The organism is Pseudidiomarina sp., from assembly GCF_048267825.1.
Taxonomy (GTDB): domain Bacteria; phylum Pseudomonadota; class Gammaproteobacteria; order Enterobacterales; family Alteromonadaceae; genus Pseudidiomarina.
This window is the reverse complement of the sequence record NZ_JBLWWR010000002.1, coordinates 115,343-173,013: the sequence shown is the minus strand read 5'-3', so window position 1 is coordinate 173,013 and position 57,671 is coordinate 115,343. Positions and strand designations below refer to the sequence as shown.

Sequence of the window (57,671 nt, the reverse complement as noted above, 5' to 3'; positions counted from 1 at the left end):
ACTTTTACGCACTTAAAAACCTAAAACACCAAACAAAGTGCCAATATTAGCACTTTACACAATCCAGCTTACAGCGCTCCACTAACGAATAACCAATAACGAATAACGAACAACGACCAACGCCCCTCAAACACTAAACGGATACGCAATCGCCGGATGATGCTCATACCCATGCACTGCAAAATCATCCATCGTCACCCAGGTTTCCAGATCTTCCAGCGACTTGATGTCTGGATTGATTTCTAACTTTGGTGCGGCGAATGGCTTACGTTTAAGCTGCACATCGCGCATTAGTTCGAGTTGATCTTCGTAAATGTGCGCGTTCACAATTTTATGATAGGCCACGCCAGCTTTGTGACCAGTAATTTGAGCCATCAACGCTAAGAAGGTGAATACCTGCACTTGATTGAAGTTAAGACCCAGCGGTACGTCACATGAACGCTGATAACTGGTTAAATAGAGCGTGTCACCCAGCAGCGAAAAATTATGCGTGTGCATGCAGGGGCGCAAGCAGCCCATGTGGAATTCACCAGGGTTATAGAAACTGATAATTTCGCCGCGATCATCAATGCCCTTTGTCAGGTTATCCACCACCTTGCGTAATTGGTCGATTGTGCCGCCGTCTGGCTTAGCCCAGGCACGGCCTTGCACGCCATACACACGCCCCATGTCGTCTTCACCTTTGCGATGCGGGTTGGCTAACCAGGCTTCATTGAGATTGGCGTTGGCATTCCAGGTGGGCGTGCCGATTTTACGGAAATCTGCGGCGCTAGAATACCCACGAATGTAGCCGATTAACTCGGCGATGGCGGCTTTCCAGTAGCTTTTGCGGGTGGTGATAAGCGGGAATTCATTGCGGTCAACACGATAGTCTAAATTCGCGTTAATCACCGTGAGGCAACGTTTACCGGTGCGCTCGTTTTCAATCCAAACGCCCTCGTCGACAATACGTTGGCACAAATCTAAATACTGTTTCACGCTTGGCTCCCACGTTTATATGCAAATACCATCAATAACGCACCAATCACCACCATAGGTGCAGACAGCCACTGGCCCATTGACCAGCCAAAGGCCAACAACCCAAGATGCGCGTCGGGTTCGCGGGCGTATTCAACCACAAACCGTGCTAAGCCGTAGCCGATTAAGAACAAGCCACCAATAGCGCCGACTGGGCGCGGCTTACGACTGTAAAGTGCCAGAATAGCAAACAATAAAAAGCCTTCAAGTAAGGCCTGATAAAGCTGCGATGGATGGCGCGGAAACGGCCCTGCTGCTGGAAATATCATGGCCCAAGGCACATCTGTAACCCGGCCCCATAACTCACCGTTAATGAAGTTACCAATACGGCCAGCGCCTAACCCAACCGGCACCAGCGGAGCAATAAAGTCACCCACGGCAAGTAACGATTGCTTGGTTTTGGCCGCAAATATCCACAACACACTAATTACACCGAGCATGCCGCCATGAAAGGACATGCCGCCGCTGGTGATATCAAATAGGTACAACGGGTTTTGCACAAAGTAATCAAATTGGTAAAAAATCACATAGCCAACGCGGCCGCCAACAATCACGCCCATAAAGCCCCAGAAGAGGAGATCGCTGAAACGCTTTTCGGTCCAACCCTGCGCGGCGTTATGCGGTTGCTGGCACTGACGATTTCCCCACCACCATGCAAACAAAAAGCCGACGAGATACATCAAGCCATACCAACGCAAGTCAAATGGTCCGATGCTCACGATAATGGGATCAATGTTGGGGTGCACCAGGTAGTCTGTTTGCGTGTACGCTGATTGCATGAATTATCCTATAACCAATTTGAGTGAAATGATGACTAAAAATATCGCGAAGCCGCGTTGTAAATGTTTTACCGGTATACGTTGCGTCAGGCTCGCACCTAATGGTGCACAGAGCATTGAGGCAATTGAGATCGCCAACCACGCCTGCACGTGAACATACCCAAATAAGCCGTCTGCGCCTTCCAACTGCTGGCCCAGCACCACGAACGCGATAACGGCGCTTAAGCCTATGCTTAAACTGCCCACCGAGGATACCGCAATCGCTTGGCGGATAGGAACCCGTAACCGCTGCAATAAGGGGACTGTTAACGAGCCGCCGCCAATACCTACTAATGCTGAAAGTGTGCCCATACCGGCACTAATTAAGGCCATCAGGCGTTTCGACACGTCAGTGAGGGGCTCACCGCCGCGCTGTGGCACCAGCATACGCAGTGAGAGGAGCATCAGTACCACTGCAAAAATTCGCTGCAACCAGTCAGGATGAAGCAGCGTCGCCAGCCAGGCACCGCACACGGCGCCAACCATCAACCCTGGAATAAGCCGACGTACCCAAAAGAAACTGACCTGGCCATGTTTCAAATGCGAGCGCGCCGAACTTAAAGTGGTCATCACAATGGTGGCCAGTGACGTCGCAACCGCCATCTGCACGACTAAATCAGGGGCAACACCCAGTAACGGCAACAAATAAATCAACAAGGGAACAATCACCAGGCCGCCGCCAATGCCGAGCATGCCCGCTAACAGGCCTGCCACCATGCCTCCGGCTAAACACCACAACCAGCCTGCTAAGAGCACGTGTTCTCCTTAACCACCTGCACGCACGAAGCCACCTAAACCGGCGTTTTCGAGTGCCATGATAACTTGCTGCTTCACTTCGTAAGGCGAACGCGCCGCGAGTGAACGTTGCAACACCTCGGTTAAATCATCGGCCGCAATGTGGCGGATGATCCATCGAATACGATCTATATTGTAGCTGTTCATGCTGAGGTTTCGGTAGCCCATGGCGAGCAGTAACAACGCACCGCCCGGCTCCCCTGCTAACTCACCGCACACGGATACTGGCTTATTCAGCGCATCGCAGCGATCGATAATTTGCTTCAGCGCATGTAACACGGCCGGATGAAACGCATCGTATAAACTGGCGACCCGCGAATTGTTGCGATCAACCGCCAGCATGTATTGGGTTAAGTCGTTGGTGCCGACCGAAAAGAAATCGATTTTATCGGCGACGCAATGCAGCTGATAGATCATCGCCGGCACTTCAATCATGACCCCAATTTGCGGTTCAAATAACTGTTCATCGACGCTGCAGGCAAGCTCTTCAGCAACTTCATGATAGGCCTGATGAATCATTCGCACCGATTCATCAACTTCTTCGGCACTGGTTATCATCGGTAACAAAATACGCAGATTATTACGCCCCACTGAGGCGCGCAGCATAGCCCGGATTTGCATTAAAAAGATTTCTGGATGGTCCAACGTCATACGAATGCCGCGCCAGCCTAAAAACGGATTTTCTTCGTCCATAGGTAGATATGGCAGTGGCTTATCGCCGCCAACATCAAGCGTACGCATTACCACAGGTGCACCACGAAACTGCTCTAACACCTGGCTATAAAGCTCTTCTTGTTCGTCTTCAGTTGGCAGGCGTTCGCGCATCATAAACGGGATTTCAGTGCGGTACAGCCCTACCCCGTGCACGTTTAAATCATTGAGCCAATCGCGCTCGGTGTTTAAGCCAACGTTCAGATTCAACTGCACCCGCACACCATCGGTTGTTTCGGCGGGTAAGTCACGCGCTTGCATAACTTTTTGGCGCAGTGCCAGTTCTTCTTCGGCCAGTTGGCTGTATTCATTTTCAACTTGAATGGGCGGGTTAACGAACACGTCGCCGTTGTACCCGTCAACAATCAGCGTTTCGCCACTGACTTCGTTGAGCTGGATGTTGTCTACACCCAGCACCGCCGGAATGCCCATACTACGGGCCATAATGGCTGCATGTGAGTTGGCTGAGCCGCGCAGCGACACCATGCCAATAATCTCTGCTTGGGGCAGTTCTGCCAGCATGGTGGCCGTGACTTCGTCAGCCACTAAAATGCATTGTGCTGGCGGATTTAAGTTGCGCACCTCACGGTTTTGCAGGTGCGCAAGAATACGATTGCCTAGGTCGCGGACATCGCTTGCACGCTCGCGGATGTATTCGTCATCGAGGTTTTCAAATTGATTGACCAGTTGCTCAACCACCAGCTTCAACGCAGTTTGCGCGCGCCAACCGTCGTTGATGGTTTGCTCCACTTCTTGCCCTAAGCTAGCCGAGTCCATCATGGCGTGATACACGTCAAAAATTGCCAGTGTTTCATCGGCCACGTGACCCTTCATGCTGTCACTGATGTTCAACAGCTCTTGACGGGTTCGCGCAACAGCGGCGCGAAATGCGCGGATTTCATGTTCCGGCATGGTGCTGCGTTTCGGTGTAACTTCGCTTAAACGCGCGGGCGGCTTCACCACAAATGCTTCGCCAATAGCTACGCCTGGCGCAGCGGGTATACCTTTGATGGTTTGCAGCCAGGGTGACTGTTTGGCGGTGCGTAATAGGCCTTTCGCTTCTGCATGGGCAATAACTACCGCCAGCTGCGCTGCTAAGGTAACGACAAAGGCTTCTTCATCACGGGTAAACGCACGGGCTTGTTCTTGTTGTACAGCAAGTACGCCGAGCACCCTTCGCCGATGGATAACTGGGGCGGCCAACATGGCTTTGTAACGGTCTTCGACCACGTGTTCGAGTTTTAAAAATGCGGGGTGGTCGGAAGCATTGGCAATATTGAGCGGTTCTTCACGGCTAGCCGCCAGGCTGATAACCCCTTCACCAAAAGGCACATGAATGGGTTCATTGGATCGAATTTCGAGGCCGTCGGTAGCCGCCAAGGCGAACATTTGCTGCTCGTGGTCGGCTAAATAAACAGTGCAGGAATCTGTTTTTAAGGCCTCTTTTACTTGACGCACCATGGTTTGCAGCGCCAGCTCAAAATCTGGCGCTTGGTTCACCGCTTCTACAATGCGTTGCAGTATTCGGAGCATAGCCTGCCTTTAGTTTTTCTTACTCAACTTTTCTTACTCAACTACTCAAGAACGGCGGCGGCGAGCGGGCCTTTGTCGGCGTTGGAACGGGGCCATAATGACCGCAGAGAACTCTTTCAACACACGACGGTATACTTCCCGTTTAAACGACACAACTTGTCGCACCGGGTACCAGAAACTGACCCAACGCCAGTCATCAAACTCGGGATGCGACGACTGCATAACGTTCACATCTTTTTCATCACATTTTAACCGCAGTAAAAACCATTTCTGCTTTTGACCAATGCAGGTTGGTCTTTGTTCGCGTCGCACTAAGCGTTTTGGTAACCGATAACGGAACCAGTTTCGGCTCGTGTAGATAAGTTCAACTTGTTCGGGTTTTAACCCTACCTCTTCCCAGAGTTCACGGAACATAGCTTGTTCAGGTGTTTCACCGTCATCTATTCCACCTTGTGGAAATTGCCAGCTATGTTGTCCGAATCGACGCGCCCAAAAGACTTGTCCCTGCTCGTTGCAGATAATAATTCCCACATTGGCGCGAAATCCTTCTGCGTCTATCACGCGAGCGCCCTCATAAATTCGACATATTGCTTGGATTTTTCCATAATCGCGGCATGAATGAAAGGATTAATCCGTTTAGACGAGGTAATTGTGCAGCTTAAGCAGCTCTTTGAAAACGCTAGCGCCCTAGCAGGTATGAGCTTTGCCGAATTAGCGGCGCGCCAAGGTATGTCGGTACCCAATGATTTGCGCCGTAACAAAGGTTGGGTGGGTCAGTTGCTGGAAAGTGCTTTAGGTGCAAGTGCGGGTTCGCAAGCGCTACAAGACTTCCCTGAACTTGGGGTGGAACTGAAAACGATTCCGTTAGATGCGCATGGTAAACCACTGGAAACCACCTTTGTGTGCACCACGCCGCTGATCAATATTCACAATTTAACCTGGGAAACCAGTAACGTGCGCAACAAGTTGCAGTGTGTGTTGTGGATTCCAATTGATGGGCGCCGGGACGTTCCGCTGGCAGAACGCACCATTGGCACCGCCTTTTTGTGGCAGCCTAGCGCTGAACAAGAAGCGCAATTACGCGCTGATTGGCAAGAGCATATGGATAAAATTGCACTGGGTGAGATTGACTCAATTAGCGCGCATCAAGGGGAGGTTTTACAATTGCGCCCGAAGGCCGCTAACAGTCGGGTACTGACTGAAGCCATTGGCGCAGACGGGAAAATTATTAAAACCTTGCCACGTGGTTTTTATTTGAAGACGCAATTCACCTGGCAAATCATTTGTGCCACCTTTGGGCTCGAAACGGCGCCAGCGACCCATGACTGATACCCACGAGCGCGAAGTACTGATAAGCCCGCACACCCGCGCCAACGGCGTTGGTTTTAGTGCCCTTGGTGTTGTCATTTTTGCGGTGACCATGTTCATGTGGCTGGTCGAGGCACCAATACCTGCAGCGGCATTCGGATTGCTCTATATTGCCAGCGCAGTTCTTATATTTTTGGGCACCGCGAAGGTGTTTGAACCCGCGGTGAGTATGAAAATTACGCCAGCCACAATTTCTTACCTGCATAGACGCGGCAACTGGCACATTACGTGGGAAAATATCGTGCGTTTTGATATTCCGCGCACCCACCGTGGCCTGGCCATTGAAGAATTACCTTATATCGGCTTTCGATTACATGACATTGAGCCAATATTACATGCTATAACACCGCGTCTTGCGGTATATTTATTAGCTGAGCAACGCCATCTACTGGTGGTGGCTTTGCGTCACGAACGCCCAGAGCTGAAAGATTACTCCACATACTTCGAGGTTCCAGATCGCTATAAAGCTGCATCGGGAAAAGAATACCGAGGTGTACAAGCGATGTTCGCGGTACGATGTCAACACTTTCGCGACATATTAGGTTATGATCTATTCATTCCTGCGGGGGCGCTTGATCGCCCAGCAGATGAGTTCTTGCGCTTCTTGCAGCAATTGCAACAGACAAGATCCTTAACGAATAACGAATAACGAATAACGAGGATTTTAACATGCAGACATTAGGTTGGCGCGAATGGGGGTCATTACCTGATCTTGGTATTAACGCCCTAAAAATGAAAGTAGACACCGGCGCCCGCACCTCGTGTTTGCACGCATTTAAGCTGGAACCCTTTGAAAAAAACGGCGAGAATTGGTTGCGTATTTGGCTACACCCCGAACAACATAGTGATCGGGAGCTCGTCTGTGAATCCAAAATTCATGACCAACGTGAAGTAACCGACTCAGGTGGCCATACCGAGCTTCGGTACGTTATTCTGTCGACATTAACCATTGGCGATTTTTCGCAACCTGTAGAGCTCACGCTTACTAATCGCGACACCATGAAGTTTCGTATGTTACTCGGCCGCCAAGCAATGCGCGGACATTTTATTGTCGACCCTGATAAGTCTTATCTATTCGGCCAGCCAGGAGCTAATGCATGAGAATTGCTATTTTATCGCGTAACCCACGCCTCTATTCAACCCGTCGCTTGGTCGAAGCTGGTGAAGCTCGCGGCCATACCGTGGATGTTCTGGACCCGCTGCGCTGCTACATGAATATCAATGCGCGCGAGTCGTCCATTCATATGAAAGGTAAAGACTTGCCGCCATACGATGCCATCATTCCGCGCATCGGCGCATCGATTACCTTTTTCGGAACGGCCGTATTGCGTCAGTTTGAAATGATTGGCACCTACCCACTGAATGAATCGGTGGCGATTTCACGTAGCCGCGACAAATTGCGTTCCCTGCAGCTGTTAAGCCGCAAAGGCATTGGTCTGCCAACCACAGGTTTTGCCAGCCAGCCGCAAGACATTCCCGACCTGATTGATATGGTTGGCGGTGCCCCGTTAGTGATTAAGTTACTCGAAGGCACCCAAGGTATAGGTGTGGTACTTGCTGAAACGCGCCAAGCAGCAGAAAGTGTTATCGAAGCCTTTATGGGCTTAGAGTCACACATCATGGTGCAGGAATACATCAAAGAAGCTGGCGGTGCCGATATCCGCTGCTTTGTAATTGGCGATAAAGTCATTGCCGCAATGAAACGTCAGGCAAAAGCCGGTGAGTTTCGCTCTAACTTGCATCGCGGCGGTTCAGCCAGCTTGGTGAAGTTGACTCCGGCTGAGCGCGCAACCGCTGTAAAAGCCGCGAAAACGATGGGGTTAAACGTGGCCGGTGTTGATATCTTACGCTCAAATCACGGCCCACTGGTGATGGAAGTTAACTCTTCCCCAGGCCTTGAAGGCATTGAAGGCGCAACCAACAAAGACGTGGCTGATCAAATTATCAGTTTCATTGAAAAAACCGCAAAAGCGCATAAAACCCGCACCAAAGGTAAAGGCTAAGACGATAAAAGCCATGAAGCAAAAAGCATTTCACTTAGCCACCCAGCGCATCATGCCGGGTTCGCGCCATAGCGTTAAAATTCCGGCGGCGCGGCTGTATAACGATACGCCCATGGATTTGCACGCTGAGGTTTTCCATGGCGTGAAATCAGGGCCGACCCTGTTGGTGTGCGCAGCCATTCACGGCGATGAATTAAACGGTATCGAAGTATGCCGACGCCTGATGGGTGAATTGGACCCACTGCAATTAAGCGGCACGGTCATTATCGTGCCCGTTGTTAATGTGTTTGGATTTATCCAACAGTCGCGTTATTTACCTGACCGACGCGACCTGAACCGCTGCTTTCCTGGCTCTGAACGCGGTGCATTGGGTAGTCGTTTAGCGTACCTGTTTAGTGAAACCCTGGTGCAAAACGCCACCCATATTATTGATTTGCATACCGGTGCCATTCACCGTAGCAACCTGCCACAAATTCGCGTCGACACCGACAACGGCGAAGCGCTAAAGATGGCTGAGTCATTTGGTACTCCAGTGATTCTGCACAGCAAAGAACGCGATGGTTCGTTGCGTTCGCTGGCAACTGAATTAGGTATTCCGCTAATTTTGTATGAAGCCGGTGAAGCGTTGCGGTTCGACTATGCCGCAATAAAAGCCGGTGTTATTGGCGTGCAAAATGTCATGAAAAGCCTAAAAATGATGAAAGGTCGCCGTAGCCGCAAAAAAGTTAAACCGGTGGTGGCACATCGCAGCGGCTGGATTCGTAATGAATACGATGGCTTGGTGGTTCCCAAAGTTGAACTTGGGCAAACCATCAACAAAGGGCAAGTGGTTGCGCAAACAGTGAACCCGCACGGGGATGATTTACATGCAATTAAAAGCCCTTATCATGGCATTGTGATTGGTATTAGTAATATTCCGGTCGCCAATGAAGGCGAAGCGCTATTCAATGTGGCGCAGTTTGACGGCGAACAAATTGGCGATGCCAGCGAAAACGTTGATGTATTCGCAGAAACCTATGATCAGAAAACGATATAACTGAAAACTAAACGGAACATAAATTTGAAGCATTTAAGCCCACCATCTCAACTTGTTTTACGCCATCAAGAGCGTTTCGATGACGTTCCGCTATTAGTGGTTAACGCGCCTGAAGCCGAAGTGGCCGAGGCACTGCCGGTGGTCAGCTGCTGGCAATGGCACGCGGGGTTTGCCGAGCGTTGGAAGCAACAAGCGCCAGAGATAGCGCACCATTTTGGTGCACCAGCGCCGGCTGCCGCAGGCGCGCAGGCTGCGCTGGTGTGGCTACCAAAAGAAAAACAACTCACTTGGTATGTACTGGACGCACTGCGTAGTGTTTTGCCACTCGGCGCAACCATCTGGTTAGTGGGTGAAAACCGTGGTGGCATTAAAAGTATTCATAAGCAATTTCCAGAAACGGTTACCTCAGCACAGAAAATGGCCGTGGGTAATCACTCACTACTAATACGCACCACTGTTGCAGAGTGTGCGGCGGAGTTTAGCGTCGACCAACACTTTGCGTATGTCGACTTACCACAACCGGGACAGTCTGAACCTTTGCATCTTGCCAGTTTACCGGGTGTATTTGCGTTTCCAAGTATTGATACCGGCAGTGAAATTCTATTAAAACACCTGCCCCAGTGGCAGAAAGGCCGCCTGCTTGATTTTGCCTGTGGCCATGGTGTGCTTGGTGCATGGCTAAACCGCCAAGCACCTGAACTGGACGTGACATACCTTGATGTCAGCGCCCTTGCGCTAAACGCCACCGAAAAAACACTGCAATTAAATGGCTTAAAGGGCTCCTGCATTGCCAGTGAAGGCCTTCAAGACAACCTGGGACAGTTCGACTATGTGGTGAGTCATCCGCCATTTCATACCGGGTTGGCAACCGACTACGAAATCGGCAAGCAGTTTTTACGTGGCATCCGTAGTCATTTACGTGTAAAAGGCGAGCTATGGCTGGTTGCGAATCGTTTCCTGCCATGGCCAGAGCTTATTGAACACGCATTCGGCCATTGTATCCGGGTTGCACAAGACAACAAATTCGCGGTATATCTTGCGAAACGGGATAGATAACGAGACCGATAGAGCAACGCAATGAACTTAAAAGTCAGTTCCATTAAACGCAGTGTCACCAGTCTGGTCATTTTAATTACCACAATATCGGTGACGCTGGCCTGCCTGGTACTGAGTTACAACTTCATTGCGGACACGCACCACCGTTTGTTACGGCAGTCTGAGCAGGTAAGCCGGTTTATTGCTGAGAATGCCACCTCGTACATGGTGTACAACCAGGCCGAAGCGGCCGAACGCTGGTTGCAATCATTACGGCATTCTCCGCTGATTCAGCATGTTCACTTATATCGCTATGACCCGAGTACCGAAGCGCTTGGTTTCTTTGCCAGTTATTATGCTGAACGCGAAGCACCTATTCCGGTTCGTTTCGACCGTGTGAAGAATATTACTGAGGCACGTTTCGCGACCAATTATGTGGAAAGTGCTGTGCCGCTGTATGTGCAAAACACCTTGCAAGGCTACGTGTATTTGCGCACCTCACGCGCTGCGCTTGATGAAGCCAAGTGGTATGCCGCCGCTATTAGTGGCGTGATTATTACCGCAAGTTTTATTTTGAGCTGGTTGATGTCGTTGTGGTTACGTCGGGTGATCACGCAACCGCTGGATGAAATGGTTGAGAGCATTCAGCAAATTGCGCGCGATAAAAATTACGACCGCACCCTGCATGAATTTGAGCTGCAAGAACTTGACCGCGTTTCGGATGCCTTTAATGCACTTCTGAGCCGTATTCAGCAACACATTCGCCGACAAGAGCAAGCTGAACGTGAGGCCAGTGAGTTAAATGCGGAGCTGGAGCTGCAGGTAAAACAGCGTACGCAAAAACTGTATGAGTCGAACCAAGAGTTGCACCAAGCTTTAGAAACCGCCCACCAATATCAGAGTGAGCTGGTGCAAGCCGAGAAGATGTCCAGCTTGGCAAAACTGGTGTCGGGTGTGGCACATGAAGTTAATACACCGGTAGGCTTAGCCGTAACTTCCACCTCAATTTTGCAGGACAACCTGCAACTATTAAAACAAAAATTCGCGGATAAAAAGCTTACCAGTCAAGAGTTTCAGCGCTATATGTCAGGGTTTGAAGAGAACCTTGCACTGATTAGCCGGAACATCAAGCGCACCGCCGATCTCATCAGTAATTTCAGTAAATTATCGATGGATCAGTTCAGCGACGATGATCGCTCCCTGCACTTGACCAAGTTCTGGGATGAAATTGCGCAAAGCCTTTACAACCGCCACCCTGAACTTACGTCTGTTGAGCTGTCCTGTCAGGTGGCGGATGACCTCATTATCAGCACCCGGCCCGGCCCGTTAAATCAAGTTATTAGTCAGCTGGTTCAAAATGCTTTGCAACATGCTTTCTCGAATACCGCTCATCCAATGATTCGATTCAGCTTCAGTTTTATACCACAGGCTGAAAGTAGCGAGTCAGGTGACTTGCAAATGACCTACGAAGATAACGGCGATGGCATTCCAGATGATTTGATAAAAAGCGTATTCGACCCCTTCGTGACCAGCAAGCGCAGTCACGGTGCCGCTGGATTAGGATTGCACCTGGTTTATAACCTGGTGGTGCAAGTTCTACAGGGGCACATTGAACTTGAAAGCCAGCCGCACCAAGGCACGCGTTTTAAGGTTGTTTTTCCGGTGCGCCGCTTAGTACAATCGAAGTAAACAATTGTAAGAATTGTTGCACGATTTTGCAGCTATATATAAAATCGCATGCTACACTGTCTTTCATTACCAAATTTCAACACATGTTAACGGATTCTCGGAACTGCTTATGAGCGCCAGATTATTAATCGTCGAAGATGAAGTCGTAACACGCAATACCCTTACTCGTTTATTTCAGCAAGAAGGCTATGATGTGTTTGATGCTGCCGATGGCATGCAGATGCAACGCATTATGGCTCGCCAACAAATTGACCTCGTGATCATGGACGTCAACTTGCCAGGCAAGAGCGGTATCGAACTTGCGGAAAAACTCCGTGAAAATGACAATATCGGATTGGTATTCTTAACTGGTCGTGACGCTGAAGAAGACCGTTTGCTGGCACTTGAATTAGGCGCCGATGACTACTTAATTAAGCCGTACAATCCAAAAGAACTTATTATTCGGGTGCGCAACTTATACCGTCGCATCGAAGCACTGAAAAGCCAGCAGAAAAACGTTGGACACGACAGTGTCGTTTATGAGTTTAACGGCTGGCGTTTAGAAAGTGACAGCCGCTGCTTATTTTCGCCAGACGGTAAAATGTTCCGCTTGCCGAAGAGTGAATACCGCGCCATGGAATTGTTCCTGACCAATCCTGGTAAAATTCTTGACCGCGAAACGCTGGTTAAGAAAATGCTCGACCGCGATTTACGTCCGAATGACCGTACAGTTGATGTCGCCATTCGCCGCATTCGCCGTCATTTCGAGGCGCTGCCAGATTCGCCAAACTTAATCACCACCATTCATGGTGAAGGTTACCGGTTTATTGGTGACGTTTCGATTAAGCACTTGGAACAACCGTCACTGAATGCCCCGGGCATGTAACCAGCGACGTAGTTGATGCTGGTGCAATGGTAATTCAATCACCCATTGCTCCAGCAAATCATCTGCATCTTGCCAATGCCACTCTTCCCGCTCTAAACGCTCCATCTGACTTGCCAGCTGTGCTAAGCCAACTGAACGGCACGCGCCTTTTACTTTGTGAGCCTGACGACGGGTATCACCTTCATTTCGTTTGCCAACCAAGTGCTTTAAATGGTCCAGATAACCACCAATATTATCGTTAAATGTGTCGTACATATCGCGTACGCCGTCACTGCCCAATAACTCGTAGTATTGGTTTAATAGTTTTTCATCTAACATCGTGGTTTCCTTATCCATTGTATTCATCCATCTTTTTCGATTCCGTTAATCGAAAAGTTTTGCTTCGGTTCTAAACCCAATCTGGCAAACTACCGTATTAAGGTTAAATCTAGTATACTATCGCCCCCTTTTACTGGGACTAAGTATTTTTAACGTTTGGAGCCGTACAAGCATGCCAACAGCTACACCAACTTTGATGCCAGACATCGCCAATCAAACCCGCGCACAAACCGAGGGGACTCTCGATTGGGTGGGCATGAGTAATATCGAAATGCCGCTGGTTGTCGGTGCTGCCCAAGAGCCGGAGCGTCCAGTTAGCGCACACGTTGACGCGTTTGTGAACTTAACTGACCCAAAAGCGAAAGGCATTCACATGTCCCGCTTATACCTGCTGTTGGAAGATTTATCAAACAATGATGTACTTAGCCATCATTCGCTCAGCAAGCTCTTACATGACTTTATAGATAGTCATGATGGCCTTGCAGATCAAGCTTATGTGAAGTTTAGTTTCGATTATCACTTGCGTCGAAAGTCACTGATCAGCAAAAAGCAGGGTTGGAAAGCCTACCCTGTAACCGTCACAGGGCGTTACGATAACGGTAAGCTGAACCTCGAGCTGGGTGTGGAAGTACCTTATTCCAGCACCTGCCCGTGCTCGGCCGCTTTAGCACGCCAGCTTATTCAAGAAGCGTTCGCCAACCAGTTTGGTACCGACAGCGAAGTTGATGCCGAAATGGTACACCGCTGGTTAGGCACCACCCAAGGTATTGTGGCCACACCACACAGCCAACGCTCCATTGCCCAAGTGAATGTTATTATGGGTGAAGGCGTGTCTGAGCTGCCAATTATTGGCTTAATCGATGCCATCGAAGATGCGTTGAAAACCCCGGTTCAAGCAGCTGTAAAACGTGAAGATGAACAAGAGTTTGCACGTTTGAATGGTCAGAACCTGATGTTCTGTGAAGATGCTGCGCGCCGGTTACAACATGCTTTGAATGTACAGAAGCAGTTTTCAGACTTCTGGATTCGCGTAAATCACTACGAATCTTTGCACGCGCATGATGCTGTAAGTATCACCACCAAAGGCGTGCCTGGCGGCTTCAAAGCTTAACCATTTATCGACCTACTAATCCGGCTGCGGTATACTACGCAGCCGGATTTTTTGTTTTTAAACACGACTAGAACCTTACACGAGAAAGGCATGGAACCTATTGATATCGTTGGTATTGGCAACGCGCTCGTCGATCAAGAATTTGAAGTAACGGACGAATTTTTGCAGCAGCATCAGATTGAAAAAGGGATGATGACGCTGATTGAAGATGCTGACCAAGAGCGGCTTATTGAGCTACTGGCAAAACGTGGTGAGCTCAAGAAACAATCCGGCGGTGGCTCGGCGGCCAACTCACTGGTCGGGTTTGCACAATTTGGTGGAACTGCATTTTATTGCTGCAAAGTGGCTGATGACCAAGCGGGTAAGTTCTATTGTGACGACCTCGAGAAAGTTGGGATTACCACCAATACCGGAAGCCAAAGGCATGAAGGCAAAACCGGTCGTTGTTTAGTTATGGTCACTCCCGACGCTGAACGCACCATGCGCACCTATTTGGGGATTACCGCTGACTTATCGATTGCCGAACTTGATGAAGGCGCGATTGCACGTGCGCAGTATCTGTACATTGAAGGGTATTTAGTCACATCGCACATTGCGCGGCAGGCAATAGCCCGCGCCAAAGAAGTTGCGCGTGCCCACGGTACTAAAATTGCGGTTACCTGCTCTGATCCAGCCATGGTGAAGTACTTCCGTGACGGCATTGATGAAATTTTAGCAGGTGGTGTTGACGTGATGTTCTGTAATGAAGAAGAGGCACGGATCTTAACGGGCACCGACGACGTACAAGAAGCCATGCAACAGTTGCGGCAGCATGCTGACTTAGTTGCTATTACACTGGGTAAAGACGGCGCCTTATTGGGCGACGGCGAACGCCAGGTTGTGGTGCCTGGTGTGCCAGTCAAAGCGGTCGATACCAACGGTGCTGGGGATATGTTCGCCGGCGCCATGATGTATGGTCTAACACGAAACTATTCACTCGCAGCCTGCGGTCTATTAGCTAGCCACGCAGCGGCAGAAGTTGTATCAAATTTCGGGCCACGCTTAGAGTTAAGCCGGCAGCAACAGTTGTTGATTCGTTTACAGCACGAACCAGAATTTAGTTAACAACGAATAACGATTAACGATTTAAGAGGTTTCACATGCAAGATTACAAAGTCGCAGACATTAACTTGGCCGATTGGGGCCGCAAAGAAATTTCTATCGCTGAGTCAGAAATGCCAGCGTTGATGACCATTCGCCGCAAATATGCTGACAGCAAGCCTCTGGCCGGCGCACGCATTATTGGTTGTATTCATATGACCATTCAAACCGCAGTACTGATTGAAACGCTGATTGAACTTGGCGCTGAAGTACGCTGGTCATCATGCAATATCTTTTCAACTCAAGACCACGCAGCGGCGGCAATGGCTGCAGCTGGCGTACCTGTGTTTGCCTGGAAAGGTGAAACCGAAGAAGAATACGAGTGGTGTTTGGAACAAACGTGTCGCAAAGACGGCGAGTTATGGAATGCCAACATGATTTTGGATGACGGCGGCGATTTAACCCTGTTGATCCACGAAAAATATCCACAAATGCTGGATAAAGTGCACGGCATTACCGAAGAAACCACCACGGGTGTGCACCGTCTGCTCGAGATGCTGAAACACGGCACATTGCGCGTGCCAGCCATTAACGTGAACGATTCTGTAACCAAGTCGAAAAACGACAATAAATACGGTTGCCGTCACTCATTAAATGACGCGATTAAGCGCGCAACCGACCACTTACTGTCGGGTAAAAAGGCGCTTGTTGTTGGTTATGGCGACGTAGGTAAAGGTTCTGCAGCCAGCTTGCGTCAAGAAGGCATGATTGTGAAGATTACCGAAGTTGACCCAATCTGTGCCATGCAAGCCTGTATGGATGGCTATGAAGTGGTGTCACCGTTTAAAAATGGTGTGAACACAAACTCAGCTGAAGGCATTAACCGCGATTTGCTGCAGAACACCGATTTGATTGTGACCACCACCGGTAACGTCAACGTCTGCGATAAATACATGTTGGCGGCGTTAAAACCAACGGCTGTTGTGTGTAACATTGGTCACTTCGATAACGAAATTGACACGAAGTTTATGCGCGATAATTGGCGTTGGGACGAAGTGAAGCCGCAAGTGCATAAAATCTACCGCAGCGATGACGACAACGACTACTTGTTGTTGCTTTCGGAAGGTCGCTTAGTCAATCTTGGCAACGCAACCGGTCACCCAAGCCGCATTATGGATGGCTCATTTGCGAACCAAGTATTGGCGCAAATGCACTTGTTCGAAGAGAAGTTTGCTGACTTGCCAGCGGCTGAAAAAACTGCGAAGCTGCGCGTTGAAGTTTTACCGAAGCAGCTTGATGAAGAAGTTGCCCGCTACATGGTGCAAGGCTTTGGTGGTGTAATGACCAAGCTGACGCAGCAGCAAGCGGATTATATTCATGTAGCCGTGGAAGGGCCGTTTAAGTCCGACGACTACCGCTACTAATAATGCAAAAGCGATATTAGCACTTGGATATTAGACATTAGCCCTGATGTTTCGGATTTTTCTAATATCTAATATCTAATATCTAATAACGCACTTGGTTTTTATGATTGAATACAAACAAATGACGGCCGCCGATTACGCGGCCGTCATCGAATTAGGCAACCGTGTTCACGGCGACAACTACCTGACACCTGAGTCCCTGGCCGATTATGACCAGCGTGGGCGTGTGGGTGATGTGAACTTGAATTGGCTGGCATTTGCCGACGGTAAACTGGCCGGTATTCGACTGACTTTTGCCCCAGGAAACTGGGACATTGATGGCCATTGTTGCCCGTCAGAGTGGCCTGTACCCGCTGAACAGATTTGTTACTTTAAATGTGTTGCTGTTGACCCTGACGTGCGTGGTGGCGGTATTGGCCGTGGCTTGTTAGAACGCTCGATTGCTGAAGCTAAGAAGCTTGGCTGTCAGGCGGGATTGGCACACATTTGGATGCAAAGCCCAGACAATGCCGCGTTCGAATACTTCACCCGCTGTGGCGGTGAGCTAATTCGTGAACATGACAAGCGCTGGTATGATTTATCCATCAACGATGGGTACCACTGTCCGGTCTGTGATGGCGTATGTCACTGCACCGCCGGCGAAATGATTTTGAAATTCTAAGCAGCACGAAGTTACCTTTGGAGGCCTGGCATGTACGACCCACTTCACGACCGCAGCCCAGGCCCTAATCAGCCTTACCCCACCAGTTATTGGCACGCCCACAGCGCGCCACAATGGCCTGATTGCGCCACAGCTTTGCCCGAACACGCCGATGTGGTTGTTATTGGTGCCGGCTACACCGGATTAAACGCGGCGCTTGAGCTGGCTGAAACCTATCAGCAAAAGGTGGTTGTCGTTGAAGCCAATCAGCTTGGCTGGGGCTGCTCAAGTCGCAATGCAGGATTCGCCATGCCCGGTACGGGGCGGCTTGGTTATTCAGCATGGAAAAAGCGCTGCGGTGAAGCCGTAGCACAAGGCATTCAAGCTGAATACCAACAAGCGTTTGCGCGCTTAGAACGTCATTTAAACGCATGCCCGGAACAACTGCAGGTGCAACGCGGCGGCTACTTAAAGATTGCCCACCGCCAAGGCGCTGTCGCGGAATTAAACCAACAATACCACGCGCTATGCCACTATGAACCAGCCACACGCTGGCTGGACCGCGACGCCATTCAGGCGCGCGTGAAAAGCCCACAGGCGTTTGCTGCAATTCACTTTCCGCAGAGCTTCGGTGTGAACCCGTTATTGCTGTTAGCGAGCGTTGCGCGTCAAGCTGCTCAAGCCGGTGCGACGTTAGTTGAACATGCACCGGTGCAAAATTGGCAAACGCTCGCAAATGGCGTGCACCAGCTCACCACCGCCAGAGGTGTGATTCAAGCCAAGAAAGTAATTATCGCTACCAATGGCTACACCCCAAATCATTTACACCCCAGTATTCATGGGCGCAGCTTGCCCGTACTCTCTAGTGTGTTGGTTACGCGCAAATTGACCGACGCCGAACGTGCTGCCATTGGCGTACAACCGCATGAGCTGGTTATGGATACGCGCACGCTGAAGTATTATTTCAGGTTACTCCCTGATGGACGCATGCTTTTTGGTGGGCGTGGTGCCATTCGAGGGCGTGATGCTGAAAAGCAGCGCTATACACAACATCTGTTGGCTGCCATGGCACAAACGTTCCCAGCGCTCACTGCACTTAGCAAAGAGCCACCGGCCTACCGTTGGAGTGGTTGGGTAGCTGTTGCATTGGATGATTACCCACGTATCTACAGCCCAGCTGAGGGTGTTTATACCAGTATGGGCTATTGCGGTGCAGGTGTAACCTTTACACAGTTGGCTGGCCAGCGCGTTGCGCAACTGGCCATGGGTGAGAAAATGCCGGATTTACCGTTTTATCAGTCACCGTTACCAAAGTTTCCACTGCCGCAGCTGCGGCGCCTCGGCCAATGGCTGTACTATCAAATTCAAAGTCGCGTTAACTAATATCTAATATCTAATATCTAATATCTAATAACGCCTTTGCTCTACAACCCGAATACGACTTTCTCGCTGGCGAGCATCCGTCCGATATAGCGAATAATCAACAAGCTTAAAAGCGCTGTCACGCCTGCACTAATAAAAATCGGCAACCACTGCAAGCTATCGCCTTTTATAATATCCAATAGTGCTTGATGCTGGCCCGTTAATGGCAAGTAATAGAGTATTGGGTTTTTAAGGCGCGCGAACTCCACGCCGAATACCGCTAACATGGGCAGCATCAGCAAAAACGAAATATAGGTTTGCGCTTCTTTAAAACTTTTGGCGCGGAAGCTGACAAATAGCTGTAATGCGGTCGCAAACAAAGCAAGCGGTGCCAGCATTAAGACAATTAACAGCATCATGGTCCAGTCCAGCGTCAAACTAATACCAATATTATGCAGCGGTAAAAAGCGGAAAATAATTGGAATCAACACCACGCTGAGTGCCCCACCAAACATCGCGAAACAACTCGCGGCAAGGGCTTTTCCCAACACCAATTGATGCGAACTGAGCGGTTGTGACAACAGCAGTTCAAGCGAATTGCGTTCACGCTCACCAGCACTGATATCAATGGCCACGTTCATACCCGAGAAGAACACCGACAATAGAATAAAGATCAGCACACTGCCCATTAATATGGCCGAGCGGGAGCCTTTCGTGGCGGTGTCATGTTTCACGAGATCAATCGGCTGAACCACGCGTGGGTCTAGGCCGCGCATTTGCATGCGAATAAAGGCTATTTGATTGCTATAGCCCTCAATGGCACGTTCAATACGACGCAAGTCACCGGTCTGCTTGGTGGCACTGAAGTCAGCCGTTAAAGTAACCGGTGCCGGTTTAGCGAGTGCGATATCTTCAGCCCAGCTTTCACCAATCGCAAGTACGATAGGTTGACGCCCTGCAGGCCACGGTTTATCACGCTCCACAATCCCATTACTGTTTAAATGCTCAACCAAAGCAGGTGCATGTTCCGCGCCGGTGATATCTATCTCAACATCACTCGGGTCAGTGAGTTGGCTGATCATGACGTAAAACGCCACAGCCATCAGCAATGGACCAAAAAATGCATAGGACATAGCCGCCATAACGGAGCGCTTGTCACGAATCGCATCACGAAGTTCTTTTCGCCAAACAATCCGGATTGGATTGCGAACTAAATTACTCATGCTGCGATACCCTCATCTGTTCCTATGATTTTCACAAACGCTTCTTCCAATGCGGTTTCGCCGGTTTGCGCACAAAGCTCTTCGGTGGTGCCTTGCGCTGCGACTTTCCCCTTCGCGACGACAACAACCTGGTCGCACAATGCGGCAACTTCTTGCATGACGTGACTCGAAAATAGAATACTGGTGCCTTGCCCGCGCAGTTCGCGCAGTAGTTCGCGTAAAATACGCGTGCTCATCACATCCAGCCCACGGCTTGGCTCATCAAGAATCAAATGTTTAGGGCTATGTACAATGGCCTGCGCTAAAGCAACCTTCATCCGTTGCCCTTGCGAAAAGCCTGTTGCCTTGCGGTCGGCAATGGCTAACATGTCGAGACGTTCTAGCGCTTGCTGCACCGCAGCTTCCCCGGCTTGCTTTTCTAAACCGTGCAAAGCGGCAAAATAAGCCACTTGCTCACGCGCTGTCAGACGCTCATATAAACCAAATTTATCCGGAAAAATACCGATATTGCGACGCGCTTCCAGCGGCTGTTTACTGGCATCAATGCCGTCGATCAGTGCATGACCGCTGTCTGCCTTTAACAGCCCATAAATAGTGCGTAGGCAGGTTGTTTTACCGGCTCCATTGGGGCCCAGCAGACCCGTTATTTGCCCTTCGGGTGCTGTAAACGTCAAACCATCGAGAGCCACTACTTCGCCAAATTGTTTGCGTAGTCCAGTTACTTCAATCATTGCGGCCTCCTATAGTCCTTTACCGTTTGCATTCAACACGAAAGGTGCCGGCTTTTGATTTTTTAAGCAGCTGTCATCCAGTGCCTGCGCATCGAGCGATTCAATAAATTGCCCCACAAGTTTATTGGCACAAGTATGGCCGGCAATTGTATGTGAGCCATTTGGCGCAATTAAATGCCGGCTGTTACTCAGCGATTGCGCTGCCAAAGCGCCCCACGTTGGCGGGGTAACTGGGTCAAGGCGACCAGACAACAGTAGTGTCGGAATGTCGCTGTAAACCGGTTCGAACCAGGCTTCAGGGCGCGGCGCCTGTGGCCATACCGAACACATTTCAATAAATGCATCGGCTGTACGACTGCCGATAAAGCTGTTGTTGCCGTCTTCGGCCAGCAACCGCTCGGTTGCTCGCGGAAGGTCCTCGCTACACAGTACCGATAGGGTTAAACCCATATACATTTCAGACTGTGACATTGCGCTACCTAACAACCCCACCAAAGGCGTGTAGTTACCGAGCCCGGTCTGCTGAATCACGTACGGCAACATTTGTCGTGTTGTTGGATGGTACAGCCCAACGCGCATTACTGACGTAAACCGGCCAGCAGTAATCAGAATTTCGGTATCTTCGTTACTGAGGGGATCGGCCACAGTCAACGGCACTGGCTGGCTTTCCAATGAAGCCAAAGTGTTGGCGTAGGTTTGTTCTAAATTGGGAAATGTTGCGGTGCAGGCTTTAGATTCCGCGCATTGTTCCAGCAGCAATTCAAACGATTGTGCACCGTGGCGACCAAATGGCCCCACCACGACTTCCGGGGGAGCAACCGCATCTAATACCGCTGCGCGCACTGAGTTAGGCGCTTCACGCATGTACACCAAGCCTGCCCGAGTACCGTACGAACCACCATATAAATTAACTTGGCTGTAGCCTAAATGTTCACGAACAGCCTCAAAATCGCGAATTGCATTCACCGTGTGATACTGGGTTAAATCTTCTTCGCTAAACTGTGCAAGACACTCGCCCGCAATGCGATCGAGCTGCATGTCGTCATCGGCTTTAACAAGCTCATCAACATGGTTGAGTTCGCAACTGAGTGGATGTGATTTGCCGGTGCCGCGTTGATCGATTAACAGGATGTCGCGCTGCTTGCGAACGTCACTGAACATACGATTGATCATTGCCGCCAACTCAGTTGCTGCCTGGCCTGGCCCGCCTGCTAAGATAAGCAGCGGATCAGCTTTTTTACTCTCGCTAACCGCAGGTAGCACAGCATAATTAATGGTAATTTGACGACCTTCCGGCTGGTCGTAATTTTCAGGAACCGCAAGCTCGCCGCAGAGTACCTGCTCGCTGATATTCTTTAGATAGCATGAAGCTAATGGCGCTTGTGATGCATTTGTTGCTGGTGTTTCATCGGCATTTGCGACATTGACGCAAGCTAACGAAGCCAACAGTGTTCCTATTACAGATATTCCCTTAATTCCCATGATTTGTTATCCAGTTGTAACAATTGCGGTTAGTTTAGCGCGCGAGGTTGTGCAAAGGAAAGCAACAAACTGTAAATGTTTATTTTTTTGGTTATTGTTGTGGCGCAGTACTTTCAAAGCGCTCACGCAACACCGTGTTTATCGGATGATTATAAGGAAGTTTCTGAGCCCAGCTCAAATCACCTGCTTGTTGCAGGTCAGCATGCAATACGCTGTGCACAATAAACAGACCAATTTCTGTTGACCCATGCCGCTCGGCAAATTGAATCATGGTTTCGTTGTTACAACGAATGCGGGGGTAGATATCACGGATACGGAGGCGATGCTCACGGAGTTTATTGCGAAATGCGTTGGAATCATTGGTGAACACATGGCTACAAAACAGCAACGCTAAATCATCGCCAAATGAGTTCATACTCACTTGAGCGGACGCTGGGCTGTTAAATACCCCGATTAATACGCATGATAATGTGAGCAACCGCAGTCGACTCGCTGAACCAACCATAACTAAACATCGCTTTATTTTTATTCTGTTTAGCATGGTAAACAGCTGTTACAACGCATGCAACGGAATAATTTGTTAACGATATTCAGTTTCTAACAGCTTATTTACACTTTGTCGGAGGTATAAGCCGGTTCAAAGACGGCGGTAAACTTCTGTTACAAATGCATACGGGTTGTTGGAATCAGCCGGGTATTCAACAGACTCCATCAATTCCCATTCAGCGGCAGCCTGATAGTCAGGAAAAAACGTGTCGCCTTCAGTTTCGAGTTGAATTTGGGTTAAGTACAAACGGTCAGCATGCGGTAGAAATTCGGCGTAAACATGTCCGCCACCAATCACCATCAATTCGTCGGTGTGACCCGCTGCGCGAACCGCTAATTGTGGGCTGTTCACCCAAATAACGCCCTGCTCGTCGGTGTACGGTTGCTGGTGTTTGCGGCTAAGAACAATATTGGTGCGCCCGGGTAACGGGCGCCCGATAGATTCATAGGTTGTGCGCCCCATAACCACCGGTTTACCAAGGGTAATCCGCTTGAAATGTTGCAGCTCGGCAGGAAGGTGCCATGGCATTTTGCCATCTTTACCGATAACGCGATTCGCAGCCATCGCCGCTACCAAAGCAATATGCATGTACGAACCTCCGTTATTCGTTAGTCGTTAATCGTTGTTGGTTGTTCGCTTTAACGACCAACCAATAACGCATTTTTTATTTCTGGTAGATCACTTCGACGTCGTGATCGTCGTCGTCATAATCATCATCGTCATCTTCGTCGTCTTGCGCAAAGGCTTCAAGTTGCTCTTTGTGGTAATCGTCCCACTTGAATTCAACGCTGGCTTTGGCTTCCGCTTCCATTTCTTCTGGCGTTGGCTTCGGCAAGGTTTCAAGGTAATTGACGATTTCCTTGCATAACGAATCAGTGTTGATCTTCGATAGACCCGATATCTGATACACCGGACCGTCCCAATCAAGTGCTTCTTTTACGCGCTCAATGCCTTCAGCGATTTCTTCTTCGCTGAGCAAGTCAACTTTGTTAACCACCAACCAACGCGGTTTCGCGGCTAAAGCTGGGCTGTATTTTTCCAGCTCATTCACAATTTTGACCGCTTGTTTAGCTGGGTCTGATTCATCATACGGTGCTAAATCAACAAGATGCAACAATAAGCGGCAGCGCTCAAGGTGCTTCAAAAAGCGAATGCCTAAACCGGCACCTTCTGCAGCGCCTTCAATCAGGCCTGGAATATCTGCGATAACAAAGGTTGCATGCGGCACTGGACGCACAACACCAAGGTTTGGCACCAAGGTAGTGAACGGGTAGTCGGCAACTTTCGGTTTCGCCGCAGAAACTGAGCGAATAAAGGTTGATTTGCCTGCGTTTGGCATACCGAGCAAACCGACGTCTGCAAGCAGCATCAGTTCAAGCTTCAGGTTGCGAATTTCGCCTGGGGTGCCCATGGTTTTTTGACGCGGTGCACGGTTGGTCGAGCTTTTGAAGCGCGCGTTACCGAGGCCGTGGAAACCACCTTTGGCCACCATGCGACGCAAACCGTGACGGGTTAAGTCACCCAGTACTTCACCTGTTTCTTCATCGGTAGCACGTGTGCCCACAGGTACTTTTAGTATCAAATCTGAGCCGCGTTTGCCGGTACAGTTCTTGCCGTGACCGTTTTCGCCACGCTGCGCACGGTGAAAACGCTCAAAGCGATAATCAATGAGTGTGTTCAGGTTCTCATCGGCTTCTAGATAAACGTCGCCGCCATCGCCACCGTCACCGCCATCGGGACCGCCCTTGGGGATATATTTTTCACGTCGGAAACTTACGACACCGTTACCGCCGTCGCCTGCTTCTACGCGAATTCCGACTTCATCTACAAACTTCATGATTTTACCTACTTGCTTACATGAAAAAACCCCGCCACTCCGGACGGGGTTTCTTATTTCTGCGCTAGCGTTCTAACTGAAATTATTCAGTAACGATGCTAACAAATTTGCGGTTTTTAGGACCTTTCTCCGCAAAAGAAACTTTACCGTCGCTAAGCGCGAACAAAGTGTGGTCACGACCAATACCAACGTTATCACCAGCGTGGAACTTAGTACCGCGTTGACGAACGATGATGCTACCAGCTAATACTGATTCGCCACCGAAACGTTTTACACCCAGACGTTTACTTTCTGAGTCACGACCGTTACGAGTTGAGCCTGCGGCTTTTTTATGTGCCATGTGTCGTTACTCCTTCAATTAACCGTTAATGCCAGTGATTTTCACTTCAGTGAACCACTGACGATGACCTTGGCGCTTCATATGGTGCTTACGACGACGGAACTTGATAATGTTCACTTTGTCGCCACGACCGTGGTTGATAACTTCCGCCTTGATAGATCCACCAGAAACAAAGGGCGCGCCGATTTTAACGTCGTCACCGTTCGATAGCATTAACACTTGATCGAACTCAACCACATCACCAGTGGCCGCTTCCAGTTTTTCCAGGCGGACGATTTGGCCTTCAGATACACGGTGTTGCTTACCGCCACTTTGGAATACTGCGTACATGTCTTTCTCCGATTTCCCCGAAGGGTCTTTATTTGAATTAAATTCAGGGCGCGAATTGTACATAAACTCGCTGCGCGAGTAAAGAGTGTTATTCGTTATTCGTTACGCGATTCTATCAACGGCGATGGCAGCGAGAGCGTGCAGGGCTTCGCGGTGAGGCGAATCCGGCAGGTGCGCTAACTGCTGCTGCGCCAATTCTGCTTCTTTTAACGCGCGATTACGTGTGTAATCGAGTGCGCCAGTACGCTGCATGGCCGCTAAAATAGTTTGCAGTTGGTCACGGCCGTCGCCTTGTTCTATCGCTAAGCGAATGCGTGCAGCCTCTTCATCATTGCCGTGCCACATGGCATACAGCAACGGCAAGGTTGGCTTGCCCTCGGCTAAGTCGTCGCCAGCTTGCTTGCCCATGGTTTCGCTGTCAGCGGTGTAGTCGAGTAAGTCATCGACCAACTGAAACGCAGTGCCCAAATGACGCCCGTAAGCAGCCAGAGCTTCTTCAACTGCTGCGGGTTTATCCGCCAGCACCGCACCTAATTGGGTCGCAGCCTCAAATAACTTGCCGGTTTTCCCGTAAATGACTTCAAAGTAGCTTTTTTCGGTGGTGTCCGGGTCGTTGCAATTCATCAGCTGCAACACTTCGCCTTCAGAAATGATGTTGGTGGCATCGGCCAAAATCTTCATCACCTTCATCGAGTTCAGGGTAACCATTAATTGAAACGCGCGGGTGTACAAAAAATCACCCACCAATACGCTAGCTTCGTTACCAAACACGGCGTTGGCTGTTTCCTGGCCGCGCCGCAATTCAGAAGCATCCACCACGTCGTCATGCAACAACGTTGCGGTATGAATAAATTCAATGATGGTTGCCAAGGTCAAATGCCCCTGCCCTTGGTAACCGGCTGCTCGTGCGGCAGTTACTGCCAACAGAGGGCGCAAACGCTTGCCACCGCTGTTAACAATGTACAAACCGAGCTGATTAATTAAAGCAACGTCTGACTGTAATTCAGCGCCAATTAATCGATTTACGCCTGACATATCGTCGGCCATCAACGCATTGATTTCTGATAACTTCATAGCTTCAGTGCAACAGTTAAATTAAGCCAAAGATTGTACACGACTTTCGGTTTTTGGCACAGAAAAAAGGCAGGCGATTAGGCCTGCCTTCTATTCTTTTTATCGCAACGCATCAAAATTTGTATTGCGCCCGAACGTAGTAGAAACCGCCGTTTACTCCCATCGGCGAGGTCGGTGGGTATTGAGACCCGACTACCGCGCGACCGAATGGGTTTTCATCGGGACGGTTATCAAACACGTTTTTGCCGCCTAAGGCTGCGGTAAAGTTTTGACTGAAGTCATAGGCGAACTCAAGATCTACGGTGGTTTCGGCACCAGGGTAGATATCTAAGCCGCCGCCCGCGTCAACATGGTCCTCATAGTATTTACCGTAGTAGTTCAGGCGCAGCAAGGTGCGCGTGTCGCCTTTACGGTAATTCGCTGTGACAGTCGAACGATGCTCTGGCAAGTTATCTTCAAGCATCTGCACTTTGGCCAAGTTGATGTTTTGCGGGTTAAATGAATCAACTTTGGTGTCAGTCCAGTTGTACGCCAAGGTGTACTTCATTTCACCTTCCCACAAGTCGTGGCCGTAGTTAGCAACAACATCGATACCTTGCGTGGTGGTATCAAAGTCGTTGGTAAAGTACACCACACTGCTATAGCTTGATGCATCACGCACGCCTTGCGCGATTAAAGCGTCGATGTCTTCCTGCGTTAGTGGAATCGCTGAGGTACGGCTTAAGCGGTCGGTCACTTCAATGTTGAAGTAATCCACTGTCAGGTAGAGTCCACTTTCAAATTCACCAACAATACCGAAGCTATAAGCCACTGACTCTTCAGGCTCAAGTGGCTTACCGCCTTTGAGTGCAGCAATTGGATTGGTTGGTGGCAGTAATGCTTGGTCTTGCAACGCATCGCCGACAAAGGCCGTGGTAACGTTAATGACGTTACTTTGCCCTACCGTTGGAGCCTTGAAGCCGGTACTCGCAGCAGCACGAACAGCCCAATCTGAGCTCAACTGCCAACGCGCCGATAATTTACCATTGGCGGTAGAACCAAAATCGCTGAAGTCTTCAAAGCGAACTGCAGCGCCCACCATAAAGTCAGCAGTTAGATAGGTTTCAACGTCGGCATACCACGCCCAGTTTCCGCGACTCCATTCGCCGGCCGCTTCAGGTTTAATACCCGGGAAGCCATTCGAGCCAATGCCAAACCCTTGCTCGGTTAATGGCCCGATTGCAAATGAAGCTGGGTCACCAACTTCTTGCTTGAAGGTTTCGCGGCGGTATTCAATACCGGTCGCAAAATTAACCAAGTCGTAGAAGCCATCTACCTGAAAGCCTTTACTGAAATCTAAGTTAAAGTTCTTTTCTAACTGACTGGCTGCACCTGGGCTGAATTCAAACGGTGTGTTTGGCCCCAACGACGGGTTGACCGTATTGAACAGTAGGTATTCCACGTGTGAATAACCAACACCAACAGATACATCATAGGCCCAATCGTTGCCTACAAAACCATTGGTACCGGCTACAAAAGATGCATCGGTGACTATGCCGCCAAACCGCGGGGTAAAGCCGCCAGGAAATAGCTCATTAAATGCAAAGCAGTTAGCACCAAGTGGCGTGCTGTTGTTGGCAATTAATTGATACTCTGGCGAGTCCAATACGTTATCGCCAACGGGTACCTCTGGGCACGAAAGCCCTTGGTCCACACCATCTAAGTCGCCGACCAAGAGCAATTGCTCATCTTGGTCATTGAAGCCACCGAAAAACACACCATCGCGGTTGTGCGGATGGCGATAGTAAAAACCGCCTTCAATTTCACGTTCCGCATAATTAGCGAACAAATAGGCCTCACGGTTCTTGCCCAAATCCAGACCAAAGTTAGCAAGTGCTTTGAAGTCATATTTGATTTCTGGTGTACCCCAAATTTGGGCCGGGTTTGCGACAAAAGTATTGCCCGCATCGATTAATGCTGCAGCGTCGTCACGTTGCACCGTACGACTGGTTGCATCTGCCTCGCGGTATTCCGCACTAAAGTTGGCAAAACCGCGCTCACTCAGCTCAAAACCAACGTTACCACTGACTTGAATGGTGTCGCCGTCACCCTCTGCGGTGGAGCCATAACGCGCTTCCAACATACCGCCCTCAGATGCATCTTTTAGTACAAAGTTGACCACACCGGCAATGGCATCGGAACCGTATTGTGCCGCGGCCCCATCACGCAGAACTTCAATTTGCTTCAATGCGGATGCCGGAATATTGGAAATATCGGGGCCCTGTGCGCCATCAGATAATCCACCACCAAGGAAGGTTATTACCGCGCTGCGGTGGCGACGTTTACCGTTAACCAGCACCAACGTATGGTCAGAAGCCAAACCACGTAAGTTGGCTGGACGAACCAGCGTTGACGCATCATTGATGGGTTGGTCGTTAACATTGAATGACGGTACCACCGTGCTCACCATATTGAGCATGTCCGTTGAGCCTTGGTCGGTTAGTTCATCGGCCCCGATAATATCTAAAGGTACTGCTGAATCACCAACTGAGCGTGGTGCTGACCGCGTACCTACTACCGCAATGCGTTCATCCGCCCGTGTTTCTGGCTGCTCCGATTCGGCCCCAGCCTCTTGCGCCATGCCAAGCGTTGGTAAGCATGCAAAAATAGCACAAGCTATAAGCGTAAGCCTTACACCATGGCCGCTTGAGGCTCCTTTTTTATTGACAGACTTTGTCATAAATTTCTCCCTGATCTTGTTGTTGTTCTGGGTTGTTCTCAATTGTTTTGTGTTGTATCGCGAATGCGCATAGCACTAAAGTACTATGGGCTGTATTAAATATCGCCAATTGTTCAGATTTTACAAGGGGGAATGTGTTAAATTAGACAAAAGTCTATGAGGATGCTCGGGGCGTTGCCGCTAGTGCTAAACCGCACAAAGCACCGCCGATATGCGCAAATACGGCGACGGCATCGCCAGTTGCGGGTTGATTTAGATCAAAAATGATTTTTATCACCAGTGCTGCCAGCACCACCATGCCTATCCATTGCTTGGCCAGAGCATCTTTGAGTGCTGCGTAGGCAAATAGCCCGTAGAGCGTGCCTGAAAAGCCGGCATAAACTTCATAGCTGGGGGCGCCCAGCAACTGTCCGGCGCTGCTCGCGAGTAAGATGGGTAGAGTCACCCACCAGTGCTTTGTGTCTTTTAATTGCTCAGGGAACAGCAACCAGCCAATCCAGACGCCGGTAACATTGAACCAAAGGTGGGGTTGGTCATGATGCATCAACTGACCGGTGATGATTTGCCACCACGCGCCGTCGATAACTCGGGGGTAACGCATCAGTAGTGCGTCATGCCATGGCATCAGCAGGTAGTAGAAACACAAAAGCAGAGTGCTTATCACAAGGGGTGGTAAGACACTCTGCTTTGGCATGATTCAGCCTTTTCGGTTAAAGGCTTATTTAACGAAGTCTAAGCCAGCTTGGATATCAGCTTTCAAACCGCCCAACATGTCAGCTTTTGCTTTTTCTTCGTAAGCGCTCAGTTTGCCGTATGGCAGAATTTCTTCAATACCATTTTTGCCCAAACGCACTGGGTGTGCGAAGAACAAAGCGTCTTTGCCGTCTGTTTCAACGTAGGTGCATTCAACAACGCTGTTGTCACCTTCCATTGCTTTAACCAACGATAAACAGAAGCGCGCTGCTGCCTGACCCATTGAAAGGGTTGCAGAGCCGCCGCCAGCTTTTGCTTCAACAACTTCGGTGCCAGCATTTTGAATACGCTTGGTTAGCGCTTCAATTTGCTCGTCTGAGAAGCTTAAACCGGTTTGTGACAGCAATGGCAAAATAGTAGTACCGCTGTGGCCGCCAATAACTGGAACGGTTACTTCAGCTGGGTTTTTGCCATGAATTTCTGCCACAAATGTTTCAGCACGAATCACGTCCAGGGTGGTCACGCCGAACAATTTGTTTTTGTCGTAAACGCCTTTTTTCTCAAGTACTTTCTTGGCGATAGCAACTGTGGTGTTCACCGGGTTGGTAATAATACCCACACAAGCTTTCGGGCAGTTATCAGCAATTGCTTCAACCAAGTTCGCAACGATGCCTGCGTTGATGTTGAACAAGTCTGAACGGTCCATGCCTGGCTTGCGTGGTACGCCCGCAGGAATCAACACGATGTCGGCACCAACTAAAGCTGACGCTAAGTCGTCTTTACCATAACCAGCAACAGATACCGCAGTAGGGATGTGGCTCAGATCAACAGCAACACCAGGTACTACAGGCGCTACGTCGTATAACGCCAATTCAGAACCAGCAGGTAATTGGGTTTTCAAAAGTAATGATAATGCTTGGCCGATACCGCCAGCAGCACCTAAAACTGCAACTTTCATCTCAGACTCCATCCATTTGTGTGGGGATATTTTAGGGCGAAAACTTTACTCCTTTTTCGGCCAAATTACAACCAAGCAGCTGCTGCGTAAGTGCTCGGAAACACTTGCGTTACGGTGCTGGCTGTATATGATTGAGGATTAATTTGATGCGTTGATTGAGCCAAACTTATGCCAAACAAAAAGCCAGACGACATGATTGAAGCCTTTAAGGCGTTGCTAAAAGAAGAACGTTACGGTTCGCAAGGCGACATTGTCGATGCCCTTAAAGAACAAGGCTTTGCCAATATTAGTCAGTCAAAGGTTTCGCGTTTATTAAGCAAGTATGGGGCAGTACGAACCCGCAATGCGCGGCAAGAAATGGTGTACTGCCTGCCCGCAGAATTGGGCATTCCAAGCACCCGCGCACCATTAACCCAGCTTGTTTTGGATATACAACACAATGATGTGATGGTGATTATTCGTACTACGCCGGGGGCAGCCCAGTTAATTGCTCGCTTGCTTGATTCGGTCGGCAAACAAGAAGGTGTGCTGGGCACAATTGCTGGCGATGATACAATTTTCATTGCACCGCTGAAGGTGTCAGAGATTGATTTCACACTGCAGAATGTCAAAAAACTCTTCGAAGGGCAACCACGATATTAGATATTAGATATTAGATATTAGATATTAGATATTAGATATTAGATATGATGTAACAGTGTTTTTCTAATATCAAATATCTAACGACTAATATCGCTTTTGCTTTTCAAAAAATCGATTGAAGGGGCGAAGAAGGCCGCGTTACTTACAGCTTCAATGTAATCCAGCAACGGATCATAATCGCCCTGCTCGTCTGCAATGTAACGATTTTTAAGCCAATGGATAACGTGCTGCGGCTTTCCAGTCATATACATACCCAGCAGCCCTTGTTCACGTAAATTACCCCACGGCATATTCTGGCGCAATAATTCCAAGGGTTGTTCCTTGGCGTCTACCAAACGTGCTTTTTGGGTATGGGTAACCATACTTAATACCGCTTCGCTGATCCGCTCGCCGGTAACTTTTTTACGCCCTATCACGTGTTCTTGAATTTCGGTGCTTAATTGTTCCCAGCGCCGCAGGTCATAACGAAAGCGCTGACTGAATATGTAGCTGCCGCCTTTAAAAACTGGGTCATCATTGACTAAGGCGATTTCACGACGGCGCATGCCACGCGGATTATCCGGTGCATCAATAAAGCCGAGCAAATCGCGCCCGTCCATAAAGCGGAACGTGTTGATTTGATCGATCAGTTCAACGTCGTGCCCCAGCCACTCCATCAAGGTGCGCGCGGCCTGAAAATTTACATCGAAGCGATCAGAACGCACACAGAGCATCAAATCGACTGACTCGCGCGGGGCTTGGCGGTCACCATCGTTCAAATCTGGGAAGCCGGTAAGTTGCAGCGGCCGTGACTCTGGGTACACCACGTCCCAATAGTCGCTGCCAATGGCAATGTAGCCATTGAGCATGGCTTCTGAGAAGCGTAGGTCTAAGTCTTCAAGCAACTGAGGAACTCTGGCGAGTTTACGGCGCACATGAGCCACGTCATCTGTCATGACATTCAACAACAAGGTCACCCCGTGTAAATTGGGTTCCGCGTATATCCCTGTCTGTGCGTGCGTCATAGATTCCTCGTAGATTCCTCGCCAAATACTGCGTGTCGGTCGCATCGTGCTTGTAGCGCCATGCGCGTTTGTGCGATAGATTGGTTTTCTTTCATGATGGTTTTTACCATATTTTGACACTGATGTAGATTATAAAGTCTAGCAAACTCATGTCATAGGTTAATATGTAACTGTTTGAATCAATTGCCGGAGATATCATGCGTTCAGGAACACCCGCACAGTCCAACACCAAAACTCTGTTTAAAACCAGCTTAGCAGCGACAGCCATTGCCCTGCTGCTTAGCGGTTGCGCCAGCACGCAAGAAACCGCGTCACAGGCCAATGCAGCTGCCACTCAGCAAGCGGCCGAGAGTGCCGATAGCCGATACAGTGAACTGGCTGACGGCATTTTTGAACAACTGCAAGCACAGGGCTCTCAGCAAGGTAATCAATTGCCCGATATGTCTGCCGCTGCCCTTGCCGAGCGCGCCGAGGAACAGAAAGTTTGGTTAGCCCAGTTGCAACAGGTGGACGTGTCTGCACTGTCACGACAAAATCAAATCAACCACCGCATGCTGACCTACCGGTTACAAAACTTAGTGGATGGCTACACCTACAAAGAACATTATATGCCGCTAAACGCTGAAGGTGGCTTTCATAGTAACCTTGGCTTCATGGTGCGTAACGCCAGCTTTCGGAGCTTTGACGATTATCAGAATTATTTAGAACGGTTACGTTCGGTTCCGCGCTACATGGTTCAGCAAACCGCTTGGTTGCAAGCTGCTTTAGCAGAAGGCTACACCCAACCGAAAGCTGCCATGCAAGGGTTTGAAGAAAGTATTGCGGCATATATTGTACAGGCGCCTGAAGATAGTTTGTTTTTTGAACCTTTTACCGGCAAAAAACCAATTTTTGTAACCGCAACGCAATGGGTTCAACTGCAACAAGAAGCGGCAACGATTATTGATGAGCAGGTATTGCCAGCTTACCAAAGTTACTTTGACTTCATGGTGATGGATTACCTGCCAAACAGTCGCGACAGTGTGGGCGCCAGCGAATTACCTGATGGCCGCGATTATTATCAAAACCGTATTAAACATTTCACCACGCTTGATTTAACGCCCGAAGAAATTCACCAACGCGGTTTGGACGAAGTTAAACGTATTCGCAATGAAATGGCGATAGTTATTGAACAAACCGGTTTTAAAGGTAGCTTTGAAGAATTCACCAACTTCTTGCGCACAGACCCGCAGTTTTACCCAGAAACCGCAGAAGAGTTGTTAAAAGAAGCCGCGTACATTGCCAAGAAAGCCGACGGCGAACTCCCGAAGTTTTTCAAAACACTTCCGCGTCAGCCTTATGGAGTGGCTCCGGTACCCGCTGAAATTGCGCCGAAATACACCACTGGGCGTTATGCTGGCAGCAACCGCGACGACCGTGCTGGCTTTTACTGGGTTAACACCTACGCGCTTGACCGCCGCCCGCTCTATCAGATGGAAGCGCTGACCCTGCATGAAGCTGCGCCGGGCCATCACTTGCAAGGGGCGTTAGCGCGCGAAATGTCAGACTTACCGGATTACCGTCGTTACACCTATATTTCTGCCTTCGGTGAAGGTTGGGGCTTGTATGCGGAGTGGCTTGGTAAAGAAATGGGCTTCTATCAGGATCCATACAGTGACTTTGGCCGTTTAAGCTACGAAATGTGGCGCGCAGCGCGGTTAGTGGTCGACACAGGTATGCATGCAATGGGCTGGAGCCGTCAGCAAGCGATGGACTTTATGGCCTCCAATACGGCGTTGAGTTTGCACAATGTGAAAACGGAAATTGACCGTTATATTACCTGGCCTGGCCAAGCACTGTCGTACAAGTTGGGTGAAATGCTGATACGTCAGTTGCGCACCGAAGCTGAACAAGCGTTAGGCGCTGACTTTGACGTGCGTGAGTTTCATGAGGTGATTCTGCGCAATGGCAGTATTCCATTAGATGTTCTGCAGCAGGAAACGCGCAACTGGATAGACAGTCAAGTGGCCGAAAGTTCTGCTAAGCAGTCTTCTGTGAGCGGTGCCTAGCATTAGTCCTGTGCTGGCTCTGTTGGAAACAGCACTTCTATGGGTAAGTTTTCGTCAGGCGTGAGCCCTTCCCCTTCCGGAAGGGTCGCGCCACGACCATCCACCACAGCATCCGGGGGATACATCGACAGCCCCACTATCCATCCGTTGGGCAAGCTTTTGACGGTTGTTGGTGAAAATGCACCACGGGTTTTCTGCCCGCGCAATACAAACCCACGCAACCGTAAAGCTTGCGCTAAATGCTCCGCCGCACTTGCAGTAACTTCCGTGACTAATACCGTGCCGCGCTGATGCAACGCCGATAGGTCAGGCCGACGGGTTTCAGATACGCTGTACCCTTGAATGGTTGTGAGTGCTTCGTCACGGGCGACCAAACTATTGGCTAACTGACTTGCCAGTAACAAGCTACCGCCTTCGTTGTAGCGCAAATCAATAAGTAGCTTCGGTTTGGCGCCGGTAACTTGCGCAACACCTTTTAAGTCTTCTTCTATGCTATACAAGGCGCGCTGCAAACAACGTTGTCCGGCTTCGCTATAACTGGCTTCAGAGCTAAAGCGATGCAAACGTTGTATACCAAGGTAATATTCACCGGTATTGAGTAGCCCCCACCATAAGGCTTGCTCACAACCATGGTTGAGTCGGCTAATTTGCAGATCTTGCAATAATTGCCGCCGCGCTTGCTCGCGTTGTGCCTCACCCACTTCGAAGTCACTGACGCGATAATACCGTTGGATGCCCTGCGCCAAAATAAAAGCATGCTCGTCATTGCTGTCCTCTAATACTTCGCTGACCAAGGCAAACAACGCAACCTGATCATCCAGCGGCACATCCGATTCGATGGCGTCTATGCGTTGCGCCTCATACTGCCAGCGCAGCAGTGCCGTTTGGCTCAAGCCATGATGAAATTGTTGCAATAGTTCGGCCAGCGTATCGACGACTTGTTGAGCGCCTGACTCAGGTTTTTGCGTGCAGTGGTTGGGTAAAAAGGGTTCGCGGGTAAACACCACGGGTAAGCCATCGGATAAGCGTTGCAACACCAAGGTTCGGTAACCTGCACCAACCCAGGCATGCTGGCCGGGGTTGAACTTACTGGAAAACACGCGTGGCATGAGGCCAGCATCTGCGGCCCAACATTGTGACGGTGTCCATTGATAGCGGGTAATCACCGCGTCATCAACCACCACGTAGCTTTGATAACGTTCTGACCAGTACACGCCGTCATTAATATCGAGTCGCGGGGTGTTGCTCTCATTGCTACTGCAACCGGCCAGCAGCAATGCTATAACAACGGTCAGAACCCAACCTTTAGTGTTCAAGGCACAGTTACTCCAATATTAGCTACCTGTGCCTAGTAGACTAGCCTTACAGATAACGGTCGTAAAGCATTTGCAACGTTGCTTGCGCAGCTAATTGCCCTTGCTCGGCCCACAGCTCAGCTTGCTCTTCAATCACTTCATAGCCACCAGGTTGCGCGGTTACCCCAGCGACATTGCGCGGCCGTTGTAATTCATAACCACCCGCCGTTGCCCCATATTCATACAACCCTTGTGGAATTGGCACGCGGTCATCAGCAAGTAACGTGGCGTCTTCTAAAGATGTCATGGTGATGTGGTAGCCAATAGGCTCATAGTTCATTTTGGTTTCGCGGTATGGCATCACTTCAATGAGCAGATTGGTGTGCTTGCGCAACATGTCCATTTCTAAGCGTTGGCTGTCGTCTTGCGGGTTACGGTTGGTTTCCGCACGAATTTCCGAGTCCAATAAACGCATGGCTACACTGCGATTGACCAGCCGCACGCCAAAACTCATCAGCATGCTCTGATAACCACGTTGATATTCATCCCACTGGGCGGCATTAAGCATACTGGAGCGGCGTGGGTTGTCATAACCGCGCTGCTCTACCCCAACCTGAACGCTTTGCGATTCGGGTACAAAGGTTCCCTCAGTGCCGGTTGCCTGGGCGTTAACGCTTACCCGACGTTGCATGTGCCAGTCAGAAACCATGTCACTGAAAGGTTCGCCAACTAACATCACTAACTTTGGCTTACCCGCCTTGTCGTAAGCTGCGCGGAACGTCGCTTTATCCACCTGCAACAAACTGACTTGCTGCTGCTCCGCTTGCCGGGCCCGATCAAAATACGGGTCATTTAACATCGGTTGCGCTTGAGTATCTTGCGCTTGCACAGTGCTGCTAGCCAACAAGGTAGCAGCACACATGCCATACAGGAACACGGCTTTCATATTAGCGGCCCTCACGTAGCTCAACTAAAAAGTATTCGGCCCGATTGTTGAGTGATGTTTCCTTATAGATGGCCGTGCCGTTTGCCGGTACGTACACGCGACGCCACATGGACTCATCCATTAACGGTGCTTGGTTGGCGTCAAAAAACAATGCTTTGCCTTCAATTTGCAGATCATAATCTGTGCGGTTACGAATCATGGTCCACACTTCCAATTGCCCAGTCGCGGTGTTGGTGATGCCGCTACGGTCTAAAGTGACCTTGACGGTGTCTTTAACTTTTTCGCCAAATGGGGTTTTGGTAATGTCGGTTCGATTCAAACTATGATCTATAAAAACAATTGAATTGAGCTCATTGGTGCTCGTGCGCTGCACTGGGTGTGAGCCACTGTAACCATTTTGCGTACTGCCGCATGCGGCAAGCGTAAGTACTAAACTGGCGACGAATATAAAATGTCGTTTCATAATGCTTATCCTTAATGCTGTGTTAACGGGCACGTGAGCTGTGCCAGATTAAATGATTGCCCTGTGGATCTTGGTAGTGATGAAACACGCCAGAGTCTAGAGCGACAGGATTGCCATCAATATCTGTGTACTGTGCTTGCCACATGGCCACGTCGGCTGGGTTGGCCTTGGTGGTGGAGCTATGCACGGCATCAGGTAAACGTGACCAGTAACGGGTGTCTGCACGCGGCTTCACATTAGCGGACAACGCCATGCTTGCCACACCGATTAGCGCCAAGGTGTTACCAACTTGCCCGCTACTGCCACCTATTGCCGGTGCAAACACGCGCGCGGTGACACCAAGCTGGGCGATATCTCGGCCAAAACTGGCGGTGTTATTCGCAAATGCAGCCTTACCTTCAATAATCGCATCAACTGGGCGACCGCCACGCGAAGTAGCCTGCCAATAAACACTTTCTACCGGCTCCATCGCTACTTCTTGCTGCCCCGTATTAATCACAACCTGCTTTTCTTTGAAGTTTTTTCCGGGCCTGAACACCAATTCATAGTGACCCATGCCATCAGCGAGCTTACGCGGTGAGTACCCGGTTTCAGCCAGAATTAACACGTTGTCGTCGGCCGCTGGAATCGGAAAATCAGGACGCAGTTCACGCAATTCGTCGTAAGCTTCTTCAGCAAGTACTGGGCTACCCATTTTTTGCGCTGACCAGCCAGCAAGTAACAGCATCACTGCGAAGTCACTGCGATTTTGCTCTTCTTCGGCAAATGCATCTTGCATTAAGCCACTGACGAAACTTGCTCGTGCATTATCGTAAACACCATCAATCAAATAGATGAGTCCACGATAGTAGTAGGCCATGGCGCGCTCATAGGGCTCGCCTTTAAAGTCTTTGCGGCCCTCTTCGTGCCACAAACTACGAGCCTTTGTTGCTGAGTCATTGTCCGCATAAACGGTTTCAATAACTTCCAAAGCCGCATCAAAGTTCTCACGCGCAATATCAATATCGCCCTGATAAAACGCCGCTGTACCAATTTCCATGCGGTTCAGCACTTCGTTACGCTTACCTTCTTCGAACAGTTTGCGATAAAGCGGGCGTAAATAGGCAGGCTTGTCGTTCAGTGCATCTTTTTCTTGTTGATTCAGTGCTAACGCTTGGTATTGCGTTGGGCCCGTACTGGCACAGCCAGCAAGGCCCAACACCAAGGCTGCACTAACGATAGATAACGTCGTCTTGTGCAGTTTTCTGGAATTCATACATGCCACTCCACACATAGGTGCCAAGTTCGAGGTCTACAAGCTCGAAAGTGATTTGGTGATAACGCGAACGTTCTTGGCTACGCGTGTCCATCGCGTCAAGCGACATGATGCGCCCAACCAAACGGAAGTCCGCACCGGCTGTTGCTTGGGTGGCACGAATGGTGCCGCCGTCAACCACGCCCATGCGTTTCAATTCACGTTCTTTTTCAACCATGTCAGCGTATTCACGGCCAACAAAAACCAAGCGGCCATTGGACGCACGATTTAAGTTAATCCGCAGCCGATCGGTCAGCATGTTTTTATTGATACGTGATGAACTCTCGTTGGTGAAGTACTGGCTGTCGATAATGATGCGCGGGGCAACATCACGGCTAACCAGCTGCGGGTTGCTCAGCATGTCGCGCATCATTTGATCGGTAACGGCCATGATATCTTGTGATTCAACGCCAACACCTTGCACTTTGCCCGGTGAGCGAGCGTCTTCATACACCGTGGCTCGGCCTGCACTGTTGTCTATGTTTGAGGTGCTCGAACACCCAGCAAGCGTAATAACGCTTGCCAGGGTCGCTAATAAAACGACTTTATTCATAAGGGGTGCCCTTTTTTCTGATTAGTAACTGTTAACGTTTCAGTGCTTAGTAGCCAAGTTGACCAGAGGCTGTGTACAAAGCTTGTGAGTAAACAGTTTTTAACTCAGGGTAAATCGACATTGCCGATTCGAGCGCGTCTTGATAATGCGGGTGCGCTGAGTGGGTTACGTACATCCATACAGACAATTCTTCGAGACTGTTGAAGGAAATATCTGACGTGCCACGGATAATTTCTTCGCCACCGGCCATTTCTAAAGCCACTTCACGGCCAACGGTTTCACCAATTTCCTGGCCTAACCAACCGCCGATGAATGGAATGTTTTCCGCGAGTTTTTGCCCAGCATAAGCGCCTGCCATCCCGCCTATCGCACTGCCCATGTCAGCATTACGCGCATTGTTAACCCATTCGGCTAACACACCGTCAGAAGTATAAGGGCTCATGTATTGGCCACTGTTGCCTTCAATTGCTGGTGGTGCGGTAAGTTGGTAAGGCTGAGCGAGTTGTGGACCCATTGCGCAAGCACTGAGGAATAAAGCGAGAATAGCTACGATAGCTAGTTTGATGTTGTTCATAGAGCTCTCCAATGAGCTGTTATTTTTGTTATTGATGATGCAACTGAGTTGTTCATGCGTACCCTTGGGTACTTTATGTTCAGTTAACGTTAAGATTATGCAAAGATGAGAAATAGGCAAGCAGAATTTATAACTTTTGTTTAAATGGCTGATTATTAAATAAAAGTTTTAGGCAAAAAAAAGGAGCTCATTTGAGCTCCTTTTTTAACCAATTGCGTGAACGCGATTAGCCAACATTAATGGTTGGGATAATGTTCGCTTTCGCTGCAGCTTCTGCTTCACGGAAGGCGTCCATTTGGTCGAAGTTCAAGTACTTATAAACTTCGCCAGCCATTGCGTTGATGTCCTGCGCATACTCCATGTACTCTTCAGGCGTTGGCAGTTTACCCAAAATTGCACCAACAGCTGCAAGTTCAGCTGAGGTCAGGTAAACATTGGCGCCATCACCTAAGCGGTTCGGGAAGTTACGGGTAGACGTTGACAACACTGTTGCGCCCGCTTCAACACGTGCTTGGTTACCCATGCACAATGAACAGCCTGGCATTTCAGTACGCACGCCGTTGTTGGCGTAGATGTTGTAGTAGCCTTCTTCACGTAACTGCGCTTCGTCCATTTTAGTCGGTGGCGCAATCCACAAACGCGTGTTCAATTCTTGCGTATTTTTCTCCAGCAGTTTACCTGCAGCACGGAAGTGACCAATGTTGGTCATGCACGAGCCGATGAACACTTCGTCAACTTTATCGCCCGCAACTTCGCTCAAGAATTTCGCGTCATCTGGGTCATTCGGGCAACACACGATTGGCTCTTTGATGTCGGCCAAGTCAATTTCAAGCACGGTTGAGTATTCTGCGTCTGCATCAGCACGCATCAACGTTGGGTTCGCCAACCACTCTTCCATTTTGCTTGCACGACGTTCAAGCGTGCGCACATCGCCGTAGCCTTCGTTGATCATCCAACGCAACATGGTAATGTTCGAGCGCAAGTACTCAGCAACTGATTCTTCTGACAAGTTAATCGTACAACCTGCAGCTGAACGCTCTGCTGACGCATCTGATAATTCAAACGCTTGCTCAACGGTTAAGTGATCGAGGCCTTCGATTTCTAAAATGCGGCCTGAGAAGATGTTTTTCTTGCCACGTTTTTCAACGGTCAACAAACCTTCTTTAATCGCAAATGCCGGAATAGCGTGAACCAAGTCACGTAAGGTAATTCCTGGCTGCATTTCGCCTTTGAAGCGCACCAATACTGACTCAGGCATATCCAACGGCATAACACCAGTAGCTGCAGCAAACGCAACCAAACCAGAACCTGCTGGGAATGAGATACCCAGTGGGAAGCGGGTGTGCGAGTCGCCACCAGTACCTACGGTGTCTGGTAACAACATACGGTTCAACCAGCTGTGGATGATACCGTCGCCCGGACGCAAGCTCACGCCGCCGCGGTTCATGATGAAGTCTGGCAAGGTGTGCTGTGTTTCAACATCAACAGGCTTTGGATACGCCGCCGTATGACAGAATGACTGCATGGTTAAATCCGCAGTGAAGCCTAAGCAGGCTAAGTCTTTCAACTCGTCACGCGTCATTGGCCCGGTGGTGTCTTGTGAACCCACAGTGGTCATTTTCGGTTCGCAATAGGTACCTGGGCGAACGCCTTCCATACCACATGCTTTACCGACCATTTTTTGCGCTAGGGTAAAGCCTTTACCGCTGTCGACTGGTTGTTCAGGCTTCAAAAACAGCTCTGAGTGACCCAAACCGAGTGACTCACGCGCTTTTTCTGTCAAACCGCGGCCGATGATCAGGTTAATACGACCGCCAGCACGCACTTCATCAAGGATAACCCGTGATGCGTAATCGTACTCAGCGATAACTTCGCCCGCTTCGTTTTCAATTTTGCCAGCGTATGGGTGGATGGTGATCACATCGCCCATATTCATTTTTTCAACGTCTGCTTCAAACACTAACGCGCCTGCGTCTTTCATGGTGTTGAAGAAAATTGGCGCAACTTTGCTACCAATACAGATGCCGCCAGCACGCTTGTTTGGGGTGCCTGGCATGTCTTCGCCAATAAACCACAACACTGAGTTGGTGGCAGATTTACGCGAAGAACCGGTACCTACAACGTCACCCACAAACGCAACTGGATGGCCTTTTTGCTTCAGCTCTTCAATTTGTTTCGCCGCGTCAGTTACGCCTTCACGTGGCATTTTGTACATCGCTTTGGCGTGCAACGGAATATCCGGACGTGACCACGCATCAGGTGCTGGTGACAAGTCGTCGGTATTGGTTTCGCCAGTTACTTTGAATACGGTTGCTTTAATTTGCTCAGGCATTTTGTCACGGCCCGTGAACCACTCGGCATTTGCCCATGATTCAACAACTTCTTTGGCCAATTCATTGCCGTTTTTCATTTTCTCTTCCACGTCGTGGAAGGCATCAAACATCAACAAGGTGTGTTTCAGTTCTTCGGCAGCTAATTCGCCTAAGTCGGCATCGTCGAGCAACTCAACCAAAGTCACGATGTTGTAACCGCCGTGCATATTGCCAAGCAGAGAAACTGCAGCGTCTTTGCTCACGACAGGACTGGTTGCTTCACCTTTTACGATGGCTGACAAAAAACCTGCTTTTACGTAAGCAGCTTCATCAACACCTGGAGGTACGCGCTCAGAAAGAAGTTCTAATAAGAAGTCTTCTTCACCGGCTGGTGGGTTTTTCAGTAATTCGACTAAATCAGCAACTTGCTCTGCTGTCAGTGGCTTTGGCGGAATGCCTTCTGCGGCCCGCTCTTCGACATGCTTACGATATTCTTGCAGCACTGGGTACCCCTTTTGCTGTTGCGGTTTGAAAAGTGTGGCGGATTATACGGGTTTTAGCGGCTGATTTGAATTCATATGGGGATATATGCATCAATCTTTGCGATAAATGCTGTGAATGGAGAGCAAAGGCGTTGTTCGTTATTTAGTGATTTTGTTTTTCGAATAACCAGTAACCAATAACGAGTAACTAGTAACTAGTAACGATTCCTTACATTTGTGCAATAAACTTTTCACACTTCTCGACTATCTTAATACATGACATCTCTGTGGGGGGATCGATCATGAAAACATTCACAATGAAAACCTTGTTGGTAGCGGTCGCTCTTGTAACTGCTGCGCCAGCATTAGCTGACACTGACGAGGCCAGCATGCAAGTTTACCGTTACGTCTATTCACCCGAGCGTGCAATTGGTAGCTGGGACCACGCTGTGGAGATTGCGCGCAACGATATTCGCAATGAAACGGCGAGTGACATTAAAAGTCGTTCCATGATGGACTTGTACGATACGGCAGCTCTGCTGCAAACCCAGTATGGTTACGCATTGTATGTGCCCGAACGCGTCAAACCCTTAGTTTGGAAAAAGATAGTTTAAAAATAGTCCCAGATAATTTGGGCGGCGGGGCCTGCAATGCGCTCTGCTGAGCGAACAAGATGCACTTCCAGGTGAACCTGATTGATGAAGTCCGGTATGTCGATGCGGATGAGTTCACCGCGCGCCAGCTCATCGCCAATAATGTCACCGGGTACAATACCCCAGCCCATACCGGCTACGAGTAATTCACGCTGGGCGATGGAGTCGTTAACACGTATCCGTTGTTGGCCGGGCATCCGAATCATTCGGTCCAAATTAATGCCGACGTCTTGGTTTTGCGGCATCAGCATGGGTATGTCGAGTAAGTCACGCCGCTGTGTGGGCAAGCCATACTTGGCCACAAGTGCTGGCGAAATGGTGACCAATAATTCAAATGGGCGAACTAACTTGGTTTCAAAATCGCCATGCTGCCGAAACACGGGTAACCAAGGCGTTAATGCTAAATCGGCTTCACCTTCTCGAATGGCCCGCAAGGAGCGCAGTTGTGCTTCGCCGTTTAGCAGGAGGTCAGTGGTTGGGTAACGGGTTTGCATGGCGCGCATGGCCTCAAACAAGCTGGCGGGTGCGCAGGTATGATCGTACGAAATACGTAGCACCGGCTCTGCACCATCGCGCAACTGTTGGGTTAAGGATTGCAAACGTTGTTGCTGCCGCAGTACCTCGCGTGCCTGTCGTAAAAATTGCTCACCATAAGCGGTTAATTTTAGCCGATAGCCTTCACGATCAAACAGCGGAAACCCCACCTCGTCTTCAAGCTTCTTAAGTGCCATACTGACCGCTGCTTGGGTTCGGTGTAAGTGTTCGGCAGCCCCCAGTAGCGTTCCTGTCTCACTCAATGCATTGAGCATTTGTAGTTGTTGAATCTTCATCGCAAGCGCACCGAATCTAATTAAATAAAACTGAACATGTATTCAAGATTAATTCAGTATTATTTTACATGCAACAGCGTAGAATCATTATTCGTTTTCTCGATCCAACGAATAACCAATAACGAATAACTAATATCGCTTTTGTTTTTCATCTCACTGGAGGTTTTATGCACATTCGTTTTTTCATCCTCGCCGCCCTTGCGGCTTTAGCGGGTTGCAGCGATGCACCGCAGGAGAAACAGCGCGCGGCAGTCATACAACCGGTGAAGTTGCATACCGTCAGTTTTGCTGATGGTCAGCGTGTACGCAGTTTCCCGGCGGTGGTTGAAGCTGCACAAGTGGCGCAACTGGCGTTTCGCGTAGGTGGTGAAATTCAAGAGTTTCCGGTTAAGGCCGGGCATGAGGTTACGCAAGGCCAATTGATTGCCAAACTCGACCCAACCGATTATCAATTGGTACTGGACCAAGCGCAGGCGCGCTTTGAGTTGGCACAGGCGCAATTTCGCCGCACAGAAAACCTGGTTGACCAAGGGGTGATATCGCCGCAGCAATTTGACGAAGTGAAGTCGAACCTTGAAGTTGCGCGGGCGAATGTTGAAACGGCCCGAGCCAACGTGCGCTATACCGAGTTACGCGCACCCTTTGCTGGAACCATTGCCCATGTGTTTGTTGAGCGCTATGAAACCGTGCAGCCACAGCGTCAAATCGCGACCTTGCAAATGAATAATGCAATTGATGTCAGTATTCGCGTACCTGAGGGGCTTTTTGCGCGGGTGCAACGCCAAACGAATTACCAGCCTGATGTCACCTTTGCGGCAGCACCAGAGCTACAGTTCAAGGCCAGTTTAAAAGAGTGGGATTCCACTGCCGATCCTGCTACCAACACCTACAAGGTGGTGTTTACCCTACCCGCGCCAGAAAATTTGAATGTGCTTCCGGGTATGTCGGCAATGGTGTCCGTTGACGCGAATGCTGTGTCACAGCAGGCTGAAGCCGCCATATTAGTGCCCACAGCAGCGTTGTTTTCGCCCACCTCAGATGCGCCTGACCAAGGGCATTTTGTTTGGGTTTTTAATCCTGAAACCGAGCGGGTTCAACAGCGCCAAATTACCGTTCGAGCGGTGACCAACCAAGGCGTTGAGGTTATCGACGGGTTAACGCCCGGCGAGCAAATCGTGATTGCCGGCGTGCATGCGTTGCGAAGCGAACAGCAGGTGCGTCCATGGGTTAAGGAGCGTGGCCTGTGATAAATATCGCTCGCTACAGTATAAAGCGCACCACCACCAGTTGGTTGGTGTTGCTGATTTTACTGCTTGGTGGTGTGGTGGCGCTGCAAAATATTGGCCGCTTAGAGGACCCTGAATTCACCTTAAAGCAAGCCATGGTGATTACCCAGTATCCCGGCGCCACGTCACAGCAAGTTGAAGAAGAAGTAACCTACCGGCTGGAAAATGCCATTCAAGAATTGAGCTACGTTGACCATATTACGTCGGTGTCACAGCCTGGCTTAAGTCAAATCATGATTGAGATGCACAGCACGCTGCGCAAGCATCAAATGCCGCAGGTGTGGGATGAGCTGCGCCGCAAGGTCAACGACACCCGCAAACATTTGCCGCCAGGCAGCGGCGAGCCAATGGTGAAAGACGACTTTGCTGATGTATATGGCATGACGTTCGCAATTACTGGCGAGGGCTATAGCTATCAGGATATTGCCGACTATACCGATTACCTGCGCCGCGAGTTGGTGTTGGTTAAAGGGGTTGGCAAAGTACAAGTTTCCGGCAAACAAAACGAACACGTGATCGTTGAAGTTTCACGTGAAAAACTTGCTAACTTTGGCGTGCCGCCTCAACAAATCGTTAATTTGCTGCAAACCCAAAACACGGTCAGCGATGCTGGCCGCGTGCAAGTAGGTAGCGAACGCATTCGTCTGCAAACCAGCGGCGAGTTTAAAAGCGTTAATGAACTATCCAACTTAATGATCAGCAACCCGGGTGCCGACGCGCGTATCTTGTTGCGCGATGTTGCGACGGTAACGCGTGAATACCAAGACATTCCGACGCATTTAGTACGTTACAACGGTGAAGATTCCCTGTGGTTAGCGCTGTCATTTGCTGAAGACGTGAACGTGGTCGATGTGGGTGAGCGCGTCATGCAACGTCTGGACGAGCTGCGTTATGCGCAACCGGTTGGCATGCAGGTTCAAAAAATTTATGACCAGCCTTCGGAAGTGGATAATTCGGTCAATAATTTCCTGATTAACCTCGCTGAAGCCATCGTCATTGTGGTGATAGCGTTACTGTTAACCATGGGCTTACGCTCGGGCGTACTCATTGGCAGTGTGTTGCTCATCACCGTGCTTGGCAGCTTTATCTTCATGTACCTGATGGACATTCAGCTGCAACGGGTTTCTTTAGGCGCCCTGATTATTGCGCTGGGCATGCTGGTTGATAACGCCATTGTGATTGCCGAAGGCATGCTGGTTGGTGTTCGGCGCGGCCTGTCACGGGTTCAAGCCGCGATTGACGTGGTGCAACAGAATATTTGGCCCTTACTGGGCGCAACCGCCGTTGCCATTATTGCCTTTGCGCCAATAGGCCTGTCACGAGATGCCAGCGGCGAGTATGCCAATTCACTGTTCTGGGTGCTGTTTATTTCGTTGTTACTCAGTTGGTTCACCGCTATTACGCTGACACCGTTTTTAGGAAACATCTTATTCCGCAAAGATGCGCGCGCGCGAACAGCCCGTGAGCAGCCGGAAGACGACGACCACGTTTATAACCACTGGGTGTTTCGGGGTTATCGCATCATGCTGCACTGGTTTTTACGCTGGCGTAAAACAACTGTTGCGGTGATGCTGTTGCTGCTGGTTGTTGCTGGTTACGGGTTTACCACCATTAAGCAGTCGTTCTTTCCACCCAGCACCACGCCCATGGCGTTTGTTGATTTGTGGTACCCGCAAGGCACCGACATACGTGCAACAGCGCAGCAAGTGAAACAACTGGAACATTACTTGGCCACACAAGGCGTGGACGCGGAAAACCAAAACAATGGCTTAAAATTTGTCGCATCAACCATTGGTCAGGGTGCGCCGCGATTTACGCTGACCTACCAAGTGGAAAAGTCTTATGAAAGTTACGCGCAGCTTATTTTACGGGCGGAAAACACGGATCAGCTGCAGGCTATTTTATTGGACTTTGAAGCTTACCTGAAGGTTGAGCAACCTGACGTTGAATACAAAATGAAGCCACTGGAAATGGGCCCTACGCAAACGGCGAAAATCGAAGCCCGTTTTAGCGGCTCTGACCCCGTGGTGCTGCGCCAATTGGCCGACCAAGCGCGGGCGATTATGGCCAAAGATGACGGCGTGCATAACTTGCGTGATAACTGGCGCCAGCGCACCAAAGTGCTGCAACCTGAATTCAATGAAGCCGCAGCACGCCGGTTGGGCATCACCAAATCGGATGTTGACGATGTACTCAAACGTAACTTTACTGGGCAGACGGTTGGCGTTTATCGTGACGGCACTGACTTGTTGCCGATTGTGGTGCGCGCCCCGGCTGGTGAACGTACTGACTTGAACAACTGGCAAGAGCTGCAAGTTTACAGCTCAGCCTTGCACCAGCATATTCCGCTTGGTCAAGTGGTGCGTGACATGACCTTGTTGGCCGAAGACAACCTTATACTGCGCCGCGACCGCAAACGCACCATTACCGTTATGGCCGACCACGATATTTTTGGCGACGAAACCCCAGCTATGGTGTTGTCGCGCGTTCGCCCAGCCATTGAAGCGATTGAGCTGCCGGTTGGTTATGAGCTAAGTTGGGGCGGCGAATTTGAGGCCTCAAAAAAGGCCACAGGCGCAGTATTCCAAGCCTTGCCGCTCGCCTTTTTAGTGATGTTTATTATTACCGTATTGTTGTTTAGCTCCATTCGTCAGGCCAGCGTGCTCTGGACCACCGTACCGCTGAGTGTTATTGGTGTTACCTTGGGGCTATGGGTAACCAATCAACCGTTTGGTTTCATGGCCTTGCTTGGTTTCTTAAGTTTGTCAGGCATGCTCATTAAAAACGGTGTGGTGTTGCTGGAGCAAGTGCGCGTTGAGTTACATACGGGCAAAGAGGCGCTTAGTGCGCTTGTTGATGCCTCGATTAGTCGCGTACGGCCAGTGACAATGACCGCAGCCACCACCATCGTCGGAATGATCCCATTGTTATTTGATGACTTCTTTGTCAGCATGGCGGTGGTTATTATGTTTGGTCTGGGCTTCGCTACCCTGTTAACACTGGTGGTGGTGCCGGTTATGTATGCATTAGTGATGCGAGTTAAATGAACATAAATGTATTAGGCGCCAGCGGCGGCTTAGCTGGGCTTAGCGGCAGTACCTGCCTGCAAATCAGCGACACCATATTGATTGATGCCGGAACCGGTATCAGTCAATTGAACCTGGCACAAATGCAGCAGGTACGGCATATATTTTTAAGCCACAGCCATAGCGATCATATCTGTTGCCTGCCCATGCTGCTGGCTAATTTATTTAACGCGCTTGACCCTTCGCAGTCGGTGACCTTGTACGGTTCAAAAGACACGTTCGCTGCGCTTAAGGCACACGTATTTAACTGGGTGATTTGGCCCGATATGACGGTGATGCCGTCGGCAGAAAAGCCACTTGTGCGCCTGCAAGAAATTACAGCGGGCGAATCCGTTACCATTGAGGGCGTAGAAATTAAGGCCTTTGCCACCTACCACACCGTGCCCACGTTTGGGTATGCGGTGCGCAAAGCTGGCCAGCTGACGGCCTTTGTTGCGGATACGGGGTATGCCAAACGTGTCGTGAACGCACTTAACGCATTGGGCCCGCTTGACGCTATTATTCTTGAATGTTCGTTTCCCAACGAACTCGAAGCTGTTGCCTTGCAGTCGTGCCACTTAACGCCACAACTTTGCGAAAAGCTGCTCGGCGGTTTAACCGAGCAGCCCAAACGCATTTGGATTAATCATCTGAAGCCCGATTTGGCCGAACGCATTCAGCCGCAGCTCGCCCCTGACTGGCAGCTACTGCTATAACTCGGGCTACTCATTTAAGCTGCCTTCACTTTGCGTTGCCAATACAGCCAATAAACCGCCGGTAACACAAACAAACTTAATAGCGGCGCAGCGACCATGCCACCAATCATCGGTGCGGCAATGCGCTGCATCACTTCACTACCGGTGCCCTCAGTGAGCATAATCGGCAGTAGGCCGGCGATAATGGTTATTACCGTCATTGCTTTCGGTCGCACCCGCTGCACCGCACCCTCCATAATGGCATCATGCAAGCTGGTGCGGGTACGCTCGGTACGGTCGTGCCACGCATTGTTCAAGTACAACAACATCACCACGCCAAATTCGGCGGCAACACCTGCCAGCGCTATCATGCCCACCACCACAGCGATGGACAGGTTAAACCCAAGCAACCAGATAAACCATAAGCTACCCGCCAATGCGAGCGGCAGTGTCGCCATGATCAGCACCGCCTGTTTGAACGAGCGGAAGGTGAAATACAACAGAATCAGGATGACCGCTAAGGTTACCGGCACCACCTCTTGCAACTTGGCTTTTACACGTTGCATGGACTCGTATTGCCCTGACCAGCTCACACTGTAACGCGGTGGAAGTTGGTACGCATTCACGATAGGTTGGGCGGCGGCCAATACATCCCCGACGGGTACGTCTGCCGCGACATCTACGAATACCCAGCCGGTAGGTCGTGCGTTTTCGCTACGAATCATTGCAGGCCCCATGGTTACACGAATATCAGCAACCTGTTCAAGCGTGACCCACGCGCCGTCCTTGCTTACCAATGGCATGGTTTTCAAGCGTTCAACGTGGTCACGCTCGGCACGCGGATAGCGCAACGTGATGGGGTAGCGTTCTGTACCTTCAACGGTTTCTGCAATGGTCGCGCCGCCGATGCCAAATTGTATGGCGGTTTGAATATCGGCTTGGGTGAGGCCATAGCGTGCCGCTTTATCGAGTTGCGGCCGTATTTCGATATAGCGGCCACTTGCCGGACGTTCAGCAAAAACCGAACTCACGCCGGACACATTCTGCAGTACCTGTTCAAGTTCAGCGCCAATACGTTGTATTTCTTTCAGATCAGGCCCTGCAATCTTCAACCCTAACGGTGTTTTCAGCCCGGTGGAGAGCATGTCGATACGGGTTTTAATTGGCTGCACCCACGCATTGGTGATACCAGGCACCTGCACCGTTGCATCCAGTTCCGCGATAATATCGTTAATGGTGATGCCTTCACGCCACTGGTCTTCAGGTTTTAACTGAATGGTGGTTTCCAGCATGGTTAAAGGTGCCGGGTCTGTTGCCGTTTCGGCACGGCCGGATTTACCAAATACCGTATCAACCTCGGGCACTTGTTTGATCAGCCGGTCAGTTTGCTGCAATAACTTGCCGACCGCCGCAGGGCTCACACCCGGCATAGTGGTTGGCATGTAGAGCAAATCGCCTTCTTGCATGGCAGGCATGAACTCGCTGCCCAGCTTACTCAGCGGGTAGTAAGCACTAACTGCTGCTATAACAGCTAACACCAAGGTGAATTTTGGCCAGTTGAGCACCACATTCAATAGTGGCCGGTACACAGCAACCAACAGACGCGTAAGTGGATTACGGTGTTCGCTAATGATTTTCCCGCGCACAAAATAGCCCATCAATACCGGCACCAAGGTAATCGACAGCAACGCTGCCGCGGCCATGGCAAAGGTTTTGGTGTACGCCAACGGGGCAAACAAACGCCCTTCTTGTTGCTCTAATGCGAAAACCGGAATAAAGCTCAGCGTAATAATCAGCAGCGATAGAAATAATGCAGGCCCCACTTCACCGGTGGCTTTTGCAATCACTTGCCAATGCTCAGCCCCCTGCGGCGGTGCGCCATGTTGTTCACGGTAGCGCTCCAAGTGTTTGTGGGCATTTTCTACCATCACAATGGCCGCATCAACCAAAGCACCAATGGCAATGGCGATACCGCCTAAGCTCATTATGTTGGCATTAATTCCCAACCAGCGCATCACGATAAAACTCATTAACACCGCCAAAGGCAAGGTGATAATTGCCACCAGCGCGGAACGAATATGCAGCAAAAACAAAATGGTAACCAATGCCACAAACGCCATTTCTTCAACCAGCTTGGTGGTTAGGTTATCAACGGCGCGGTGGATAAGTTGCGAACGGTCATACACCGGCGTTATTTCAACGCCTTCAGGTAACCCTTGCTGCAGCGTTTTAAGTTTGTCGCGCACGCGCTCAATTGTGGCTAAGGCATTTTCGCCATGGCGCATGACAACAATGCCGCCCACCACTTCGCCTTCACCATTAAACTCCGCGATACCGCGGCGACTTACTGGTCCGCGTCGCACGGTAGCTACGTCGTCTAAAGTAATCGCGGTGCCGGTTGCACTGCGCACATTCAATGGTAATTTACGTAAGTCTTCAAGTGACTGCAGGTAACCTGTACCGCGTACCATGTATTCGGCTTCAGCCATTTCAATAATGCCGCCACCCACTTCGGCGTTAGCCGTTTGAATTGCGTCACGTATGGCGCCCAAGGTTAAACCGTAGGTTTGCAAACGTTCAGGTTCAATAACCACTTGATAGGCCTGCACCATACCGCCGACGGTCGCAATTTCTGACACACCACTTACGCTTTGCAGCTCTTGTTTTAAGAACCAATTTTGCAAGCTGGTGAGTTGCCCCAAGTCATGCTGCCCGGTGCTGTCAGTTAATACATACTGAAATACCCAACCCACACCACTCGCGTCAGGCCCAAGTTCAGGCGTAACGCCTTGGGGTAAGCGCTCTTGTGCTTGGCTCAAATATTCCAATACACGGCTGCGGGCCCAATAGATATCGGTACCGTCTTCAAACAGAATATACAGATAGGAGTCGCCAAAGAATGAATAGCCACGCACTTCAGCGGCTCCTGGCACCGCCAACATGACATTGGCGAGCGGCCAGGTAACCTGCTCTTCCACCAGTTGCGGTGCCTGCCCTGGATAACTGGTTTTTACAATCACCTGTACATCGGAAAGATCAGGAATGGCATCAAGTGGCGTGCTGGTCATGGCGCGCCAGCCAAACCAAGCCGCTAATACGGCCGCAATAATAACCAGTATGCGGTTACGCAGTGAGGCATTAATGATTTGCGTGAGCATCAGTGGCCTCCTGCGATTGTGGGTTCTGCATACGGCTGTTCAGTAGCGTCGCTTCTGAATCAAGCAGGAATTGGCCCGCCACAACAACGTGCTCTCCGGCTTCTAAACCGTGCAGAATTTCTGCTTGGTCACCAACCACCAGGCCAACATGTACGTCGCGCTGAACAAAGCTATTGTCGTCGGTTTTTACCATCACTCGGTTGTTGGTGCCGGTAATCATTAAGCTGCTTAGCGGCACAGTTAACGCGTCGCGTTTCGGCCCACCGTAGAGTTCTACTTCGGCTTGCATGCCAACCAGTAAGTTAGTACCCACTTTGCTGTTTGGCATTTTAATTCTTACCCGCTGGGTACGCGCCTGGGTATCAAGTGCCGGATAAATGTAGTCGATGGTTGTTTCGTGTTTGTTCAGCCCCGCTTGTGGCAAGGTGACATCAACCGGCGCACCCACACTAAGCCAATCACTATAGCGCTCAGGTACATCGGCAATGAGCCAATAGCTGTCATCGCCGGTTACGGTCATGACTGCCAGGCCAGGCTCGATGTACATGCCTTCCGCCACATTCAGTTCTGTTACCACACCACTGTGTGGGGCGAATACAGGCACGCGGTAGATAATCTCTTTGGACTTTTCCAATTGGGCAATTAATGGTTTGGCAAACCCAAGCAGTTCTAAACGCAGTTTAGCGTCACGTAATAGCCGTGGATTTGCCGATGCGCTGCTTAACGCCTGCAAAAAGTCTTGTTGCGCTACGACCAGCTCACGGCTGTAAATGTCGTAAACCGGATCGCCTTGCTGCACACGTTGACCTTCACTGCGCACGTGCAAGCGTTCAATCCAGCCCGAGGCACGCGTATTCAAATTGTAGCGTGCGTCGTCATTCCATTGCACGCTGGCGATGGTGGGGTAGTAGCGCCATAGAGTGGTGACTTCGGCCGTGGTGGTACGGATACCAAGGTTCTGCTGCATTTGCGCGCTGACTTTAACATCGCTCTCTTGCACACGCTGACGCGGCTCTAGATCCATGCCACAAATTGGGCAGGTACCTGGCTCATCACTGACGATGTGACTGTGCATAGGGCACACATATTCGATGCTGGCTTCGTGTTCATGTTTTAGCTCAAATTCTTGCGCGCTAAGCGCAGGAATAGCCACGATCACGCACAGCATAAGTACAACAATAGAACGCATGTAATTCATAAGATTTCTGCCAATTAGTTATCACAACACACGAACCAACATGGTTCGCAGAACGAAACGTGTTAACTAAGCAGACATAGGGGGGCGCAGCGATGTTTCGCTACGGGTTAGCAGCACTGCATTCACGGCAGGCCACAGAGTAACCGGATGGTATAAGGCGTCGACAGCAAAGCGAGCAACTAATGCTCCCGCTGACGAGCTGCAATGGTGCTGACAATCGCTACAGCTATTGTCACAACTCTGGTGCATGGTGGTTGCTTCAACCGCTGGCTGTTCACAACAGTCATGTTGCTGTTGGTCATCCGAAGTTGCCGTGTCCATCATGGCATGATGAGACATCATTGAGGCTGACAATGGCGCAGCAGCTTGCGCTGACCCCGAAAATGGGGCCAGCAGCAAACTTGCAATAATCATCAGCTTCAACAATGTGTTCATGGTTTTGATTATAAACCTATCTCTGGTGCAATTACCAGATAGTTACACGCTGTTCCGGTGGCAAGTACAAGTCATCACCTGGTTTCACGTCAAATGCTTCGTAAAACGCTGGGATGTTGACCACAGTGCCGTTTACGCGATAATCAGCTGGCGAATGCGGGTCACTTAATACTTGGTTACGAACATATTCGTCACGCGCTTTGGTTTTCCACACTTGTGCCCAACCCAAGAACACGCGCTGCTCGCCAGTGTAACCGTCCATCACTGGTGACTCTTCGCCGTTTAACGACGTTTGATAGGCGCGATACGCAATGGTTAAACCAGCTAAATCACCGATGTTCTCACCTAAGGTTAATTTGCCGTTGATGAACGTATCTGGAATAACTTCGTAGCTATCGTACTGAGCTGCAAGCATTGAACCACGCGCATCAAATGCTTCGCGATCTGAGTCTGTCCACCAGCTGCTTAGGTTACCGTCGCCGTCATATTTAGAACCTTGGTCATCAAAACCATGGCCTAATTCATGACCAATTACTGCACCGATACCACCGTAGTTCACAGCGTCTTCCGCATTCATGTCGAAAAATGGCGGTTGCAAGATGCCTGCCGGGAATACAATTTCGTTGCGTACTGGGCTGTAGTAAGCGTTTACAGTTTGCGGCGTCATGCCCCAGTCTTCTTCTTTAACTGGCTGACCAATTTTGCTGATGTTTTCTTGATAATCAAACGCGTATGAGCGCTTGTAGTTACCAACCAAATCATCTGCAGAAACAACGAGGCCTGAATAATCACGCCATTCGCTTGGGTAACCAATGTACGGCGTAAACTTGCTCAGTTTTTCCAGCGCTTTCTGCTTGGTTTCCTCAGTCATCCACTCCAGATCTTTGATTGAATCACCGTAGGCAACAATCAAGTTATCAACCAACTCTTCCATGCGAGCTTTTGCCGCTGGTGGAAAATACTCAGCAACGTAAAGTTGACCCAAAACTTCACCTAACGCGTTATCGGTTGCATCAACACCGCGCTTCCAACGTGGCTCTTGTTCTGGTGTGCCACGCAATACTTGACCATAAAAGTCAAAGCGACGGTCGTTAATTTCTTCGGTTAGCGCTGACGCGAAACGATCAACAGTTTTCAACGTCATGTAGTGTTTCCACGTATCCACGCTGACTTCGTCAAACATTTCACCGAAACTTTCAAAGTAGCTTGGCTGACGCACAATAATGTCGCTTGCTACATTGGCGCCTGTGGTTTCAGCCCACGTTGCAAAGTCAAATGCATCAAACATTGTCGCTAATTCTGCCAACGACTTTTTGTTGTAGGTTTTGTCTGCGTTGCGGCTTTCTACTCGGCTCCACTGCGCTTCGGCAAGTTTGGTTTCTAATTCGAGTATCGCAGCAGCAGCTTCTTCAGCCTGCTCATAATCAACCAGCGCAAGTACATCGGCGATATAGGCTTGGTATTGCTTGCGAATTTCTACGAATTTTTCGTCGTCTTTCAGATAGTAGTCGCGATCAGGCAGACCTAAACCAGATTGCGACATATACATCGCATTGATTTCTGGGTCTTTGGCATCTGGATACACGTAAAAACCGAACGGAGAACTTACGCCAAGCTTGGTTAATTCAGCCATGCGTGCTGCCGCTTCGGCGTGATTTCTTACTTGGGCGGTTGCTTGTAGATCAGCAGCTATCGGCGTGTAGCCCAAGCTGTTCAGCTTTTCGACGTCCATATAGCTATTGAAAAAGTCACCTATTTTTTGCGCATTGCCGCCTTCTTCGGCAGCTTTTGCCGAGGCTTCTTCAATAATTTTGCGCAAGCGTTCCTGGTTTTCTTCACGCAGCTCTAAGAATGAACCGATACGTGACTTATCTGCTGGCATTTCAGCATTGTCATACCATGTACCATTCACATAGTGGAACAAGTCGTCTTGTGGACGTACGTCGGTATTGAATGCTTCAAGGTTCAAGCCTGACGTTAATTGCTTCTGCGGCTGTTCTTGTTGGGTTTGTTGTTGTTCAGATTGCTGTGGTGAGCATGCAGCTACACCCAATGCTAATGCTACGCTTAGCGCAATAGTACTGACTTTGTTCATAATATCCCCGTTTATTTTAGTGACCTATTACTTCTTCGGTAAATAGGTATTCTTTAAGCTCTTCATCAAAAACTTTGTCACGGCGCCGAATCCATTCCAGGGTCATGGCAGCGTGCTCTTTTTCTTCGTCACGATTGTGAATAAGAATTTTTCTTAACTCGTCATCCTTACACACATCGATACGTTGGTTATACCAATCGACTGCTTCCAATTCTTCCATTAGTGACACAATTGCTCGATGCATATCGCGGGTTTCTTCCGACAATAACTCGAACGGTTCGTGATACCCTTCGTTGGCCATAAATGCCTCCGTCGTTATTCACAGTGGATTTTCGGTTAACCTTTCTACCATAAGCCAAGCTACCAAGATGCACAATAGAAAAGCCCGCAGATGCATCGCATCTGCGGGCTTTTTTGTCGCAAAATGTTAACCAAGTGCCAAATCGGCAGTCGTTACTTTTTCGCTTTCTTATTCGGTAGGTCAGTAATTGAGCCTTCGAATACTTCAGCGGCAAGGCCAACTGATTCATGCAAGGTTGGGTGCGCATGAATAGTTAATGCGATGTCTTCTGCATCACAGCCCATTTCGATGGCCAAGCAGATTTCGCCCAATAGCTCACCAGCGTTAGAGCCAACAATTGCGCCACCAATGATGCGGTTGTTCTTATCAAACAACAATTTGGTGAAACCATCTGTTGCGCCTTGTGCAATAGCGCGGCCAGAAGCTGACCATGGGAATACTGCTGCTTCGTACTCAACACCTTGTTCTTTCGCTTCTTTCTCAGTTAAGCCTGCCCATGCAACTTCAGGGTCGGTATAAGCAATTGAAGGAATAACTTTCGGATCAAAGAAGTGTTTCTTGCCCGCAATAACTTCGGCTGCAACGTGGCCTTCGTGTACAGCTTTGTGTGCAAGCATTGGCTGACCCACTAAGTCACCGATTGCGAAGATGTTCTTCACGTTGGTGCGAAGCTGGTTGTCTACTTCAATAAAGCCACGGTCAGTTACTTTCACGCCCGCGTTTTCAGCACCTACTTTGTCACCGTTTGGTGCACGACCAACAGCAACCAATACTGCGTCATACTTCACTGGTTTCTCAGGCGCTTTGTCGCCTTCAAACGTCACGTGAATGCCGTCTTTCTTGGCTTCAACTTTCGCCGCTTTGGTGTTCAGCATAATGTTGTCGAATTTCTTAGAAATTGACTTGGTGAACGACTTGATGATGTCTTTGTCTGCTGGCGGAATCAGTTGCTCGGTCATTTCAACCACGTCAACTTTCGCGCCCAATGCGCTGTACACACAGCCCATTTCTAAACCAATGATACCGCCGCCTAAAATCAGCATGCGGCCTGGTACGAATGGCAGTTCCAGTGCATCGGTAGAGTCCCAGATGCGCTCGTCGTCATGCGGTACAAATGGCAATTTAATTGACTGTGAGCCAGCTGCGATAATCGCGTGCTCGAAGTTGATGACCGTTTCGTTACCGTCTGCGTCTTTAACTTTCAGTTGCTTGTCGCTAGCAAATTCGCCCACGCCATTAACAACTTTCACTTTGCGCATTTTCGACATTTGGCCTAAGCCACCCGTCAATTGACCAATAACTTTTTCTTTGTGCGTACGGATTTTATCGAGGTCGATTTTTGGCTTACCGAATTCAACGCCTTCTGCACCCATGTGCTTCGCATCTTCAATGTGCTTAGCAATGTGCAACAAGGCTTTCGAAGGGATACAGCCGACGTTCAAGCAAACACCACCTAAGGTGCTATAGCGCTCAACCATTACGGTTTCTAAACCTAAGTCTGCAGCACGGAATGCTGCTGAGTAACCACCTGGGCCGCCACCAAGAACGACTACTTGTGCCTTCACTTCTTTGCTCATAACAACCTCATCTGAATCCGGTAAAA

The 57,671-nt window shown here is 49.8% G+C and carries 52 protein-coding genes; 19 read left to right on the top strand and 33 right to left on the bottom strand.

What is annotated here, in order from left to right; genetic code table 11:
- Positions 1–126 precede the first annotated feature (126 nt).
- Genes ACN0UN_RS03705 through rppH form a run of 5 tightly spaced genes read right to left on the bottom strand, consistent with a single transcriptional unit; the run spans position 127 to position 5,435 of the window.
- Positions 127–978 (bottom strand): thymidylate synthase, encoded by an 852-nt coding sequence (locus tag ACN0UN_RS03705; protein WP_417658785.1) that lies wholly within the window; start codon positions 976–978, stop codon positions 127–129.
- A complete protein-coding gene (lgt, locus tag ACN0UN_RS03700) occupies positions 975–1,796 on the bottom strand; it encodes a prolipoprotein diacylglyceryl transferase (RefSeq protein ID WP_417658784.1) in 822 nt (273 codons plus the stop codon). Before lgt ends, ACN0UN_RS03705 begins: the two co-directional genes overlap by 4 nt.
- Before the next feature lie 3 nt (positions 1,797–1,799).
- Positions 1,800–2,591 (bottom strand): sulfite exporter TauE/SafE family protein, encoded by a 792-nt coding sequence (locus tag ACN0UN_RS03695; protein WP_128351340.1) that lies wholly within the window; start codon positions 2,589–2,591, stop codon positions 1,800–1,802.
- A gap of 9 nt (positions 2,592–2,600) precedes the next feature.
- Positions 2,601–4,874, bottom strand: coding sequence for a phosphoenolpyruvate--protein phosphotransferase (ptsP, locus tag ACN0UN_RS03690; protein WP_417658783.1), 2,274 nt, complete (start codon positions 4,872–4,874; stop codon positions 2,601–2,603).
- Between the two features lie 45 nt (positions 4,875–4,919).
- Positions 4,920–5,435 carry an RNA pyrophosphohydrolase gene (gene rppH, locus ACN0UN_RS03685; RefSeq protein ID WP_417658782.1) on the bottom strand — a complete coding sequence of 172 codons (516 nt, stop codon included), beginning with the start codon at positions 5,433–5,435 and terminating at the stop codon, positions 4,920–4,922.
- Positions 5,436–5,492: 57 nt separating this feature from the next.
- Between rppH and mutH the strand changes: the two genes are divergently transcribed.
- The 8 genes from mutH to arcA all read left to right on the top strand — a co-directional run bounded on the left by mutH (position 5,493) and on the right by arcA (position 12,870).
- Positions 5,493–6,203 carry a DNA mismatch repair endonuclease MutH gene (mutH, locus tag ACN0UN_RS03680; protein ID WP_417658781.1) on the top strand — a complete coding sequence of 237 codons (711 nt, stop codon included), beginning with the start codon at positions 5,493–5,495 and terminating at the stop codon, positions 6,201–6,203.
- On the top strand, positions 6,196–6,891 hold the full coding sequence (locus tag ACN0UN_RS03675) for a DUF2982 domain-containing protein (RefSeq protein WP_417658780.1): 696 nt from the start codon (positions 6,196–6,198) through the stop codon (positions 6,889–6,891). The genes mutH and ACN0UN_RS03675 overlap by 8 nt, the downstream gene beginning before the upstream one ends.
- A 20-nt stretch (positions 6,892–6,911) precedes the next feature.
- Positions 6,912–7,343 (top strand): ATP-dependent zinc protease, encoded by a 432-nt coding sequence (locus ACN0UN_RS03670; protein ID WP_128351345.1) that lies wholly within the window; start codon positions 6,912–6,914, stop codon positions 7,341–7,343.
- Positions 7,340–8,245 (top strand): 30S ribosomal protein S6--L-glutamate ligase, encoded by a 906-nt coding sequence (gene rimK / locus ACN0UN_RS03665; RefSeq protein WP_128351346.1) that lies wholly within the window; start codon positions 7,340–7,342, stop codon positions 8,243–8,245. The genes ACN0UN_RS03670 and rimK overlap by 4 nt, the downstream gene beginning before the upstream one ends.
- A gap of 13 nt (positions 8,246–8,258) precedes the next feature.
- Positions 8,259–9,281, top strand: a complete 1,023-nt coding sequence (locus ACN0UN_RS03660; protein ID WP_417658779.1) for a succinylglutamate desuccinylase/aspartoacylase family protein — start codon at positions 8,259–8,261, stop codon at positions 9,279–9,281.
- Positions 9,282–9,305: 24 nt separating this feature from the next.
- Positions 9,306–10,337, top strand: a complete 1,032-nt coding sequence (locus ACN0UN_RS03655) for a methyltransferase (RefSeq protein WP_417658778.1) — start codon at positions 9,306–9,308, stop codon at positions 10,335–10,337.
- Between the two features lie 21 nt (positions 10,338–10,358).
- Positions 10,359–12,005, top strand: a complete 1,647-nt coding sequence (locus tag ACN0UN_RS03650) for an ATP-binding protein (RefSeq protein WP_417658777.1) — start codon at positions 10,359–10,361, stop codon at positions 12,003–12,005.
- 109 nt (positions 12,006–12,114) lie between these two features.
- Positions 12,115–12,870, top strand: a complete 756-nt coding sequence (gene arcA, locus ACN0UN_RS03645) for a two-component system response regulator ArcA (protein WP_128351350.1) — start codon at positions 12,115–12,117, stop codon at positions 12,868–12,870.
- Here arcA and ACN0UN_RS03640 read toward each other — a convergent pair.
- A complete protein-coding gene (locus ACN0UN_RS03640; RefSeq protein ID WP_417658776.1) occupies positions 12,847–13,188 on the bottom strand; it encodes an Hpt domain-containing protein in 342 nt (113 codons plus the stop codon). The genes arcA and ACN0UN_RS03640 overlap by 24 nt on opposite strands.
- A gap of 172 nt (positions 13,189–13,360) precedes the next feature.
- Here ACN0UN_RS03640 and folE2 point away from each other — a divergent pair, with 172 nt between their 5' ends.
- The 5 genes from folE2 to ACN0UN_RS03615 all read left to right on the top strand — a co-directional run bounded on the left by folE2 (position 13,361) and on the right by ACN0UN_RS03615 (position 18,826).
- Positions 13,361–14,299, top strand: a complete 939-nt coding sequence (gene folE2, locus ACN0UN_RS03635) for a GTP cyclohydrolase FolE2 (protein WP_339877441.1) — start codon at positions 13,361–13,363, stop codon at positions 14,297–14,299.
- 90 nt (positions 14,300–14,389) lie between these two features.
- Complete coding sequence (locus ACN0UN_RS03630) at positions 14,390–15,403, top strand: adenosine kinase (protein WP_417658775.1); 1,014 nt, start codon at positions 14,390–14,392, stop codon at positions 15,401–15,403.
- A gap of 35 nt (positions 15,404–15,438) precedes the next feature.
- Positions 15,439–16,803, top strand: coding sequence for an adenosylhomocysteinase (gene ahcY, locus ACN0UN_RS03625; protein ID WP_339877436.1), 1,365 nt, complete (start codon positions 15,439–15,441; stop codon positions 16,801–16,803).
- A gap of 103 nt (positions 16,804–16,906) precedes the next feature.
- A complete protein-coding gene (locus ACN0UN_RS03620; protein WP_417658774.1) occupies positions 16,907–17,464 on the top strand; it encodes a GNAT family N-acetyltransferase in 558 nt (185 codons plus the stop codon).
- Between the two features lie 30 nt (positions 17,465–17,494).
- Positions 17,495–18,826, top strand: a complete 1,332-nt coding sequence (locus ACN0UN_RS03615) for an NAD(P)/FAD-dependent oxidoreductase (protein ID WP_417658773.1) — start codon at positions 17,495–17,497, stop codon at positions 18,824–18,826.
- Positions 18,827–18,867: 41 nt separating this feature from the next.
- Here ACN0UN_RS03615 and ACN0UN_RS03610 read toward each other — a convergent pair whose 3' ends face one another.
- The 12 genes from ACN0UN_RS03610 to mdh form a co-directional block, all read right to left on the bottom strand.
- A complete protein-coding gene (locus ACN0UN_RS03610) occupies positions 18,868–20,028 on the bottom strand; it encodes an ABC transporter permease (RefSeq protein ID WP_417658772.1) in 1,161 nt (386 codons plus the stop codon).
- A complete protein-coding gene (locus ACN0UN_RS03605; RefSeq protein WP_128351357.1) occupies positions 20,025–20,759 on the bottom strand; it encodes an ATP-binding cassette domain-containing protein in 735 nt (244 codons plus the stop codon). The genes ACN0UN_RS03610 and ACN0UN_RS03605 overlap by 4 nt, the downstream gene beginning before the upstream one ends.
- A 9-nt stretch (positions 20,760–20,768) precedes the next feature.
- Complete coding sequence (locus ACN0UN_RS03600; RefSeq protein WP_417658771.1) at positions 20,769–22,241, bottom strand: alpha/beta hydrolase; 1,473 nt, start codon at positions 22,239–22,241, stop codon at positions 20,769–20,771.
- A 91-nt stretch (positions 22,242–22,332) separates the two neighbouring features.
- Positions 22,333–22,656: a DUF3718 domain-containing protein gene (locus ACN0UN_RS03595; protein ID WP_417658770.1), complete on the bottom strand. Its 324-nt coding sequence runs from the start codon at positions 22,654–22,656 to the stop codon at positions 22,333–22,335.
- A 222-nt stretch (positions 22,657–22,878) separates the two neighbouring features.
- Positions 22,879–23,376: a type 3 dihydrofolate reductase gene (folA, locus tag ACN0UN_RS03590; protein WP_417658769.1), complete on the bottom strand. Its 498-nt coding sequence runs from the start codon at positions 23,374–23,376 to the stop codon at positions 22,879–22,881.
- A gap of 76 nt (positions 23,377–23,452) precedes the next feature.
- The gene (gene cgtA, locus ACN0UN_RS03585) at positions 23,453–24,625 is read right to left on the bottom strand and encodes an Obg family GTPase CgtA (RefSeq protein WP_417658768.1); all 1,173 of its coding nucleotides are present in this window, start codon (positions 24,623–24,625) and stop codon (positions 23,453–23,455) included.
- Positions 24,626–24,707: 82 nt separating this feature from the next.
- Entirely contained in the window at positions 24,708–24,965 is a 258-nt protein-coding gene (gene rpmA, locus ACN0UN_RS03580) for a 50S ribosomal protein L27 (RefSeq protein ID WP_417658767.1), read from the bottom strand.
- An 18-nt stretch (positions 24,966–24,983) separates the two neighbouring features.
- Positions 24,984–25,295 carry a 50S ribosomal protein L21 gene (gene rplU / locus ACN0UN_RS03575; RefSeq protein ID WP_128351363.1) on the bottom strand — a complete coding sequence of 104 codons (312 nt, stop codon included), beginning with the start codon at positions 25,293–25,295 and terminating at the stop codon, positions 24,984–24,986.
- 102 nt (positions 25,296–25,397) lie between these two features.
- Positions 25,398–26,369, bottom strand: a complete 972-nt coding sequence (ispB, locus tag ACN0UN_RS03570; protein WP_417658766.1) for an octaprenyl diphosphate synthase — start codon at positions 26,367–26,369, stop codon at positions 25,398–25,400.
- A 112-nt stretch (positions 26,370–26,481) separates the two neighbouring features.
- On the bottom strand, positions 26,482–29,088 hold the full coding sequence (locus ACN0UN_RS03565; protein WP_417658765.1) for a TonB-dependent receptor plug domain-containing protein: 2,607 nt from the start codon (positions 29,086–29,088) through the stop codon (positions 26,482–26,484).
- Between the two features lie 154 nt (positions 29,089–29,242).
- Positions 29,243–29,782: a rhombosortase gene (gene rrtA / locus ACN0UN_RS03560; RefSeq protein ID WP_417658764.1), complete on the bottom strand. Its 540-nt coding sequence runs from the start codon at positions 29,780–29,782 to the stop codon at positions 29,243–29,245.
- Between the two features lie 24 nt (positions 29,783–29,806).
- On the bottom strand, positions 29,807–30,739 hold the full coding sequence (mdh, locus tag ACN0UN_RS03555) for a malate dehydrogenase (protein ID WP_417658763.1): 933 nt from the start codon (positions 30,737–30,739) through the stop codon (positions 29,807–29,809).
- Between the two features lie 168 nt (positions 30,740–30,907).
- On the opposite strand from mdh, the gene argR reads away from it, so the two are divergent.
- A complete protein-coding gene (argR, locus tag ACN0UN_RS03550; protein ID WP_128351367.1) occupies positions 30,908–31,381 on the top strand; it encodes a transcriptional regulator ArgR in 474 nt (157 codons plus the stop codon).
- A 77-nt stretch (positions 31,382–31,458) separates the two neighbouring features.
- Here the strand turns inward: argR and ACN0UN_RS03545 are convergent, their stop codons facing one another.
- Positions 31,459–32,385 (bottom strand): Dyp-type peroxidase, encoded by a 927-nt coding sequence (locus ACN0UN_RS03545; RefSeq protein WP_417658762.1) that lies wholly within the window; start codon positions 32,383–32,385, stop codon positions 31,459–31,461.
- 197 nt (positions 32,386–32,582) lie between these two features.
- On the opposite strand from ACN0UN_RS03545, the gene ACN0UN_RS03540 reads away from it, so the two are divergent.
- Positions 32,583–34,433, top strand: coding sequence for a DUF885 domain-containing protein (locus ACN0UN_RS03540; RefSeq protein WP_417658761.1), 1,851 nt, complete (start codon positions 32,583–32,585; stop codon positions 34,431–34,433).
- A gap of 2 nt (positions 34,434–34,435) precedes the next feature.
- Here ACN0UN_RS03540 and ACN0UN_RS03535 read toward each other — a convergent pair whose 3' ends face one another.
- The 7 genes from ACN0UN_RS03535 to acnB all read right to left on the bottom strand — a co-directional run bounded on the left by ACN0UN_RS03535 (position 34,436) and on the right by acnB (position 42,373).
- Positions 34,436–35,749, bottom strand: coding sequence for a S41 family peptidase (locus tag ACN0UN_RS03535; RefSeq protein ID WP_417658760.1), 1,314 nt, complete (start codon positions 35,747–35,749; stop codon positions 34,436–34,438).
- A 46-nt stretch (positions 35,750–35,795) separates the two neighbouring features.
- Entirely contained in the window at positions 35,796–36,674 is an 879-nt protein-coding gene (locus ACN0UN_RS03530) for a hypothetical protein (RefSeq protein WP_417658759.1), read from the bottom strand.
- Position 36,675: 1 nt separating this feature from the next.
- Entirely contained in the window at positions 36,676–37,137 is a 462-nt protein-coding gene (locus ACN0UN_RS03525) for a hypothetical protein (RefSeq protein WP_417658758.1), read from the bottom strand.
- A 22-nt stretch (positions 37,138–37,159) separates the two neighbouring features.
- Positions 37,160–38,392: a hypothetical protein gene (locus ACN0UN_RS03520; RefSeq protein WP_417658757.1), complete on the bottom strand. Its 1,233-nt coding sequence runs from the start codon at positions 38,390–38,392 to the stop codon at positions 37,160–37,162.
- The gene (locus ACN0UN_RS03515; protein ID WP_128351374.1) at positions 38,349–38,984 is read right to left on the bottom strand and encodes a penicillin-binding protein activator LpoB; all 636 of its coding nucleotides are present in this window, start codon (positions 38,982–38,984) and stop codon (positions 38,349–38,351) included. Before ACN0UN_RS03515 ends, ACN0UN_RS03520 begins: the two co-directional genes overlap by 44 nt.
- A 46-nt stretch (positions 38,985–39,030) precedes the next feature.
- The gene (locus tag ACN0UN_RS03510; protein ID WP_128351375.1) at positions 39,031–39,558 is read right to left on the bottom strand and encodes a hypothetical protein; all 528 of its coding nucleotides are present in this window, start codon (positions 39,556–39,558) and stop codon (positions 39,031–39,033) included.
- Between the two features lie 226 nt (positions 39,559–39,784).
- Positions 39,785–42,373 carry a bifunctional aconitate hydratase 2/2-methylisocitrate dehydratase gene (gene acnB / locus ACN0UN_RS03505; protein WP_128351376.1) on the bottom strand — a complete coding sequence of 863 codons (2,589 nt, stop codon included), beginning with the start codon at positions 42,371–42,373 and terminating at the stop codon, positions 39,785–39,787.
- A 281-nt stretch (positions 42,374–42,654) separates the two neighbouring features.
- Here acnB and ACN0UN_RS03500 point away from each other — a divergent pair, with 281 nt between their 5' ends.
- Complete coding sequence (locus ACN0UN_RS03500; RefSeq protein WP_417658756.1) at positions 42,655–42,966, top strand: hypothetical protein; 312 nt, start codon at positions 42,655–42,657, stop codon at positions 42,964–42,966.
- On the opposite strand, the gene ACN0UN_RS03495 is transcribed toward ACN0UN_RS03500, so the two are convergent.
- Positions 42,963–43,835: a LysR family transcriptional regulator gene (locus tag ACN0UN_RS03495; protein WP_417658755.1), complete on the bottom strand. Its 873-nt coding sequence runs from the start codon at positions 43,833–43,835 to the stop codon at positions 42,963–42,965. The two genes, ACN0UN_RS03500 and ACN0UN_RS03495, sit on opposite strands and share 4 nt — an antisense overlap.
- 167 nt (positions 43,836–44,002) lie before the next feature.
- Between ACN0UN_RS03495 and ACN0UN_RS03490 the strand changes: the two genes are divergently transcribed.
- The 3 genes from ACN0UN_RS03490 to ACN0UN_RS03480 are packed head-to-tail and all read left to right on the top strand — an operon-like array spanning position 44,003 to position 48,902.
- A complete protein-coding gene (locus tag ACN0UN_RS03490; RefSeq protein ID WP_417658754.1) occupies positions 44,003–45,082 on the top strand; it encodes an efflux RND transporter periplasmic adaptor subunit in 1,080 nt (359 codons plus the stop codon).
- A complete protein-coding gene (locus ACN0UN_RS03485) occupies positions 45,082–48,168 on the top strand; it encodes an efflux RND transporter permease subunit (RefSeq protein ID WP_417658865.1) in 3,087 nt (1,028 codons plus the stop codon). The genes ACN0UN_RS03490 and ACN0UN_RS03485 overlap by 1 nt, the downstream gene beginning before the upstream one ends.
- Entirely contained in the window at positions 48,165–48,902 is a 738-nt protein-coding gene (locus tag ACN0UN_RS03480; protein WP_417658753.1) for a 3',5'-cyclic-nucleotide phosphodiesterase, read from the top strand. Before ACN0UN_RS03485 ends, ACN0UN_RS03480 begins: the two co-directional genes overlap by 4 nt.
- 14 nt (positions 48,903–48,916) lie before the next feature.
- On the opposite strand, the gene ACN0UN_RS03475 is transcribed toward ACN0UN_RS03480, so the two are convergent.
- The 6 genes from ACN0UN_RS03475 to lpdA form a co-directional block, all read right to left on the bottom strand.
- On the bottom strand, positions 48,917–52,039 hold the full coding sequence (locus ACN0UN_RS03475; RefSeq protein ID WP_417658752.1) for an efflux RND transporter permease subunit: 3,123 nt from the start codon (positions 52,037–52,039) through the stop codon (positions 48,917–48,919).
- Positions 52,020–53,228 (bottom strand): efflux RND transporter periplasmic adaptor subunit, encoded by a 1,209-nt coding sequence (locus ACN0UN_RS03470; RefSeq protein ID WP_417658751.1) that lies wholly within the window; start codon positions 53,226–53,228, stop codon positions 52,020–52,022. The genes ACN0UN_RS03475 and ACN0UN_RS03470 overlap by 20 nt, the downstream gene beginning before the upstream one ends.
- Before the next feature lie 75 nt (positions 53,229–53,303).
- Positions 53,304–53,672, bottom strand: a complete 369-nt coding sequence (locus ACN0UN_RS03465) for a hypothetical protein (RefSeq protein WP_417658750.1) — start codon at positions 53,670–53,672, stop codon at positions 53,304–53,306.
- A gap of 31 nt (positions 53,673–53,703) precedes the next feature.
- A complete protein-coding gene (locus tag ACN0UN_RS03460; protein ID WP_417658749.1) occupies positions 53,704–55,767 on the bottom strand; it encodes a M13 family metallopeptidase in 2,064 nt (687 codons plus the stop codon).
- Positions 55,768–55,783: 16 nt separating this feature from the next.
- Positions 55,784–56,068, bottom strand: coding sequence for an encapsulin-associated ferritin-like protein (locus ACN0UN_RS03455; RefSeq protein WP_128352116.1), 285 nt, complete (start codon positions 56,066–56,068; stop codon positions 55,784–55,786).
- Between the two features lie 152 nt (positions 56,069–56,220).
- A complete protein-coding gene (gene lpdA, locus ACN0UN_RS03450; RefSeq protein ID WP_128352119.1) occupies positions 56,221–57,645 on the bottom strand; it encodes a dihydrolipoyl dehydrogenase in 1,425 nt (474 codons plus the stop codon).
- Positions 57,646–57,671 lie beyond the last annotated feature (26 nt).

Bases quoted from the DNA above. Each gene is read 5' to 3' on its own strand.
- ACN0UN_RS03515 (WP_128351374.1), bottom strand. From the start codon at position 38,984: ATGAATAAAGTCGTTTTATTAGCGACCCTGGCAAGCGTTATTACGCTT.
- ACN0UN_RS03510 (WP_128351375.1), bottom strand. From the start codon at position 39,558: ATGAACAACATCAAACTAGCTATCGTAGCTATTCTCGCTTTATTCCTC.
- rrtA (WP_417658764.1), bottom strand. From the start codon at position 29,782: ATGCCAAAGCAGAGTGTCTTACCACCCCTTGTGATAAGCACTCTGCTT.
- ACN0UN_RS03660 (WP_417658779.1), top strand. From the start codon at position 8,259: ATGAAGCAAAAAGCATTTCACTTAGCCACCCAGCGCATCATGCCGGGT.
- rimK (WP_128351346.1), top strand. From the start codon at position 7,340: ATGAGAATTGCTATTTTATCGCGTAACCCACGCCTCTATTCAACCCGT.
- ACN0UN_RS03675 (WP_417658780.1), top strand. From the start codon at position 6,196: ATGACTGATACCCACGAGCGCGAAGTACTGATAAGCCCGCACACCCGC.
- lgt (WP_417658784.1), bottom strand. From the start codon at position 1,796: ATGCAATCAGCGTACACGCAAACAGACTACCTGGTGCACCCCAACATT.
- ACN0UN_RS03490 (WP_417658754.1), top strand. From the start codon at position 44,003: ATGCACATTCGTTTTTTCATCCTCGCCGCCCTTGCGGCTTTAGCGGGT.
- ACN0UN_RS03455 (WP_128352116.1), bottom strand. From the start codon at position 56,068: ATGGCCAACGAAGGGTATCACGAACCGTTCGAGTTATTGTCGGAAGAA.
- ACN0UN_RS03520 (WP_417658757.1), bottom strand. From the start codon at position 38,392: ATGAATTCCAGAAAACTGCACAAGACGACGTTATCTATCGTTAGTGCA.
- ptsP (WP_417658783.1), bottom strand. From the start codon at position 4,874: ATGCTCCGAATACTGCAACGCATTGTAGAAGCGGTGAACCAAGCGCCA.
- ACN0UN_RS03480 (WP_417658753.1), top strand. From the start codon at position 48,165: ATGAACATAAATGTATTAGGCGCCAGCGGCGGCTTAGCTGGGCTTAGC.
- mdh (WP_417658763.1), bottom strand. From the start codon at position 30,739: ATGAAAGTTGCAGTTTTAGGTGCTGCTGGCGGTATCGGCCAAGCATTA.
- ACN0UN_RS03530 (WP_417658759.1), bottom strand. From the start codon at position 36,674: ATGAAAGCCGTGTTCCTGTATGGCATGTGTGCTGCTACCTTGTTGGCT.
- ispB (WP_417658766.1), bottom strand. From the start codon at position 26,369: ATGAAGTTATCAGAAATCAATGCGTTGATGGCCGACGATATGTCAGGC.
- rpmA (WP_417658767.1), bottom strand. From the start codon at position 24,965: ATGGCACATAAAAAAGCCGCAGGCTCAACTCGTAACGGTCGTGACTCA.
- ACN0UN_RS03460 (WP_417658749.1), bottom strand. From the start codon at position 55,767: ATGAACAAAGTCAGTACTATTGCGCTAAGCGTAGCATTAGCATTGGGT.
- ACN0UN_RS03640 (WP_417658776.1), bottom strand. From the start codon at position 13,188: ATGTTAGATGAAAAACTATTAAACCAATACTACGAGTTATTGGGCAGT.
- ACN0UN_RS03470 (WP_417658751.1), bottom strand. From the start codon at position 53,228: ATGCGTTCTATTGTTGTACTTATGCTGTGCGTGATCGTGGCTATTCCT.
- ACN0UN_RS03475 (WP_417658752.1), bottom strand. From the start codon at position 52,039: ATGCTCACGCAAATCATTAATGCCTCACTGCGTAACCGCATACTGGTT.
- ACN0UN_RS03495 (WP_417658755.1), bottom strand. From the start codon at position 43,835: ATGAAGATTCAACAACTACAAATGCTCAATGCATTGAGTGAGACAGGA.
- ACN0UN_RS03595 (WP_417658770.1), bottom strand. From the start codon at position 22,656: ATGAACTCATTTGGCGATGATTTAGCGTTGCTGTTTTGTAGCCATGTG.
- ACN0UN_RS03615 (WP_417658773.1), top strand. From the start codon at position 17,495: ATGTACGACCCACTTCACGACCGCAGCCCAGGCCCTAATCAGCCTTAC.
- ACN0UN_RS03650 (WP_417658777.1), top strand. From the start codon at position 10,359: ATGAACTTAAAAGTCAGTTCCATTAAACGCAGTGTCACCAGTCTGGTC.
- arcA (WP_128351350.1), top strand. From the start codon at position 12,115: ATGAGCGCCAGATTATTAATCGTCGAAGATGAAGTCGTAACACGCAAT.
- ACN0UN_RS03545 (WP_417658762.1), bottom strand. From the start codon at position 32,385: ATGACGCACGCACAGACAGGGATATACGCGGAACCCAATTTACACGGG.
- ACN0UN_RS03540 (WP_417658761.1), top strand. From the start codon at position 32,583: ATGCGTTCAGGAACACCCGCACAGTCCAACACCAAAACTCTGTTTAAA.
- folA (WP_417658769.1), bottom strand. From the start codon at position 23,376: ATGCATATTGCTTTGGTAGCGGCGATGGCTGCGAATCGCGTTATCGGT.
- ACN0UN_RS03565 (WP_417658765.1), bottom strand. From the start codon at position 29,088: ATGACAAAGTCTGTCAATAAAAAAGGAGCCTCAAGCGGCCATGGTGTA.
- ACN0UN_RS03630 (WP_417658775.1), top strand. From the start codon at position 14,390: ATGGAACCTATTGATATCGTTGGTATTGGCAACGCGCTCGTCGATCAA.
- ACN0UN_RS03610 (WP_417658772.1), bottom strand. From the start codon at position 20,028: ATGAGTAATTTAGTTCGCAATCCAATCCGGATTGTTTGGCGAAAAGAA.
- ACN0UN_RS03525 (WP_417658758.1), bottom strand. From the start codon at position 37,137: ATGAAACGACATTTTATATTCGTCGCCAGTTTAGTACTTACGCTTGCC.
- argR (WP_128351367.1), top strand. From the start codon at position 30,908: ATGCCAAACAAAAAGCCAGACGACATGATTGAAGCCTTTAAGGCGTTG.
- ACN0UN_RS03465 (WP_417658750.1), bottom strand. From the start codon at position 53,672: ATGAACACATTGTTGAAGCTGATGATTATTGCAAGTTTGCTGCTGGCC.
- cgtA (WP_417658768.1), bottom strand. From the start codon at position 24,625: ATGAAGTTTGTAGATGAAGTCGGAATTCGCGTAGAAGCAGGCGACGGC.
- ahcY (WP_339877436.1), top strand. From the start codon at position 15,439: ATGCAAGATTACAAAGTCGCAGACATTAACTTGGCCGATTGGGGCCGC.
- rplU (WP_128351363.1), bottom strand. From the start codon at position 25,295: ATGTACGCAGTATTCCAAAGTGGCGGTAAGCAACACCGTGTATCTGAA.
- ACN0UN_RS03600 (WP_417658771.1), bottom strand. From the start codon at position 22,241: ATGGGAATTAAGGGAATATCTGTAATAGGAACACTGTTGGCTTCGTTA.
- ACN0UN_RS03620 (WP_417658774.1), top strand. From the start codon at position 16,907: ATGATTGAATACAAACAAATGACGGCCGCCGATTACGCGGCCGTCATC.
- ACN0UN_RS03500 (WP_417658756.1), top strand. From the start codon at position 42,655: ATGAAAACATTCACAATGAAAACCTTGTTGGTAGCGGTCGCTCTTGTA.
- mutH (WP_417658781.1), top strand. From the start codon at position 5,493: ATGAAAGGATTAATCCGTTTAGACGAGGTAATTGTGCAGCTTAAGCAG.
- lpdA (WP_128352119.1), bottom strand. From the start codon at position 57,645: ATGAGCAAAGAAGTGAAGGCACAAGTAGTCGTTCTTGGTGGCGGCCCA.
- ACN0UN_RS03670 (WP_128351345.1), top strand. From the start codon at position 6,912: ATGCAGACATTAGGTTGGCGCGAATGGGGGTCATTACCTGATCTTGGT.
- ACN0UN_RS03605 (WP_128351357.1), bottom strand. From the start codon at position 20,759: ATGATTGAAGTAACTGGACTACGCAAACAATTTGGCGAAGTAGTGGCT.
- folE2 (WP_339877441.1), top strand. From the start codon at position 13,361: ATGCCAACAGCTACACCAACTTTGATGCCAGACATCGCCAATCAAACC.